58 protein-coding genes (2 of these 58 only partly in view) are annotated in these 55,879 nt (G+C 58.6%); 30 read left to right on the forward strand and 28 right to left on the reverse strand.

The genetic code is table 11. The annotated features are described in order from the left end of the window. Positions 1–348 carry the 5' end (the start) of an NAD(P)H-dependent glycerol-3-phosphate dehydrogenase gene (locus ACQZ63_RS20215; protein WP_112153892.1) on the reverse strand. It extends 636 nt beyond the left edge of the window, so the window shows 348 of its 984 coding nt (coding positions 1–348); it begins with the start codon at positions 346–348; the stop codon falls past the left edge of the window. Beyond that, the gene (tsaD, locus tag ACQZ63_RS20220; protein WP_112153893.1) at positions 348–1,445 is read right to left on the reverse strand and encodes a tRNA (adenosine(37)-N6)-threonylcarbamoyltransferase complex transferase subunit TsaD; all 1,098 of its coding nucleotides are present in this window, start codon (positions 1,443–1,445) and stop codon (positions 348–350) included. Before tsaD ends, ACQZ63_RS20215 begins: the two co-directional genes overlap by 1 nt. A gap of 73 nt (positions 1,446–1,518) precedes the next feature. On the opposite strand from tsaD, the gene hemC reads away from it, so the two are divergent. The 6 genes from hemC to ACQZ63_RS20250 all read left to right on the forward strand — a co-directional run bounded on the left by hemC (position 1,519) and on the right by ACQZ63_RS20250 (position 7,540). Continuing rightward, positions 1,519–2,448, forward strand: coding sequence for a hydroxymethylbilane synthase (gene hemC / locus ACQZ63_RS20225; RefSeq protein WP_111803898.1), 930 nt, complete (start codon positions 1,519–1,521; stop codon positions 2,446–2,448). Between the two features lie 4 nt (positions 2,449–2,452). Further along, complete coding sequence (locus ACQZ63_RS20230) at positions 2,453–3,193, forward strand: uroporphyrinogen-III synthase (RefSeq protein ID WP_111803897.1); 741 nt, start codon at positions 2,453–2,455, stop codon at positions 3,191–3,193. A gap of 73 nt (positions 3,194–3,266) precedes the next feature. Next, entirely contained in the window at positions 3,267–4,709 is a 1,443-nt protein-coding gene (locus tag ACQZ63_RS20235; RefSeq protein ID WP_113556158.1) for a COG4223 family protein, read from the forward strand. A 3-nt stretch (positions 4,710–4,712) separates the two neighbouring features. Further along, on the forward strand, positions 4,713–6,320 hold the full coding sequence (locus tag ACQZ63_RS20240) for a heme biosynthesis protein HemY (RefSeq protein ID WP_113556157.1): 1,608 nt from the start codon (positions 4,713–4,715) through the stop codon (positions 6,318–6,320). Between the two features lie 10 nt (positions 6,321–6,330). Continuing rightward, complete coding sequence (locus ACQZ63_RS20245) at positions 6,331–6,819, forward strand: tellurite resistance TerB family protein (protein ID WP_003516699.1); 489 nt, start codon at positions 6,331–6,333, stop codon at positions 6,817–6,819. Further along, on the forward strand, positions 6,809–7,540 hold the full coding sequence (locus ACQZ63_RS20250; RefSeq protein ID WP_003516697.1) for a glutamine amidotransferase: 732 nt from the start codon (positions 6,809–6,811) through the stop codon (positions 7,538–7,540). Before ACQZ63_RS20245 ends, ACQZ63_RS20250 begins: the two co-directional genes overlap by 11 nt. Positions 7,541–7,552: 12 nt before the next feature. Here the strand turns inward: ACQZ63_RS20250 and ACQZ63_RS20255 are convergent, their stop codons facing one another. Continuing rightward, positions 7,553–8,785 (reverse strand): MFS transporter, encoded by a 1,233-nt coding sequence (locus ACQZ63_RS20255; RefSeq protein WP_003516689.1) that lies wholly within the window; start codon positions 8,783–8,785, stop codon positions 7,553–7,555. 137 nt (positions 8,786–8,922) lie between these two features. Here ACQZ63_RS20255 and ACQZ63_RS20260 point away from each other — a divergent pair, with 137 nt between their 5' ends. After that, a complete protein-coding gene (locus ACQZ63_RS20260) occupies positions 8,923–9,213 on the forward strand; it encodes a YggT family protein (protein WP_003516688.1) in 291 nt (96 codons plus the stop codon). Continuing rightward, the gene (locus ACQZ63_RS20265; protein ID WP_113556156.1) at positions 9,210–9,521 is read left to right on the forward strand and encodes a DUF167 domain-containing protein; all 312 of its coding nucleotides are present in this window, start codon (positions 9,210–9,212) and stop codon (positions 9,519–9,521) included. Before ACQZ63_RS20260 ends, ACQZ63_RS20265 begins: the two co-directional genes overlap by 4 nt. Positions 9,522–9,536: 15 nt before the next feature. Here the strand turns inward: ACQZ63_RS20265 and ppa are convergent, their stop codons facing one another. The 4 genes from ppa to ACQZ63_RS20285 form a co-directional block, all read right to left on the reverse strand. Beyond that, on the reverse strand, positions 9,537–10,070 hold the full coding sequence (gene ppa / locus ACQZ63_RS20270; protein ID WP_003516686.1) for an inorganic diphosphatase: 534 nt from the start codon (positions 10,068–10,070) through the stop codon (positions 9,537–9,539). 169 nt (positions 10,071–10,239) lie between these two features. Then, complete coding sequence (locus ACQZ63_RS20275) at positions 10,240–10,746, reverse strand: GNAT family N-acetyltransferase (protein ID WP_065659937.1); 507 nt, start codon at positions 10,744–10,746, stop codon at positions 10,240–10,242. Positions 10,747–10,961: 215 nt separating this feature from the next. After that, entirely contained in the window at positions 10,962–12,782 is a 1,821-nt protein-coding gene (typA, locus tag ACQZ63_RS20280) for a translational GTPase TypA (RefSeq protein ID WP_003516684.1), read from the reverse strand. A gap of 149 nt (positions 12,783–12,931) precedes the next feature. Further along, entirely contained in the window at positions 12,932–14,992 is a 2,061-nt protein-coding gene (locus tag ACQZ63_RS20285; RefSeq protein WP_113556155.1) for a M3 family metallopeptidase, read from the reverse strand. Positions 14,993–15,168: 176 nt separating this feature from the next. Between ACQZ63_RS20285 and ACQZ63_RS20290 the strand changes: the two genes are divergently transcribed. From ACQZ63_RS20290 to ACQZ63_RS20300, 3 genes are all read left to right on the forward strand, one after another. Further along, positions 15,169–15,594, forward strand: a complete 426-nt coding sequence (locus ACQZ63_RS20290; RefSeq protein ID WP_113556154.1) for a hypothetical protein — start codon at positions 15,169–15,171, stop codon at positions 15,592–15,594. A gap of 133 nt (positions 15,595–15,727) precedes the next feature. Further along, the gene (locus ACQZ63_RS20295) at positions 15,728–16,183 is read left to right on the forward strand and encodes a MarR family winged helix-turn-helix transcriptional regulator (protein WP_003516681.1); all 456 of its coding nucleotides are present in this window, start codon (positions 15,728–15,730) and stop codon (positions 16,181–16,183) included. A gap of 20 nt (positions 16,184–16,203) precedes the next feature. After that, positions 16,204–17,382, forward strand: a complete 1,179-nt coding sequence (locus ACQZ63_RS20300; protein WP_111782627.1) for a multidrug effflux MFS transporter — start codon at positions 16,204–16,206, stop codon at positions 17,380–17,382. Between the two features lie 55 nt (positions 17,383–17,437). Here the strand turns inward: ACQZ63_RS20300 and ACQZ63_RS20305 are convergent, their stop codons facing one another. Continuing rightward, positions 17,438–18,661: an argininosuccinate synthase gene (locus tag ACQZ63_RS20305; protein ID WP_111782626.1), complete on the reverse strand. Its 1,224-nt coding sequence runs from the start codon at positions 18,659–18,661 to the stop codon at positions 17,438–17,440. Positions 18,662–19,000: 339 nt separating this feature from the next. Between ACQZ63_RS20305 and ACQZ63_RS20310 the strand changes: the two genes are divergently transcribed. Both ACQZ63_RS20310 and ACQZ63_RS20315 read left to right on the forward strand, forming a co-directional pair. Beyond that, entirely contained in the window at positions 19,001–19,855 is an 855-nt protein-coding gene (locus tag ACQZ63_RS20310) for an SDR family NAD(P)-dependent oxidoreductase (protein ID WP_003516675.1), read from the forward strand. 151 nt (positions 19,856–20,006) lie between these two features. Next, positions 20,007–20,654 carry a LysE family translocator gene (locus tag ACQZ63_RS20315; RefSeq protein ID WP_003516674.1) on the forward strand — a complete coding sequence of 216 codons (648 nt, stop codon included), beginning with the start codon at positions 20,007–20,009 and terminating at the stop codon, positions 20,652–20,654. 45 nt (positions 20,655–20,699) lie between these two features. Here ACQZ63_RS20315 and ACQZ63_RS20320 read toward each other — a convergent pair whose 3' ends face one another. From ACQZ63_RS20320 to ACQZ63_RS20350, 7 genes are all read right to left on the reverse strand, one after another. Further along, the gene (locus tag ACQZ63_RS20320) at positions 20,700–21,494 is read right to left on the reverse strand and encodes an ABC transporter ATP-binding protein (protein WP_019566037.1); all 795 of its coding nucleotides are present in this window, start codon (positions 21,492–21,494) and stop codon (positions 20,700–20,702) included. Beyond that, entirely contained in the window at positions 21,491–22,372 is an 882-nt protein-coding gene (locus ACQZ63_RS20325; protein WP_003516669.1) for an ABC transporter permease, read from the reverse strand. The genes ACQZ63_RS20320 and ACQZ63_RS20325 overlap by 4 nt, the downstream gene beginning before the upstream one ends. Before the next feature lie 96 nt (positions 22,373–22,468). Continuing rightward, on the reverse strand, positions 22,469–23,422 hold the full coding sequence (locus tag ACQZ63_RS20330) for an ABC transporter substrate-binding protein (protein ID WP_112496290.1): 954 nt from the start codon (positions 23,420–23,422) through the stop codon (positions 22,469–22,471). 108 nt (positions 23,423–23,530) lie between these two features. Beyond that, positions 23,531–24,703 (reverse strand): 23S rRNA (adenine(2503)-C(2))-methyltransferase RlmN, encoded by a 1,173-nt coding sequence (gene rlmN / locus ACQZ63_RS20335; RefSeq protein ID WP_075807724.1) that lies wholly within the window; start codon positions 24,701–24,703, stop codon positions 23,531–23,533. A gap of 266 nt (positions 24,704–24,969) precedes the next feature. After that, the gene (locus tag ACQZ63_RS20340) at positions 24,970–25,473 is read right to left on the reverse strand and encodes an invasion associated locus B family protein (RefSeq protein ID WP_003516662.1); all 504 of its coding nucleotides are present in this window, start codon (positions 25,471–25,473) and stop codon (positions 24,970–24,972) included. A gap of 298 nt (positions 25,474–25,771) precedes the next feature. Then, positions 25,772–26,152, reverse strand: a complete 381-nt coding sequence (locus ACQZ63_RS20345; protein ID WP_003516660.1) for a YkvA family protein — start codon at positions 26,150–26,152, stop codon at positions 25,772–25,774. A 51-nt stretch (positions 26,153–26,203) separates the two neighbouring features. Beyond that, the gene (locus tag ACQZ63_RS20350) at positions 26,204–26,509 is read right to left on the reverse strand and encodes a 4a-hydroxytetrahydrobiopterin dehydratase (protein ID WP_025594571.1); all 306 of its coding nucleotides are present in this window, start codon (positions 26,507–26,509) and stop codon (positions 26,204–26,206) included. An 80-nt stretch (positions 26,510–26,589) separates the two neighbouring features. On the opposite strand from ACQZ63_RS20350, the gene ACQZ63_RS20355 reads away from it, so the two are divergent. After that, the gene (locus tag ACQZ63_RS20355; RefSeq protein ID WP_035198797.1) at positions 26,590–27,069 is read left to right on the forward strand and encodes a low molecular weight protein-tyrosine-phosphatase; all 480 of its coding nucleotides are present in this window, start codon (positions 26,590–26,592) and stop codon (positions 27,067–27,069) included. Here ACQZ63_RS20355 and thpR read toward each other — a convergent pair. Beyond that, entirely contained in the window at positions 27,003–27,596 is a 594-nt protein-coding gene (gene thpR / locus ACQZ63_RS20360) for an RNA 2',3'-cyclic phosphodiesterase (RefSeq protein ID WP_003516655.1), read from the reverse strand. The two genes, ACQZ63_RS20355 and thpR, sit on opposite strands and share 67 nt — an antisense overlap. Positions 27,597–27,664: 68 nt before the next feature. Further along, positions 27,665–28,315 carry an arylesterase gene (locus ACQZ63_RS20365; protein ID WP_003516653.1) on the reverse strand — a complete coding sequence of 217 codons (651 nt, stop codon included), beginning with the start codon at positions 28,313–28,315 and terminating at the stop codon, positions 27,665–27,667. A gap of 90 nt (positions 28,316–28,405) precedes the next feature. On the opposite strand from ACQZ63_RS20365, the gene ACQZ63_RS20370 reads away from it, so the two are divergent. From ACQZ63_RS20370 to ACQZ63_RS20380, 3 genes are all read left to right on the forward strand, one after another. Beyond that, entirely contained in the window at positions 28,406–29,116 is a 711-nt protein-coding gene (locus ACQZ63_RS20370) for an ABC transporter ATP-binding protein (protein WP_038492408.1), read from the forward strand. Further along, positions 29,113–31,674: an ABC transporter permease gene (locus tag ACQZ63_RS20375; protein WP_448799392.1), complete on the forward strand. Its 2,562-nt coding sequence runs from the start codon at positions 29,113–29,115 to the stop codon at positions 31,672–31,674. Before ACQZ63_RS20370 ends, ACQZ63_RS20375 begins: the two co-directional genes overlap by 4 nt. Positions 31,675–31,892: 218 nt before the next feature. Next, on the forward strand, positions 31,893–32,630 hold the full coding sequence (locus tag ACQZ63_RS20380) for a Bax inhibitor-1/YccA family protein (RefSeq protein ID WP_013636912.1): 738 nt from the start codon (positions 31,893–31,895) through the stop codon (positions 32,628–32,630). A gap of 135 nt (positions 32,631–32,765) precedes the next feature. On the opposite strand, the gene ACQZ63_RS20385 is transcribed toward ACQZ63_RS20380, so the two are convergent. The 3 genes from ACQZ63_RS20385 to acnA form a co-directional block, all read right to left on the reverse strand. Continuing rightward, the gene (locus tag ACQZ63_RS20385) at positions 32,766–33,158 is read right to left on the reverse strand and encodes a DUF2794 domain-containing protein (protein WP_003516645.1); all 393 of its coding nucleotides are present in this window, start codon (positions 33,156–33,158) and stop codon (positions 32,766–32,768) included. A gap of 397 nt (positions 33,159–33,555) precedes the next feature. Then, entirely contained in the window at positions 33,556–34,296 is a 741-nt protein-coding gene (locus ACQZ63_RS20390; RefSeq protein ID WP_113556152.1) for a DUF1223 domain-containing protein, read from the reverse strand. Positions 34,297–34,492: 196 nt separating this feature from the next. After that, on the reverse strand, positions 34,493–37,186 hold the full coding sequence (acnA, locus tag ACQZ63_RS20395) for an aconitate hydratase AcnA (protein ID WP_003516634.1): 2,694 nt from the start codon (positions 37,184–37,186) through the stop codon (positions 34,493–34,495). A 272-nt stretch (positions 37,187–37,458) separates the two neighbouring features. Here acnA and ccmA point away from each other — a divergent pair, with 272 nt between their 5' ends. The 5 genes from ccmA (at position 37,459) to ACQZ63_RS20420 (ending at position 40,419) form a co-directional block, all read left to right on the forward strand. Next, positions 37,459–38,100: a heme ABC exporter ATP-binding protein CcmA gene (gene ccmA / locus ACQZ63_RS20400; RefSeq protein WP_065705171.1), complete on the forward strand. Its 642-nt coding sequence runs from the start codon at positions 37,459–37,461 to the stop codon at positions 38,098–38,100. Between the two features lie 43 nt (positions 38,101–38,143). After that, positions 38,144–38,803 carry a heme exporter protein CcmB gene (ccmB, locus tag ACQZ63_RS20405; RefSeq protein WP_003516632.1) on the forward strand — a complete coding sequence of 220 codons (660 nt, stop codon included), beginning with the start codon at positions 38,144–38,146 and terminating at the stop codon, positions 38,801–38,803. A 74-nt stretch (positions 38,804–38,877) separates the two neighbouring features. Further along, complete coding sequence (locus tag ACQZ63_RS20410; RefSeq protein ID WP_111790486.1) at positions 38,878–39,639, forward strand: heme ABC transporter permease; 762 nt, start codon at positions 38,878–38,880, stop codon at positions 39,637–39,639. Positions 39,640–39,643: 4 nt separating this feature from the next. Next, on the forward strand, positions 39,644–39,817 hold the full coding sequence (gene ccmD / locus ACQZ63_RS20415) for a heme exporter protein CcmD (protein WP_111790485.1): 174 nt from the start codon (positions 39,644–39,646) through the stop codon (positions 39,815–39,817). Next, on the forward strand, positions 39,814–40,419 hold the full coding sequence (locus tag ACQZ63_RS20420; RefSeq protein WP_013636917.1) for a DsbE family thiol:disulfide interchange protein: 606 nt from the start codon (positions 39,814–39,816) through the stop codon (positions 40,417–40,419). Before ccmD ends, ACQZ63_RS20420 begins: the two co-directional genes overlap by 4 nt. Before the next feature lie 18 nt (positions 40,420–40,437). Here the strand turns inward: ACQZ63_RS20420 and ACQZ63_RS20425 are convergent, their stop codons facing one another. From ACQZ63_RS20425 to ACQZ63_RS20455, 7 genes are all read right to left on the reverse strand, one after another. Then, positions 40,438–41,625 carry a GGDEF domain-containing protein gene (locus tag ACQZ63_RS20425; protein ID WP_162690645.1) on the reverse strand — a complete coding sequence of 396 codons (1,188 nt, stop codon included), beginning with the start codon at positions 41,623–41,625 and terminating at the stop codon, positions 40,438–40,440. Between the two features lie 121 nt (positions 41,626–41,746). Further along, positions 41,747–42,343, reverse strand: coding sequence for a DUF2585 domain-containing protein (locus ACQZ63_RS20430; RefSeq protein WP_113556151.1), 597 nt, complete (start codon positions 42,341–42,343; stop codon positions 41,747–41,749). Next, positions 42,340–42,990 (reverse strand): septation protein A, encoded by a 651-nt coding sequence (locus ACQZ63_RS20435; RefSeq protein ID WP_003516625.1) that lies wholly within the window; start codon positions 42,988–42,990, stop codon positions 42,340–42,342. The genes ACQZ63_RS20430 and ACQZ63_RS20435 overlap by 4 nt, the downstream gene beginning before the upstream one ends. A gap of 2 nt (positions 42,991–42,992) precedes the next feature. After that, positions 42,993–44,423, reverse strand: a complete 1,431-nt coding sequence (ftsY, locus tag ACQZ63_RS20440; RefSeq protein ID WP_113556150.1) for a signal recognition particle-docking protein FtsY — start codon at positions 44,421–44,423, stop codon at positions 42,993–42,995. Between the two features lie 30 nt (positions 44,424–44,453). Further along, positions 44,454–45,728, reverse strand: a complete 1,275-nt coding sequence (gene mtaB, locus ACQZ63_RS20445; RefSeq protein ID WP_038492430.1) for a tRNA (N(6)-L-threonylcarbamoyladenosine(37)-C(2))-methylthiotransferase MtaB — start codon at positions 45,726–45,728, stop codon at positions 44,454–44,456. Then, the gene (gene dapF / locus ACQZ63_RS20450) at positions 45,725–46,627 is read right to left on the reverse strand and encodes a diaminopimelate epimerase (RefSeq protein WP_113556149.1); all 903 of its coding nucleotides are present in this window, start codon (positions 46,625–46,627) and stop codon (positions 45,725–45,727) included. The genes mtaB and dapF overlap by 4 nt, the downstream gene beginning before the upstream one ends. 121 nt (positions 46,628–46,748) lie before the next feature. After that, a complete protein-coding gene (locus ACQZ63_RS20455) occupies positions 46,749–47,864 on the reverse strand; it encodes an MBL fold metallo-hydrolase (RefSeq protein ID WP_162763647.1) in 1,116 nt (371 codons plus the stop codon). A gap of 282 nt (positions 47,865–48,146) precedes the next feature. On the opposite strand from ACQZ63_RS20455, the gene ffh reads away from it, so the two are divergent. The 5 genes from ffh to trmD all read left to right on the forward strand — a co-directional run bounded on the left by ffh (position 48,147) and on the right by trmD (position 51,923). Continuing rightward, entirely contained in the window at positions 48,147–49,718 is a 1,572-nt protein-coding gene (gene ffh / locus ACQZ63_RS20460; RefSeq protein WP_003516616.1) for a signal recognition particle protein, read from the forward strand. 11 nt (positions 49,719–49,729) lie between these two features. Next, entirely contained in the window at positions 49,730–50,047 is a 318-nt protein-coding gene (locus ACQZ63_RS20465) for a chorismate mutase (RefSeq protein ID WP_013636924.1), read from the forward strand. 33 nt (positions 50,048–50,080) lie between these two features. Continuing rightward, positions 50,081–50,458, forward strand: a complete 378-nt coding sequence (gene rpsP / locus ACQZ63_RS20470) for a 30S ribosomal protein S16 (RefSeq protein ID WP_003516612.1) — start codon at positions 50,081–50,083, stop codon at positions 50,456–50,458. Between the two features lie 204 nt (positions 50,459–50,662). Then, positions 50,663–51,229, forward strand: a complete 567-nt coding sequence (rimM, locus tag ACQZ63_RS20475; RefSeq protein WP_003516610.1) for a ribosome maturation factor RimM — start codon at positions 50,663–50,665, stop codon at positions 51,227–51,229. A 4-nt stretch (positions 51,230–51,233) separates the two neighbouring features. Then, positions 51,234–51,923, forward strand: coding sequence for a tRNA (guanosine(37)-N1)-methyltransferase TrmD (trmD, locus tag ACQZ63_RS20480; protein ID WP_013636925.1), 690 nt, complete (start codon positions 51,234–51,236; stop codon positions 51,921–51,923). Here the strand turns inward: trmD and ACQZ63_RS20485 are convergent. Continuing rightward, positions 51,920–52,666, reverse strand: coding sequence for a sulfite exporter TauE/SafE family protein (locus tag ACQZ63_RS20485; RefSeq protein ID WP_003516607.1), 747 nt, complete (start codon positions 52,664–52,666; stop codon positions 51,920–51,922). The two genes, trmD and ACQZ63_RS20485, sit on opposite strands and share 4 nt — an antisense overlap. Before the next feature lie 267 nt (positions 52,667–52,933). On the opposite strand from ACQZ63_RS20485, the gene rplS reads away from it, so the two are divergent. The 3 genes from rplS to ACQZ63_RS20500 all read left to right on the forward strand — a co-directional run. Further along, positions 52,934–53,473 carry a 50S ribosomal protein L19 gene (gene rplS / locus ACQZ63_RS20490; RefSeq protein ID WP_003492508.1) on the forward strand — a complete coding sequence of 180 codons (540 nt, stop codon included), beginning with the start codon at positions 52,934–52,936 and terminating at the stop codon, positions 53,471–53,473. A gap of 249 nt (positions 53,474–53,722) precedes the next feature. Then, positions 53,723–55,459: a type I secretion system permease/ATPase gene (locus tag ACQZ63_RS20495; RefSeq protein WP_113291843.1), complete on the forward strand. Its 1,737-nt coding sequence runs from the start codon at positions 53,723–53,725 to the stop codon at positions 55,457–55,459. Further along, a protein-coding gene (locus tag ACQZ63_RS20500; RefSeq protein ID WP_025594591.1) for an HlyD family type I secretion periplasmic adaptor subunit crosses the window boundary here: on the forward strand, positions 55,452–55,879 show its 5' end (the start). 886 nt of this gene lie beyond the right edge of the window; the window shows 428 of its 1,314 coding nt (coding positions 1–428); its start codon is at positions 55,452–55,454; its stop codon lies off the right edge, out of view. The genes ACQZ63_RS20495 and ACQZ63_RS20500 overlap by 8 nt, the downstream gene beginning before the upstream one ends.

A 55,879-nucleotide genomic window follows, 5' to 3' on the forward strand; every position in this document is an offset into this window, starting at 1 on the left:
CCGGCCGGACACCCGGTCGATGCCCTTGGCGCAGGTAACGATGATACAATCATTAGCCAGATAAGGACCGTAATGGCGCGCCGCATCGGCATGGGCCTGAGAGGGCATGGCAAACAACACGATGCCTGCATCGGCCAGCACATCCGGCTCAACGGAAAATTCCAGCGCGTCCGGCAGATCTACACCCGGCAGGGCAGCCTCGTGAATACGATCAGCCCTAAGATCGGCCATCAGGGACGCATCACGGCCGAGCAGGGTCACGTCATGCCGGTTCTCCAGCGCGATGACGACGGCGAGCGCGGTTCCGAAGGCGCCAGCGCCGATGACGACGATTTTCTCCCGCTGCATCAGGCCTTGGCTCCCCTTTTGCCGAAACCGATCAATGTCTCCGCGCTGCCATCAAGCGGCCAGCGCGAGCGCGGCGCGATCTCCAGCGCATCGGGTTCCCGGCCGCATGCCATCCGCTCCAGCCCGGCCCAGGCAATCATCGCGGCATTGTCGGTGCAGAGCCGGTGCGGCGGTGCGACAAAGCGGAACCCGTGCGCCTCACAAAGCGCCTGCAGGGTCTGGCGGATTTCCGTATTGGCGGCAACGCCGCCGGCCACGACCAAAGCGGGCTCCGTCTCGAGATGCGGAAACTCTTCCTTAAAGCGGGCAAGCCCACGGCCGATACGGTCCTTGAGCGTGCGTGACACCGCCTTCTGGAAGGAGGCGCAGATATCGGCAATATCCTGATCCGAAAGCGGAGCGATCGCGGTTGCCGCCTGCCGCACCGCTGTCTTCAGACCGGAGAAGGAAAAATCGAGTCTCGTCTCGCCGACCATCGGGCGCGGTAGTGCAAAACGGTCAGGGTTGCCTTTCGCTGCTGCCTTTTCAACCGCAGGCCCGCCGGGATAGGGCAATCCCAGAAGCTTAGCAGTCTTGTCGAAGGCTTCCCCAAGCGCGTCATCAATGGTCGTACCCCAGCGCTCGTATTCACCCACACCGCGAACCAGCACAAGCTGGGTGTGGCCGCCGGAGACCAGCAGCATCAGATAGGGGAAGGAAAGACCGTCGGTCAGACGCGCCGTCAGCGCATGGCCTTCGAGATGGTTGATGGCGTAAAGCGGCTTGTCTGCAGCCTTCGCAATCGCCTTGCCGGTCATCAGGCCCACCAGCAGACCGCCGATGAGACCGGGACCGGACGTGGCCGCGATGGCATCGACGTCCGCAAGGGTGACACCCGCCTGTTCCAGCGCTTCTTCCACCAGCGTGTCCAGCGCCTCGACATGGGCGCGGGCAGCAATTTCGGGCACCACGCCGCCATAGGCGCTGTGTTCCTCAAGCTGCGACAAAACGACGTCGGACACGATCTCGCCACGTCCGTCCGCATGCCGAACCACAATGGATGCAGCGGTTTCGTCACAGCTTGTCTCTATGCCGAGGATACGAAGAAAGGGGGTCATCAATTCTGTTCGTTCATTGCGATCATGCGCTGAGTTGGTCTAAGACAACTCCGGTAACAATGGATAGACGCGGATGCAAACAAAACCTTTCCGAATCGGCACGCGCGGCAGCCCTCTGGCGCTCGCACAGGCTTACGAGACCCGTAACCGGCTGATGTCGGCACACGGTCTGCCGGAAGATATGTTCGAAATCGTCGTGCTTTCCACCAAGGGTGACCGGATAACCGACCGCGCTTTGTCGGAGATCGGCGGCAAGGGTCTGTTCACGGAAGAACTGGAGAGCCAGCTTCTTTCCGGCGAGCTCGATATTGCCGTGCATTCCTCCAAGGACATGCCGACCGTTTTGCCGAAGGGCCTTTATCTTTCCGCTTTCCTGCCGCGCGAGGATATGCGCGACGCCTTCATTGGTCGCACCGCACCGAAGCTTCTGGAACTACCGCAGGGCGCCGTTGTCGGCTCCGCATCCTTGCGCCGCCAAGCGCTGATCCGCCGCCTGCGTCCGGACCTGAGCGTCATCATCTTTCGCGGCCAGGTCGAAACCCGCCTGCGCAAACTGGAGGAAGGCCAGGCGGATGCCACGCTTCTCGCCTTTGCCGGCCTGATACGGCTGGGCATGGAGAACGTCCCGACGGACATTCTCGACCCGAAGGAATTTCCACCAGCCCCCGCGCAGGGCGCGATCTGCGTCGAGAGCCGTATTGGCGACACACGCATGGACGAGTTGCTTTCACCTATCAACGACATACCCACCTACGATGCCGTTACCTGCGAGCGCGCCTTTCTGGCCGCCCTCGATGGTTCCTGTCGCACCCCGATTGCAGGCTTTGCTACCTGCCACGGCGAGGAACTTCATTTCTCCGGCCTGATCCTCACACCGGATGGACAGACGAGCCACAGCGTCGAGATTTCCGGTGCTCGCAAGGATGCCGAGGACTTGGGTCGAAAGGCCGGTGAAGACGTGCGCGCCAGGGCAGGCAGCAACTTCTTCGACGGCTGGAGCTGAGCCGATGCGGATCGTCGTCACCCGGCCGCTTCGTTCGGGCGAAAAGACGGCCGCAAAGCTTGAAGCCCTCGGTCACGAGCCGGTGCTTCTTCCGCTGTTTCATCCCGTCCACCACGGCGAGCGCGCCATATCAGCGCTATCGGAGCCGCTCTCGACCATCGCCGTGACCAGCGCCGAGGCCTTGCGGGCGCTTAGAGATTTCCGCCACCGACTTGCGCCCCATCTTTCGAAACCGCTTTTCGCCGTCGGTGAGGCGACGGCGGAAGCGGCGAGGGAAATCGGCTTCCAAAACATCCTCACCGGATCTGGCGATGCGGTGGCTCTCGCGGGGCTTGTCTCGGAGCATCGCCCCCTAACGGAGAGCACAGATCCATTGCTCTATCTTGCCGGCACGCCGCGAGGCGCCGTGTTCGAGGACGGCATTGCCGCTGCGGGAATTTCCTTCCGGACCGTCGAGTGTTACGAAATGCAGCCGTCAGACCTTTCAGACGATATGCTCGAGACAGCGCTTGTGAAGACAGCTGCCGATGTGGTCCTGCTCTATTCGTCGGAAGCCGCACGGGCCTTTTTCCGCCACGCATCGTCGGAAAAATATGTGGTGGCGCTGACCACCACACAATTCGTCTGCATCAGCCGCAATGTGCTTTCACTGGTTCCGGAAATCTTCCGCGCGAACGCCGCAGCCGCCGAAGGGGCAAACGAGGCAGCCATGTTTGAACTTCTCCACCGAAAGTCTGGAACCTAATTCAGGCTCGCCTCTTTCCTTTGCCGCCGTCACTGACTAGGTTTAGACTATTGCAGGCAGAAATGAGGTTGTCATGGTATCGGGAAAGCCGCCACGCCACTCCAAGTCCAACGCCGAACCGGTCACCATCGACCTGGACGCAAAAGACGTGAAAGCAATTTCCGCCGACGTGGATGCTGCGAAGACTGATGACAAGACCGGCGAGACGACACCGGCAGCAGCTCAGCCAAACGTTCCTCCCAAGCCAGAAGCAGCCGAAACGTCCAGCCCGGCTCCCGTCTGGGAACAGACGCATAAAACACCCATGGAGCCTGCACCGAACGTTCACAAGGCGGAACCGGCAACCGGCAAGCCCCAGGTGGAAAAACCTGCCGACAAACAGCCCGAGACAGCTTCGCCAAAACCCGAAGCGAAACCGGTGACCAGCGCGACTGACGCAAGCGCTGCTTCCGCTTCCGCGGCGGGCGCAAAGCCTGCGACTTTTGCGTCCACATCCTCGTCCGCAGCATCCGGAAGCGCGACTACTGGTGCAAAGCCATCGACAGGCGCGTCATCCTCCGGACCGGCCAAGCCATCCACGCCACAGCACCCCGAGCGCAAACAGGCGGCAACCTCCGGTGTGATCGCGGCGGGTATCGTGGGTGGCCTCGTGGCGCTCGCAGCTGCCGGCAGCATGCAATATGCCGGCATTCTGCCCTCGTTTAATGTGAGCAAGACCGGAAGCGATGAGATTGCCGCATTGAGAACCGAGCTAGGGAGCCTGCGTCAGCAGCTCGCCAATGTTCCCGCAGCAGGAGGGGATACCTCGGCGCTGGAACAGCGCATCGCCGCTCTTGAGGGCGCAAAGGGCGAAGCCCCGCAGGTGGACGCACTTTCGGAAAAAATAACCGCGCTGGAATCGGCGCTCACGTCAGAGCGTTCCGCGCAGGCCTCGGCAACGGCGGAGCTGACACGCCGCCTGACTGACGCGGAAACCAAGATCAACGAACCGCGTGACGATATAGAAGTCGCCCGCGCCATTGCGTCGGCCGCACTGAAAGCCGCGATCGATCGCGGTGGGCCGTTCCTCACTGAACTCGACACATTGTCCAAGGTAACCCCGGACGATCCGGCAATCGCATCCTTGCAGTCTTTCGCCGCAACCGGCGTGCCGTCGCGCTCGGAGCTGATGCAGAAATTCCCCGACGTTGCGAATGCGATGCTCTCGGCGATCAATCGGCCCGACCCCAATCAGGGCATCATGGAACGTCTGACGGAAAGCGCCTTTTCGCTGGTGAAGGTCCGCCCCGTCGGAAACATCGAAGGCGAGACCCCCGACGCCATGATCGCGCGCATGGAAAACAAGTTGCGCAACGGAGATCTGCAGGGTGCGGCACTTGAATGGAATGGGCTTCCCGAGGCCGCCAAGACAGCATCCGCCGACTATAAAAAATCTCTGGATGCGCTCATCGAGGTCGAAAACCTGGTGGGAGGCACGTTAAACCGCGCCATCACCAGCACCGGCAAGCAGGGGTAAGGCATGACCAGAATTCTGACTTTCGTCCTCATCGTTCTGGCGCTCGGTTTCGGTTTCTCCTGGCTGGCGGATAGGCCCGGTGTCCTCTCAATCGTCTGGCAGGGCCAGCTGATCGAAATGAGCCTGATGGTCGCCGCCTCCATAGTTGCGGCATTGGTTGCGGCCGTCATGCTGGTCTGGTGGGTCGTCAATGCCATATGGACATCGCCGAACGCGGCACGACGCTATTTTCGCGCCCGCAAACGCGACCGTGGTTATCAGGCGCTCTCTACCGGCCTCATCGCCGCCGGCGCCGGCAACGCCATTCTGGCCCGCAAGATGACGGCCCGCACGCAGGGGCTTCTCAGTGCTGATCAGGAGCCGCTGATCCACCTGCTCGATGCGCAGGCCGACCTCATCGAAGGCAAATATGACGAGGCGCGGCGCAAATTCGAGGCGATGGCCCGCGATCCTGAAACCCGCGAACTTGGCCTTCGCGGCCTTTATATCGAGGCGCGCCGACAGGGAGCCCATGAAGCAGCCCAGCAATATGCCGAGGACGCAGCCGAAAAAGCCCCTTACCTGCCCTGGGCAGCACAGGCGACGCTGGAAACCCGCTGCCGCAACGGCGAGTGGGATGACGCAATCCGCCTGCTCGACCAGCAAAAAGCAGCAGGCGTCATCCAACGCGGCGAGGCTGAGCGGCTGAAAGCTGTGCTTCTTACCGCAAAGGCCGGTGAAAAACTGGAGAGCGACCCGGTGGGCGCGCGCGAAGACGCAAAACAAGCCCTGAAGCTTGCAAAAAGCCTTGTGCCCGCAGCATTGATCGCAGCAAAATCCTATCTGCGCGAAGACAATCTGCGCAAGGCCGCAGCGGTTCTGGAACCGGTATGGAAGAACGATCCCCACTCGCAGATCGCCGATCTCTATGTTCGGGCGCGCAGCGGCGATACGGCCATCGATCGCCTTAAACGTGCCGAACGGCTTGAGAGCCTGAAACCCAACAACATCGAATCCCTGTTTGCCGTGGCGCAGGCAGCTCTCGACGCCAAGGAATTTGCCAAGGCGCGTGCCAAAGCGGAAGCCGCCGCCCGGATCGAGCCGCGCGAAAGCATCTTCCTGCTGATGGCCGACATCGAGGAAGCCGAAACCGGCGATCAGGGGCGGGTGCGTTACTGGATGGCGCAGGCGCTGCGCGCACCTCGTGATCCCGTCTGGGTGGCAGATGGTGTCACTTCGGAAAAATGGCTTCCGGTTTCGCCCGTGACAGGCCGTCTCGACGCCTTCGAGTGGAAGGCGCCTTTTGGCCAGCTTGAAGGACCTGTCGAAGACCTGACAATCGAAAATGCGATTGCAGCAGCACCGGCAAGGACCGAACAGGCTCCGACCCCGATCGTTGTTGAAGTGGCACCTCAGCCCATTGTTGTGACGAAACCCGCACCCATCGAGGTCAAGCCGGACTTATCTGCCCCGAAGGAGAAAAAGCCGGCAACAAATGAAGTTCCGGTGGAAGCCAGGCCAGCGGATGCGAAGACAGAACCAGTGCCATTTTTCGGTGGTGCACCGGATGATCCCGGCGTCAAGAAACCCGGCGTGGAAGCCGAACCCAAAACCCGGCTAAAACTCTTCTGACAGGCTATCGATGTTCAACCAGATCCAGTCGTTTATTCAAAACCTCGTTGGCCAGCATGCGGATGAATTCAGCCCGGATGATCTGAGGGTTGCGGTGGCCGCCCTCTGTTTTCAGGTAATGGAAGCGGACGGCACGGTCTCCAAAAGCGAGCGTGATCGCCTTCGTGAGATCCTCCACGACTATTATCATCTCGATGCCGGCAAGCTGGACGCGCTTCTTGCCGCAGGCCAGGAGGCCGGCAAGGAAGCCGTAGACTATTATCGCTTCACCACCGATATCCGCCGCCATCTCGATGAAGAGCAGCGCGTGGAGCTTATTGGCATCCTCTGGGATATTGTTTACGCTGACGGCGAACGAAGCGAGATGGAAGATCATGTGATCTGGCGCGTGGCCGATCTACTCGGTGTTTCCGTGCGCGACAGGGTTCTGCAACGTCAGCAGGCCGCCACCAGGTCCGGACCCGCTGAAGAAAGCGAAAACGAAGACGATGCTGTTTGACCCCTCCAGGCAACAGAGAAAACAACCTTCGCTGCTCGTCATCCTGCATCAGGAACGTTCCACGCCCGGCCGCGTCGGCCAGATGCTGGTGGAAAAAGGCTATCGGCTGGATATAAGGCGCCCCGCGCTTGGAGACGATCTGCCGCAAACGCTGGAGAAACATGCGGGCGCCATCATCTTCGGCGGCCCGATGAGCGCCAACGACCCGCATGACTATATCAAAGCCGAAATTGACTGGCTGAAAGTGCCGCTGAAGGAAAACAAACCATTTCTCGGTATCTGCCTCGGCGCACAAATGCTGTCCAAACATCTGGGTGGTAAGGTAGAGGCCGACCGTGAAGGCAAGGTGGAAATCGGCTGGTATCCGCTTCATGCGACCGAACACGGGCGATTGCTGATGCCGCATTGGCCGAAGATGGTCTATCATTTCCACCGCGAAGGGTTCGATTTGCCGCGGGGAGCTGAGCTTCTGGCATCGGGCGAAACCTATCCCAACCAAGCTTATCGATACGGAAAAAACGCCTGGGGCCTTCAGTTTCACGCAGAACTGACCCGCGCGATGATGCACAGCTGGGTGGTGCGTGGAGCACAGCGTTTCGGCATGCCCAATGCACAGGTCGGCAGCCAGCATCTGGAGGGGCGCATGTTGTTCGACACACCGCTCCGGTCCTGGCTTGGCAATTTCCTTGATCTGGTTTTCGAAGGCAAACCGCAACGCTGAGGCGCGTCAGCTTCAGCGTGGTGCGTCGAGATTATCGATCCTGCGCAGCTTCGAAAAGCCGAGTGCCCAGATGACCGCAACCGCAAGCGTGCCCGCCCCGCCGATGACGACTGCTGGCACGGCCCCGACGACATGGGCCATGGTGCCGGCGCGGAACTCACCCAGCTCGTTGGACGCCCCGACAAACACCATGTTCACCGCATTCACGCGCCCGCGCACCTCATCCGGCGTCCAGAGCGCAATCAACGTTTCCCGCACATAAACCGACACCATGTCCGATGCGCCCATGACTACCAAAGCGGCAATGGACACCCATGCGGTTTGAGAAAGTCCGAACACCACGGTGGAAATGCCGAAAAACCCGACACCGACGAACATCAGCAGGCCGGCATGGTGGCGGATGGGCCTGAACGCCAGAATGACCGCGACGGTTATGGCGCCGATACCGGGTGCCGCGCGCAGAAGCCCAAGCCCCCAAGGCCCGAGCGTCAGCACTTCCTTGGCGAAAATCGGCATCAGGGCGACAGCGCCGCCGAGCAACACGGCAAAAAGATCGAGCGAGATGGCGCCGAGAACCACTTTTTCCTGCGAGATGAATTTGAACCCGGCCAGCATGGTCTCGAGGCTGATCGCTTTCGCCGGACCCCGTTGCTCCGGTTTGCGGATCGTCACCGCCAGCATAGCGGACACGATGAACAGCACGAGCGCCACGCTATAGGCCACGGAAGCGCCGAGACCATAAAGCAGGCCACCGGCGACAGGGCCAAGAATGGACGCCATCTGCCACGAAGAGGAGTTCCAGGCGATGGCGTTCGGCAAATCCTCGACAGGCACAAGATTGGGAGCCAGCGATTGCACCGCCGGCCCCATGAAAGCCCGCTCTATGCCGAACACGACGAGAATGGCAAAGACCGGCCAGGGAGAAAAGCTGTGTGCCAGCGTCAGGCCAAGCAGAGCCGCCGCGCAACCGGCCGCGATCAGAAGGCATACGGCCATAATGCGCCGGCGATTGTGCCTGTCCGCCACCGTTCCAGTGACAAGGATCAAAAGCAGCGATGGCAGAAACTGGAAAAGACCGATCAAGCCGAGATAAAAGGCATTGCCGGTGACCTCATACATCTGCCAGCCCACGGAAACGCTGACGATCTGGATTGCGAAGGCCGAAAAAAACCGGGCGCTGAAAAAACGGCGATAAGAACTATGCCGGAATGCACCGAAGCGGTTTTCGGCAGAAGGCAGGGACATCGGTTGGGTGCTCTCGAGACAATATGAGAAGTCTGCAATAGAGCGATACGACAAGAATCGCCAGCCCTATAGGCGCAACACTTGCCGGTTCACGAGCGAATGTCTAAATGTCTTGCAATCAAGATACGGAGATATTGATGCTTGCCCTGTTTCAGACCATCGATCTGGCTTTGAACCTCTATACGTGGGTGCTGATCGCCAGCGCCATTTTTTCCTGGCTTTACGCCTTCAACGTCATCAACTCCCGCAACCAGTTCGTGAATGCCATCGGCAGCTTTCTGGTCAACGTCACCGAGCCGGTTCTGCGCCCAATCCGTAGCATTCTGCCTAATCTCGGCGGCATCGATATTTCGCCGATCATCCTTCTGCTGATCATCTTCTTCATCCGCTCCTTCATGTGGAATACGCTCTATCCCATGGTCGCTTGAGCGACCTCTGGCAAAAACACGGCGATCACATACGCCTGTCCGTTCGCCTCAACCCGAACGGGGGACGCGACGCCATTGACGGCGTGGAGCAGGATGCTGACGGAAATGCCCATCTGAAGGCTCGCGTCAGCGCAGTGCCTGAAGGCGGCAAGGCGAACAAGGCCCTGGTCATTTTGCTGGCGAAAAAATTCGGCCTGCCCAAATCGTCCATCACCTTCATTTCAGGTGAAACAGCGCGTAAAAAAATCCTCCGGATCGATACCGACCCGGAGGATTTCGAAAAGCTTTTTAGAAAGCTGGAAGTCTAAGGCAACGGGCTGAAATCAGCCCTGCGTCTTGTAGCGCTCGATGGCTTCGACGATCAGCTTCTTGGCAACGTCGACATCCTGCCAACCGCCCATCTTCACCCACTTGCCGGGCTCCAGATCCTTGTAGTGCTCGAAGAAGTGCTCGATCTGCTTCAGCGTGATTTCCGGCAGGTCGGTGTAGTTGTGGACCTTGTCGTAACGGCGCGTCAGCTTCGGAACCGGAACGGCGAGGATCTTCTCGTCCTTGCCGCCGTCGTCTTCCATGATCATGACGCCGATGGGGCGCACATTGATCACGCAGCCGGGAACCAGCGGGCGGGTATTGCAGATAAGAACGTCGATCGGGTCGCCATCGTCGGAAAGCGTGTGCGGCACGAAGCCATAGTTACCCGGATAGGTCATCGGCGTGTAGAGGAAGCGATCGACGATCAGCGCACCGGCGTCCTTGTCCATCTCGTACTTGATCGGCTGGCCGCCAACCGGCACCTCGACAATAACATTCACGTCTTCCGGCGGATTCTTGCCAATGGAAATTGCATCGATACGCATTCGCTTCCCTCATTCGACGGGGTTGGATTTGGTTTTCGATACTGGGAAAGTCGCCGTATTGCAACATGGCTTTAGGCGGATAAGGCAGAATGCCGAATTTGAGGGCATCGGGATTGTGAATGGCCGACCGGAAAAAATGAAACCGGCGTGAAATCACCCGGCTGCGTACTTAGTTCCAGACGAAACCGATCTTGCGCAGCGACTTGCCGCCGAAATCTTCCATGCCCTCGGCGATGTCCCGGCCGCCATGCGAACGGAAAAACCGATTGGCGACCTCGCTATCTTCGAGGCACCAGACCACAACGCCATTGCAGCCGAGCGAGGTCAGCAGCCGGCGAGCTTCCGTGAACAGCAGCGAGCCAAGACCGATGCCCTGATATTCCGGCCGCAGATAAAGCTCGTAGATCTCGCCGTCATGCGGCAGCCCACGCGCACGGCTTAAGCCCAGCGTGGCATATCCGGCAACCACGCCCTTCACTTCCACCACCAGCATGGTTGCGGAACCCCGGGTCGCCTTCTTCCACCAGATTTCGCCGCGGCGCTCCAGCATCTGCGTCAGCGGTCGGTGCGGGATCAGCCCGGCATAGGCCTGTTGCCATGACAGACGGTGCGCTTCGGCTATTGCGCGCGCATCTTGCGGTTCGGCTCGGCGAACATCTATGGATAACGTTTTCATAACGCGATTCTGGCCCCGACCATGAAAACTTGCCAGCCATAAAGGTTAACGACAGCAAGCTTACCCACAGCCTATTCATGTGGACGACCGAGAAAAATTAACGCATCCTTAACCTTTGACACAAGGGTCTTTCGACTCATGCACAAATAAAACATGCGCATAAAAAAACCCGGCTCGCGGCCGGGTTTTTTCAAATTCTTTACGGGAAACCGCAATCAAACTGCGAGCTTCGCCTTTTCGAAACGCTTGCGATCGTTGGCGTCGAGGAACATCTTGCGCAGACGGATGGACTTCGGCGTCACTTCCATCAGCTCGTCGTCCTGGATCCAGGAAAGCGCGCGGTCGAGCGTCATGCGGATCGGCGGCGTCAGCTTTACGGCTTCATCCTTGCCGGCGGCGCGGATGTTGGTCAGCTGCTTGCCCTTCAGCACGTTCACTTCGAGATCGTTATCGCGCGAGTGAATGCCGATAATCATGCCGGCATAAACCTTCTCACCCGGCTCGATGATCATCGGGCCACGATCTTCCAGGTTGAACATGGCGTAGGCGACAGCTTCGCCCGAACCGTTCGACAAAAGAACGCCGTTAACGCGACCAGCAATCGCACCCTTGTACGGCTGATAGTCGTGGAACAGACGGTTCATGATCGCCGTGCCGCGCGTGTCGGTCAAAAGTTCCGACTGGTAGCCGATCAGGCCGCGGGTCGGAGCGTAGAACTTCAGACGAACGCGATTACCGCCGGAGGGGCGGAGCTCAGCCATTTCAGCCTTGCGCTCGGACATCTTCTGAACGACGACGCCGGAGTGCTCTTCATCGACGTCGATCACAACTTCTTCGATCGGCTCCATCATGGCGCCGTTCTCATCCTTGTGCATGACAACGCGCGGACGCGAAACTGCAAGCTCGAAGCCTTCGCGACGCATCGTTTCGATGAGAACTGCCAGCTGCAATTCGCCACGGCCGGAAACGAAGAACGAATCCTTGCCTTCAGCCTCTTCAATCTTCAGCGCGACGTTGCCTTCGGCTTCCTTGAACAGACGGTCGCGGATGACGCGGCTCGTGACCTTGTCGCCTTCGGTGCCGGCAAGCGGGCTGTCGTTGACGATGAAGGACATGGTAACGGTCGGCGGATCGATCGGCTGCGCGGTCATCGCCTCGGTGACGGAAGGGTCACAGAAGGTATCGGCAACAGTGCCCTTGGAAAGACCAGCGATGGCGACGATGTCACCCGCATGGGCCTCATCGATGGATGTGCGCTCAATGCCGCGGAATGCGAGGATCTTGGAAATACGACCGGTTTCGATCGTCTTGCCGTCCTGGCCAAGTACCTTCACGGCCTGGTTTGGCTTGATCGAACCGGAAGCAATACGGCCGGTGATGATACGGCCGAGGAAGGGGTTGGCTTCGAGGATCGTACCGATCAGACGGAACGGACCTTCTTCAACCGTAGGCTCCGGAACATGCTCGAGAACCAGATCGAGCAACGGTGCAAGACCCTGATCCTTCGGACCTTCTGGGTTGACGTTCATCCAGCCGTCACGGCCGGAACCGTAAAGGATCGGGAAGTCGAGCTGCTCGTCGGTAGCATCGAGGTTTGCGAAAAGGTCGAAAACTTCGTTGATGACCTCTTCATGGCGGCCATCCGGACGGTCGATCTTGTTGATCGCGACGATCGGGCGAAGACCAACCTTCAGCGCCTTGCTGACGACGAACTTCGTCTGCGGCATCGGGCCTTCGGAACTATCGACCAGAACGATCGCGCCATCCACCATCGACAGGATACGCTCAACTTCGCCGCCGAAATCGGCGTGGCCGGGGGTGTCGACGATGTTGATGCGAACACCCTTCCACTCCACCGAAGTCGCCTTGGCAAGAATGGTGATGCCGCGTTCCTTTTCGAGATCGTTGCTATCCATCACGCGTTCCGCAACGCGCTGGTTGTCGCGGAACGAGCCGGACTGCTTCAGAAGCTCGTCAACGAGCGTCGTTTTTCCATGGTCAACGTGCGCGATAATCGCGATGTTGCGAATTGCCATTGTTCAAAATCTCTGAGGTTGGGCGCTACCGTCGTGAGATGCGCCAATTTAGTTTGGCGCGCTCATAACCTTTTTTTTGCAAATGCGAAAGGGGGGCATTGTCATATGCCCCCTGCGCTCAGGTTCTAGCTCAAGAATATGACAGTCTTTTATACGAGGCCGCGCTTCAAAAGCATGGCATCGGGACTTGGCATCTTGCCGCGAAAAGCGAGATAGGCCTCCTCCGGATCGATCGAGCCACCGACTGAATAGATATTCTCTTTCAGCTTACGCGCCATTTCACCATCGAAGGCGTTGCCGGTTTCCTCGAAGGCAGAAAATGCGTCGGCATCCAGCACCTCCGACCACATGTAAGAATAATAACCGGCCGAATAACCATCACCGGAAAACACATGCTGGAAATGTGGCGTCGCATGCCGCATGACGATGGACTTCGGCATGTTCAGGGCGGAAAGCACCTCACCTTGTACGACCATGGGATCGCCGACGCTGTCACGGGTGTGGAACGCCATATCGACGATGGCCGAAGAAGTGAATTCCACCGTGCTGAAACCGGCATTGAAGGTCTGTGCTGCCAGAACCTTGTCCAGCAGCGCCTTTGGCATAGGTGCCCCGGTTTCATAATGCAGGGCATATTTCTCCAGAATTTCCGGCACGGTCAGCCAGTGTTCGTAAAGCTGCGACGGCAACTCGACGAAATCGCGCGACACACCCGTTCCGGAAACTGAAGGATAGGTGACATCAGATAACATGCCGTGCAGGGCGTGGCCGAATTCGTGAAACAGCGTGCGCGCATCATCGAGCGAAAGCAGCGCAGGCTTTCCCTCTGCCGGTTTTGCAAAATTGCAGACATTGTAGATGATCGGTATTTCACCGACAGTGCCGTTCTTCAAAGGCAGCTTGTGCTGCGACTGGAACGAACTCATCCACGCGCCGGAACGCTTGGACGGGCGGGCGAAATAATCGCCGAGGAACATGGCTTTCAGGTCGCCCTTGTCGTCGCGGATTTCAAAAACCCGCACATCGGGATGATAGGCGGCGACACCCTTGATCTCGACGGCACGAATTGCAAAAAGCCGGTTGGCCACATCGAAACACGCATCGATGATCTTTTCCAATTGCAGATACGGCTTCAATTCGGTCTCGGAGAAGCTGAATTTCTGTGCCCGCAGCTTTTCGGCGTAATGGCGCCAGTCCCAGGGCATCACCTCGTGGTTCTTGCCCTCCGCGGCGATGATGGCGGCAAGTTCAGCCTCCTCCTCACCTGCGCGCAGCACGGCCTTTTCCCAGACCTGGCCCAGAAGACCGTTCACGGCATCCGGCGTTTTTGCCATCGTGTCGTCCAGCTTGTAGGCAGCAAAATTCTTGTAGCCGAGAAGCTGTGCCTTTTCCTCACGCAGTTCCAGCGTACGGCGGACGGTTGCGCGGTTGTCGGTATCGCCACCATTTTCGCCGCGAGCCACCCAGGCCTTGAAGGCTTGCTCGCGCAAGTCGCGGCGTTCGGAGAAGGTCAGGAATGGCTCGATGATGGAGCGGGAAAGGGTAACGGCAAATTTGCCTTCTTCGCCATGTTCGCGCGCGGCACCCGCCATGGCATCACGCAGAAAACCGGGAATGCCGGAAAGCTCGTCGTCGGTAGAAAGCAGAAGTTTCCAGCTCTTTTCATCCGCCAGAACATTCTGCCCGAATTTGGCGCCGAGACCGGCAAGCTCTTCATTGATGGCCGCCAGACGCTCCTGACGGTCCTTCTGCAACTTTGCGCCGGAGCGCACGAAACCCTTCCAGTGCCGTTCGAGAACGCGTTTTTCCTCGCCGGTCAGGGAAAGCGCATCGCGCGTTTCCCACAGCGTGTCGATGCGTCTGAACAGCGCCTCGTTCATGCCGATCTTGGAATAGTGCCGTGACATTTTCGGCGCGATTTCCCGCTCCAGTGCCTGAATGACACTGTTGGTGTGGGCACCCGCCTTGTTCCAGAACAGGGCCGAAATGCGCGAGAGTTCGTCGCCGGCGATTTCAAGCGCGGTCACGGTGTTTTCGAAGGTCGGCGCCTGCGGATTGCCGGCAATCGCATCGATTTCCTGTTCATGGGACAAAAGGGCGGCTTCAAAGGCCGGAGCAAAATCCTCATCCTTGACCGCATCGAATTTCGGCAGACCGTTCTGACCGTTCCAGGTAACGAGTGCGGGATAGGGCGCGGTCGTGGATGGCATTTCATCTTCCTTGTACAATTCCGGTTTACGCCCATATGGGCATGCCTCCACCGCCAATTCAATATGCCGGAATTTGGTGTGGAAGACATGATCGTCAACACCGCCAAGTATTGACCGGCATGACGACGGCATGTTTTGATTTCTCGCAATAATATCCCATGATGGAGATATGTATTATGGAGATTTATTCTTTAAGGTCTGCCAATAGTTTCCTTTTCAGGGACAATCCCAAAAACAGCAGACCCGTGGGAAGCCCCGATTTCGGCAAGGCAGCCCCATCCGACGCGGCCACCGGCTTTGAAGAAACGATAGACCGCATCGATTTCACCCGTGTCAGCCCCCGGCAATTGCGGGAAATCGCGCAGGAATATTACGATACCGGAAAAATCAGCCACGATACCTGGCTTGAGCTTTCGTCCGAACTTCCGGCACAGACGCTGAATGCCAATGGCGAGGTGATTGACATTGCCGACGTGACCGACGACACGGATTTCGACTTTGTGACGTATTTTTCTGAACGGATCGAGATTGCCCGTTCCATTGGCACGACGGATGAAGTGGAAAAAATGCAGGACGTATTGTCTTTTTTTGCTTCGACGTGACGATGACAGGCAATGTTGTTGGACGTCCCGCAATCAAACTGACGAATACTTTACGCAATTTTCGATAATATGATTTATGCGCCATTGCTTATCGTCCGAAACTTAGTAAGGCTGACTTACCAAAAGGCGAAGCATGGGCACACGCGAAAAAGATTCATTGGCATTTTTGCTGAACAGCGGCGCACGCCTGCTGAACAGTGCATTTGAGCGCCGTATCTCGGAAGCCGGACTGGGCCTTACCCCCGGCGAAGCAAGAGCATTGCTGACAGTTGCGGTTATCGATGGCAGCAAACAGGCTGACATCGCCGCCCGTCTCGGCATCGAACCCATGACGATCTGCGCCTATCTCGACAAGTTGCAGTCACTCAATCTGATAGAACGCCAGCAGGACCCGCAGGACAGGCGTTCCAAACGTATCGTCCTGACGAAAACCTCCGCCGACATGCTAGAAGCTGTCGGTCATGAAATCGACCAGCTCGTTCTTCAGGCCACACAGGGGCTGAACGAAGAGGAAGTCGCGCTTTTCCGTAGCTTCCTGCAGACACTTCGCAACAATCTGCAACCGGAACAGCAGGGCCAGAACGGCTGATCGCAATGTCGAAAACGATCATGTCCAGAAAACGCACGGCTTTGCTCGGAGCATTGCTGACAGCGCTGGCGCCCATTTCCATGTCGATTTACACGCCGGCCATGCCGGAACTGACACGGGTTTTCGCAACCACCGAATCTGCCATAAAACTCAGCCTCTCGCTCTATTTTGCCGGTTTTGCCTTAGCCCAATTGCTTGCCGGGCCGGCATCCGATGCCTTCGGGCGGCGCAAGGCGAGCCTCGTCTTCCTGTCGATCTTTCTGGGCGGTGGTGTGCTCGCCCTCTTGGCCCCAACCATCGAAGTGCTGCTGTTCGCGCGCCTCGTTCAGGGCATCGGCGCTTCCGTTGGCATGACTGTTGCGCGCGCCGTGGTGCGCGATCAGTTCACCGGCCCGGAAGCCTCCAGCATCATGAACCTCATCGGCATCATGCTGGCGATCGGCCCTGCGATGGGGCCGACGATCGGTGGTCTGTCACTTGCGGCTTTTGGCTGGCAATCGGTGTTTTTCCTCATGGCCGGTCTCGGAGCTATCGCCATCCTTTCGGTGGTGCTTTTTCTGCGTGAAACGACGGTGCCTGACAAAACCAGGATCCGACCCCGACACCTTCTGTCTGCCTATGGCACATTGCTAAAGCAGCCGCGTTTTCTTCTGGCCGCCCTCGTGCTCGGCGGCTCCATCGGCGCACTTTATGCGCAAGCCACCATGCTGACCTTCATCCTCATCAACGAAGTCGGCATGTCCCCCACGGCCTTCGGTGTCGGCATGCTGATGCAAACAGGCGCCTATTTCTTCGGTTCGATTGCGTTGCGTTACATCGCGCCAAGACTGGGCGACCGGCGTTCCGTCGTGCTTGGCCTTTGTTTTTCCGGCACGGGCGGTCTTCTCATCATGCTGTCGGTTTTCCTCGTGCCGCCATCCTTCCTCTCCATCATGGGGCCCGTCGCAGTGGCGACCGTCGGGATCGCGCTGTTGACGCCTTCGATGGTCACGGCGGCCCTCGCCCCCTTCCCGCATATCGCCGGCTCGGCATCGGCCATGATGGGTTTCATCCAGATGGGATCTGGTTTTGCGGGTGGGGCAATGGCCTCGCTCATAGGTTCCCCGCTGACTAGCTTCGGCATCATCATTCCGGTTATGGAATTCGTGGCCGTTGCCAGCTACATCGGCTTTCGCGCCGTTTCCAGAAGAGAGACATGAAAAAACCCGCAGGCGTTGCCACCTGCGGGTTTTTCCAATTCATACTTCAGCAGAATTACTTGCCGAGATTACGCTTCGCCAGGGTGCGCAGGCGCAGGGCATTGAGCTTGATGAAGCCAGCCGCGTCCTTCTGGTCATAAGCACCGTGGTCGTCCTCGAACGTCACCAGCGCGTCGGAATAGAGCGACTTCGCGCTCTCGCGGCCGGTCACCATGACATTGCCCTTGTAGAGCTTCAGCGTCACTTCACCTTCCACATGCTCCTGGCTCTTGTCGATCAGGGCCTGCAGCATCTCGCGCTCGGGCGAGAACCAGAAGCCGTAATAGATGAGTTCGGCGTAACGCGGCATCAGATCGTCCTTCAGATGCGCGGCACCCCGGTCGAGCGTGATGGATTCGATCGCACGATGCGCAGCCAGCAGGATGGTGCCGCCGGGCGTTTCGTAGACGCCACGCGACTTCATGCCGACGAAGCGGTTCTCGACCAGATCGAGACGGCCGATGCCGTTTTCGCGACCATAATTGTTGAGCGTCGCCAGAAGCGTGGCAGGCGACATTTCCACACCGTTGATGGAGCAGGCATCACCCTTGCGGAAACCGACCTTGATAACGGTTGCCTTGTCAGGCGCCGCTTCCGGGGAAATGGTGCGCATGTGCACATATTCCGGAGCTTCCTTAGCCGGGTCTTCCAGAACCTTACCCTCGGACGAGGAGTGCAGCAGGTTGGCGTCGACGGAGAACGGCGCTTCGCCCTTCTTGTCCTTGGCCACGGGAATCTGGTTCTTTTCGGCAAATTCCAGAAGGTCGGTCCGGCTCTTGAAAGTCCAGTCGCGCCATGGGGCGATGATCTTGATATCCGGGTTCAGCGCATAGGCCGAAAGCTCGAAACGGACCTGGTCGTTGCCCTTGCCGGTGGCGCCATGCGCAATGGCATCGGCACCGGTCTTCTTGGCGATCTCGATCAGGTGCTTGGAAATCAGCGGGCGGGCGATGGAGGTACCGAGCAGATAGACACCTTCATAAACGGCGTTGGCACGGAACATCGGAAAAACGAAATCACGCACGAACTCTTCGCGGACGTCCTCGACGAAGATTTCCTTGATGCCCAGCATTTCGGCCTTCTTGCGCGCCGGCTCAAGCTCTTCGCCCTGGCCGAGATCGGCGGTAAAGGTCACGACCTCAGCGCCGAGTTCCGTCTGAAGCCACTTCAGGATGATCGAGGTGTCGAGGCCGCCGGAATAGGCGAGAACGACTTTCTTAACGTCTTTCGGGAGTGCCATTATGATGTCCATCTGCATGATGACGGCATCGGGGTACCGCCATTTCCTTGGGATTTCGGCACTTTTACAGTGCAACCCGAAAACTGTGAAGCGATTTTCGGAAAAGATGCCCGACAAAACAACGAATAGGACGAAAGGGCAATAGGCATTTGCGAAAGGTCAGATCCCCGCAACAGCGCGTCATGACTGGAACGAACGAATTGTCACATGCATTATGCGATTTCGCGCTTTAACATGAAGCGGCGCGATCAACTTGAAGACCGTGAATGAAGCCACTCAGGGTTCAGGCAACGTTGCAAACGGCTGGAAACAGCACAAAACGACGCGAAAGGAAAACCTATGACGACCATCCACCCCGCATTCAAGGAAGATAATGTCGCCGTCATCACCGGCGCGGCCTCCGGTATCGGACTTGCCGCGGCCCGGAAATTTGCCGGTTTCGGCATGAGCGTCGTCCTCGTCGATCTTGACGGTGACAGGCTTGCCGCAGCGCATGCTGATATTCTGACCATCGCAAAGGACGGCGAAGCACAGATCGTCGCAATACCGACCGACGTGTCGAAACTCGATGAGCTGGAGGCGCTGGAACGCGCTGTCATCCAGCGTTTCGGGCGGGTTCATGTGTTGATGAACAATGCCGGCATCCAGCCGGGCAGCGCCATCTTCGGGGCTCAGGCCAACTGGGAAAAAGTCATCAACGTCAACCTGATGGGTGTCGTGAACGGCAGCCGGGTGTTTGGGCAGGGCATGGTCGCCCATGGCGAGGCCGCGCTCATCATCAATACCGGTTCGAAACAGGGCATCACCACCCCGCCGGGCGATCCGGCCTATAATGTCTCGAAGGCCGGCGTCAAAGCCTTCACGGAAGCGCTACAGCACGAGCTGCGCAATATTCCGAACAGCGCGGTTTCCGCCCATCTCCTGATCCCCGGTTTCGTCTTTACCGGCCTCACGGCAAATGGCAGGACGGAAAAACCAGCAGGAGCCTGGACCGGCGAGCAAACCGTTGATTTCATGATCGAGAGCATCGCCAGGGGCGATTTCTACATTCTCTGCCCGGATGGCGAAGTGGATCGCCCGACGGACGAGAAACGCATTCTGTGGGCAGCTCAAGACATCGTCCAAAATCGTCCGCCACTGTCGCGCTGGCACACCGAATATTCCGCCGCCTTCACCAGCTTCCTCAAAAACTGATCGCCCGACGCCGCCGCACTTTGAAAGTTGCGGCGGCTATCCACTTTTGATCATCTCCGGTTTTCGTACCAATGTCCCGGCGCGCAAAAACATTGGCAGAAACGCGAATTCGCGTTAAGCAACGGCAGTCTCCAGCTTTACGGGTGCCGCGATGGATTTCGTTCCGAGCCTGCCAACACTTGCCGCCTTCACCGTCGCCATCCTGCTTCTGGCGGTAACGCCCGGGCCTGACATGACGCTATGGATCAGCCGGTCAATACGCGAGGGCCGGGCAGCGGGTTTCATGACCCTTGTGGGCACCAATCTCGGTATTACCGTGCATACAATGCTGGTTGCCTTCGGCGTCGCGGCCCTCATCGTCGCATCGCCGACAGCCTTCCTCATCCTGAAGACCGGCGGGGCCGCCTATCTTGTCTGGCTCGCCATTCAGGCGATCCGCAAGGGCTCGGATTTCGTGATGGTCAAGACCACGGGCGAAAAACAGCAATCCTCACTGAAATCCGCCTTGCTGAACGGTATTTGGGTCAATCTGCTCAATCCAAAGGTCATCATCTTTTTCATGACCTTCCTGCCGCAATTCGTCAGCGCATCCGATCCGCATGTCACCGGCAAGCTTATTTTCCTTGGGCTCTGGTCAATCATCGTGGCGCTGCCGATCGGCATCGGCATCGTCGTTGCCGCCGATGTGCTGTCGGCCTGGCTCCAGCGCAACAAGAAGGTTCTGCGCGGGCTGGATTATACGATCGCCGGTGTATTTTCGCTTTTCGCCGTCAAGATTTTCCTCACCCAGACGCGATGACGCACAAATAGAAAAGGCGCCCGCAGGCGCCTTTCGGATAACTCATCAGCCAATCAATAGCTCATCGTCATCAAGCGTCTGGCCGCGTATCTTGCGGAACATGTCGATAAGATCTTCGACCTGAAGACCCTTGCGGCTTTCGCCGGACACATCGAGCACGATCTCACCGGCGTGCAGCATGATCGTGCGGTCGCCATAGTCCAGCGCCTGACGCATGGAATGGGTAACCATCAGCGTCGTCAGCTTGCGCTCGGAAACCACCTTGCGGGTCAGCTCCATCACGAACTCCGCCATGCCGGGATCGAGTGCTGCCGTATGTTCGTCAAGCAGCAACACGTCCGAACCGGAAAGCGTTGCCATGACAAGCGAGACCGCCTGCCTTTGCCCGCCGGACAACAGGTCCATGCGGTCCTTCAAACGATTTTCCAGACCGAGATTGAGCGAAGCGATACGCTCCCGGAAGAAATCCCGCCTGCCGCGCCCAAGCGCCGGCAACAAGCCGCGACGCTCTCCGCGAGACGCCGCGAGCGCAAGGTTCTCCTCAATTGTGAGCGCGCCACAGCTGCCAGCCAGTGGGTCCTGAAACACGCGCGCCACCCGCCCAGCCCGGCTGGCGGTCGTTTTGCGTGTGACATCGGCGCCACCAACCATCACCTTTCCGGCCGTAGGCAGGACATCGCCCGCGAGAACGCCGAGAAGCGTGGATTTGCCGGCACCGTTGGAGCCGATCACGGTAACGAAGGAACCATCCTCGATGGTAAGATCGATCTTGGCCAGGGCCTGCTTTTGCAGCGGTGTGCCACGCCCGAAGATGACCTGAATGTCGGAAAGGGAAATCACGATGTTGCTCCCCCGCGGCGTAGTCGAGGCAGGATCAATGCAATGGCTACCAATACCGCCGTAACGAAATTGAGATCGGAGGCCTTGAGACCCAGCACATCGCTCGACAAAGCGAGCTGGATGGCAAGGCGGTAGGCGATGGAGCCGAAAACACACCCGATGAGCGCAATCAGAATGCCCCGCGAGCCAAACAGCGTTTCGCCGATGATGACGGCCGCAAGCCCGACGACGATGGTGCCGACACCGGCAGTCACATCGGCAAAGCCATTGGTCTGCGCAAAAAGCGCGCCGCCGAGCGCGACCAGTGCATTCGAAAGCGCCATGCCAAGATAGATCTGGTTGCCGGTCTTCACCCCTTGGGCGCGCGCCATCCGCGCATTCGCGCCCGTCGCCCGCATGGCAAGGCCCGCGTCGCTCTCAAGGAAACGCCAGACGAGAATGACAGCGAGCAATACCAGAACGCCGATAAAGAGTGGCCGCACGAGATATTCGGAGAGACCGAGACCGTAGAACGGCGAGATCATCGTATCCTGATTGAGCAGCGCCACATTCGGTTTTCCCATCACCCGAAGGTTCACCGAAAACAGCGCGATCATCGTCAGGATTGACGCAAGCAGGTTGAGTATCTTGAACCGAACGTTGAGCGTGGCCGTAACGATGCCAGCACCGGCGCCCGCAACCATCGCAATCGCCGTCGCGACCCAGGCATTGAGACCGGCGATGATCATCACGGCCGCAACGGCTGCGCCGAGCGGAAAGGAACCGTCAACGGTCAGATCAGGAAAATCAAGTACCCGGAAAGCGAGATAGACGCCGATCGCCACGAAGGCGAAGACCAGTCCCAGTTCCACGGCACCCCAGAAAGCGATTTGGCTCACGGTAATGTCCTTGTTATTGCCGCCGCGTCGGCGGATACGGGCACCATTGCGTGCCGCGCAAAACGGGCGGCGAGTGACCGCCGCCCGAAGTCCGGTTTAGTCGATGACCTTGGTGGCGCGCTTCGTCACGCTTTCGGGGAAGGTGACGCCAGCTTTTTCAGCAGCCTTCTTGTTGATCACCAGATCGGTGCCGACGGCAACGGTTGCCGGAATGTCGCCGGGCTTCTCACCCTTGAGAATGCGAACAACGACAGCGCCGGTCTGCTTGCCAACGTCGAAATAATTGAAGCCGAGAGCCGCAACCGCACCGCGCGCAACGGAATCCGTATCGGCGGCATAAAGCGGAATTTTCGCCTCACTCGCAACGCCAGCTGCCGCCTCGAAAGCGGAAACGATGGTATTGTCGGTCGGCACGTAGATCACGTCGGCCTTGCCGACCAGTGCGCGCGTCGCGCCCTGCACTTCGGCGGATTTTGTGGCGACAGATTCAACGACCTTCAGGCCGGCCTTTTCGGCCTCAGCCTTCAGCGCTGCAAGCGTCGAGACGGAGTTGGCCTCGGCGGAGTTGTAGATAAAGCCGATGGACTTGGCGTTGGGCGAAATTTCCTTGATCAGCGCCAGGTGCTCAGCAACCGGCAGCATGTCGGAAAGTCCGGTCACGTTGCGGCCGGGCTTTTGCATGTCCTTAACGAGCTGTGCGCCAACCGGATCGGAAACAGCCGTGAAGACAACCGGAATGTCGCGCGTCGCTGCAACGACAGCCTGGGCGGACGGTGTGGAGATCGGCACGATGACATTGGGGGCTTCGCCCACGAACTGACGCGCAATCTGCGCTGCGGTGCCTGGATTGCCCTGCGCGGACTCGTAGAGGAACTTGAGGTTCTCGCCTTCCTTGTAACCGGCTTCGGCAAGCGCTGCCTTGACGCCGTCACGTGCGGCGTCAAGCGCCGGATGTTCGACAATGGCGGTGACGGCAACGGTGACGTTTTCAGCCTTGGCTGGCACAACGAGGGCGCTCGCGGCTGCGAGCGCCAGAATGAATGCACGCATAGGTATCCTCCAGTTGGTTTCTTATTGCCGTCTTATTAGAAACAAGACCGCCCGAAATCAATCAAAGAACCGTAACGAACCAAGCTTTCTGCCGCGATTGGCGTCGATTCAGTCGTCCGCACCGTGGTTGGCAATCATCATCGCTTCGAAAGCCAGCCTTTCGGTTTTGCGCATGCGCTCGGATTCCGATTTCAGCTGGCCGCAGGCAGCGAGAATATCGCGGCCGCGCGGCGTACGGATCGGCGAAGCGTAACCCGCCTGATTGATGAAATCCGCGAACTTCTCGATCTGCGCCCATTCTGAGCACTGGTAATTCGTGCCTGGCCACGGATTGAAAGGAATGAGATTGATCTTGGCTGGAACGCCCCTCAGAAGCTGCACCAGCATCTTGGCGTCTTCCAGACTGTCGTTCACATCCTTCAGCATCACATATTCGAAAGTAATGCGGCGGGCGTTGGAGACACCCGGATAATTGCGGCAAGCCTCGATCAGCTCCTTCAGCGGGTACTTCTTGTTGATCGGCACCAGCATGTCGCGCAGATCGTCGCGCACCGCATGCAGTGAAATCGCCAGCATGACGCCGATCTCATCGCCCGTGCGGAAGATTTCCGGCACGACACCCGAGGTGGACAGGGTCACGCGACGCTTGGAGAGCGACAGGCCGTCACCATCGGTGGCGATCAGAAGTGCAGTCTTCACATGTTCGAAATTGTAGAGCGGTTCGCCCATGCCCATCATCACGATGTTGGAGACCTTGCGGCCTTCACTCGGCACGTAGGCGCCGACCGGCGTCGAACCGTCAGGAAAATCACCGAGCCGGTCGCGGGCGAGCAGAAGCTGGGAGAGAATTTCCTCGGCCGTCAGGTTACGCACCAGACGCTGCGTGCCCGTGTGACAGAAGGAACACGTCAGCGAACAGCCCACCTGGCTCGAAATGCAAAGCGTGCCGCGTCCTTCTTCGGGAATATAGACCGTCTCGATCTCGACAGGACGTCCCGCACCGCGCGGCGGAAAACGCATCAGCCATTTGCGGGTGCCGTCGTTGGAAATCTGCTCCTCGACGATTTCCGGGCGGGCAATGGTGAAGGCTGCTTTCAGCTTTTCCCTGAGTTCCTTGGCAACATTGGTCATGTTGTCGAAATCCGAGACGCCGCGCACATACAGCCAGTTCCACAACTGGCTGACACGCATCTTCACCTGCTTCTGCGGCACGCCGATCTCGGCCAGTGCCTCGCCCATTTCCTCACGCGTCATGCCGATCAGCGACGGCTTGCCGGACATGAGATCGCTATTGGCGATCAGGGGAGTTTTGACTGCCAGACCGGCAGGGGCATGCAATACGGACATCACGCTATCCCATCATCCAATGCATCGCACGACCGGCCTTTAGGAAAGGCGGAAAATCGTCTGCATGTCGAGAAAATCAAAGGCGGAGCACTTTTCGCGCATCCGCCTGTCAATGTTGCCGCGCCTTTAGCATCAAACAAGCAAAAACGCAAATGGCCGGTCGATGACCGGCCAATCACAAAGTTGACGAAGCGTCAGGATTACTTGCAGCTTTCGATCTGCTTAAAAGCAGCCGAAATGCCCGAAAGCGAATAGGAATAGGAAGTCGCGGTGCCGCGGCCGGAGACCGCCTTCACCGTCATCGACTTGCCGCCCTTCATCGCGGCAACGAGAGCGGGTTCTTCGGCAGCATTTTCAACCCAGGCAGCCTTGTCCTTGGTAAACATCACGAAGTTCTTGTTGTCGATCGTGACATTGACCTTGGAGCCCTGCTTCAGCGGGTAACCCACCATGGCCTGCGGCTCGTAGGAAATATTCTGGCCCGGACGCTGCGACACGATGAAGAAGATATCGCCGTGATCGACGCTCGCCGGTTCCTTGGAAGTGGGGATGGAAAGAACGTAGCAGACGGTGCTGTTGCCCGATTTGTACGAATAGGCGCCCCATGCATTGAACTGCTGGATGCGCGTGGGCGACTGTGCAGATGCTACGCCGACGCTGGTCAGCAAAATGGCCACTGCGGTTGCTACACTTCTTACAAACATAGAATTTCCTGCCGGGTTATTGTCTTCCATTGGCCCGAAGCAGCGGCGGGCTCCATGTTTATGGATCGGCCACGTTCAGGTGCGGATCGTCTTTTCTCATTGTGGTCAGGAAGCGGTTACCAAACCGTCAACAACACGTATAAAATGCCGAAAACGTCTTGAAGTGTTACAGATCGGCTACGCCCGCACCCTGAGAAGAAAGGCGTGGCACGCCCTCCCCGTCATGTCTATGACACACAAATTCAGGCAACAATTTGTCACCTGCCCGGCTCCGAAGAGCCTCGTCATCACAGACGTGTTATTCGGCCTCCTGCTGCCGTTTCAGCATGGCATCCGCTGCATCGTAATGCTCCATCTTGATGTGGGCGCGGATCATCGCAAGCGCGGCCGTAATGACCGCGATGTCGTCGGTAAAACCAACGACCGCCAGCATGTCCGGTATGGCATCAAACGGCATGATGAAGTAGGCGAGCGCGGCCAGAATAATGCCCTTGGCACGCAGCGGCGTATCCCGGTCGATCGCGCAATAATAGGCTGCTGCCGCATCGCGCGCGAAGGGCACCTTGGTCATCACACGCTTAAGCTTCGGCCAGAATTTGGCGCGCACGACGCGTTCGCGTTCGCCCTGGCTGCCCGTTTCCCCGGGCAAAAGAATTTCACCGATTTTCACATCATCCATGATCGACGGTCCTCCGGTCACGGTTATTATATGGGAGTTAAAGCCCGCCGTTCAATTCCCACGGCCCGTTGCCGCCTTCTGCATGGCCTCCGCGAGCAGGAAATCCCGCTCGGTCACGCCTTGCGAATCGTGGGTGGTGAGGCAGACCCTGACGCGCGAATAGACGTTGGACCATTCTGGATGATGATTGAGCTTTTCTGCCACGAGTGCGGACTCCGCCATGAAACCAAAAGCCTCCGCAAAACTCGCAAATTTGAACGACCGGACGATTGCAGCCCCGTCCTCGCGCAAGGACCAGCCTTCGAGTTTTAAAAGCGCCTGCCGGACGGCTTCCGGTTCAAGTCTGGGATATTTCATGCATCTTGCCTCCGCTTGACATGCGATCCGCTGTTTCGGACAAACATTAACGCCTCAACGACCGGATCGACGCATATTCAATGAAACATACAGCCGTTCTTTTTGTCTGCATGGGCAATATCTGCCGCTCACCGCTTGCCGAAGGCATTTTGACAAACCTTGCCGAAACCGGAGGCCTGTCTCGCCAACTCACTGTCGATTCCGCCGGCACCGGCGGTTGGCACACCGGTACCGCCCCGGATCGCAGATCCATCGCAATCGCCCGCAAGCATGGCATCGATATTTCCCTGCAGCGTGCGCGGCAGGTCAGCCAGGCCGATTTCGAAACCTTCGATCTCATCCTTGCCATGGACGGAGGAAATCTCGCGAAACTGCTCCGAAAGGCGCCCGAAAACCGGAAGCACAAAATCCACCTGTTCCTGGACTACGCTTCGGGACGCCACGAAAACGTCCCCGATCCCTACTTCGGTGGCGACGACGGATTTCTGGCCGTCTACAACATGCTTTTTGCAGGATGCAGCTCGTTGCTCGAGAAGATGGCGCTGGACCGCGCTTCGTGAAGCGGGAACACCTCTTCCACGATGTAGGGTCCGCCACCCACCGATTCCTTGGACGACATCAGCACGAAACGACCGACCGTGAAGGCGGATGTGCGGAAATTGCCGCGCCCGGAAAGATACTGCACCACATCGTCCAGCCGTGAAGAGCGCAACCGGGCCAGCGTCACATGCGGCATGAACTTGCGCGGATCCGGCGGCAGGCCGATCCTCTGACAGATTCTTTCGACCTCCGCCTGAAGCGCATTCATTTCCGGCGAGGGGGAAACCCCCGCCCAGATCGAATGCGGTTTCTTGGAGCCGAAGGAACCCATCCCGTTGAGACTGAGCTGGAATTCCGGCCTGTCGATCCGGTCCAGCCTGTCAACGACCTCATCGGCGGTTCTCCCGTCGATATCGCCGATAAAACGCAGGGTTATGTGATAATTCTCCACATCGATCCACCGGGCTCCCGGCAGACCACCGCGCAACAATGACAGGCTCATAGCCGCATTGCGCGGAATTTCGAGGGCGATAAACAGTCTCGGCATGGCGAGCTCCCCGAATCTCTTGGCAGAACAAGCATAGCGAATCATGCAATGCAGGCGGGCGCAAGTGCTTATTTTTTTTGCGCACCGATTGTCTTGATGAAGCTTTCAACAGCCGGCAAAGATTTCTCCACCATCATCGCCACACCCTGCGTATTGGGATGCATCTTGTCCTCCAGCTTCAACTTATCATCCGTCACCACGCCATCCAGAAAAAACGGATAAAGCGGCAGGTTGTATTTTTCTGCAAGCTTCGGATAGATCGGGTTGAAGCGCTTGGCGTAATCGTCACCCATGTTCGGCGGAGCCATAATGCCGACTAGCAGCACCGCTATGTTGCGTTTCTGAAAGCCGGAAATGATGGCGTCGAGGTTCTTTTCCGTCTGTTCCGGCGCAATACCGCGCAACGCATCATTGGCGCCGAGTTCCAGAATGACCCCGTCCGTGCCATCGGGAACCGACCACTCCGCCCGAGCCAGACCGCCTGAGGACGTATCGCCGGACACACCGGCATTGGTGACGGTAACATTGATGCCCTTGGCCTTTAATGCAGCTTCAAGCTGTGCCGTATAGCCATCGGTGGGGGGTAACTGGTAACCCGCCATGAGACTGTCGCCCAGGCCAACCAGTTGCAATGTCCGCTCCTGCGCCATGGCCGCCGAGGCGGAAAAGGCGGCGGCGAAAATGACGATGAAGTGAAACAGGGCAGCTTTAAATCTCATCACGGCTTTCCTAACTTGGTTTGCATTGTCTGAAATACCGTGCGCATCGACACCGCCAGACTGTTTTCATCATATATAGGAACGAGAATTGTGACGAAAAGCATCATAGAGCTTAAGAAGGCCGACCTCACGCTCGGCAACGCCGCCGCCTCCGTTCACGTTCTCAAGAGCATCGATCTTGCCATTGGCGAAAGCGAGGCGGTGGGCATCGTCGGCCCTTCCGGTTCGGGAAAATCGACACTTCTCATGGTGCTTGCCGGTCTCGAAAGGCTGGATAGCGGCGAGATCGTCATAGCGGGCACGGAATTGCATAAGCTCGGCGAGGATGCTCTCGCGGATTTCCGCGGCAAGAATATCGGCATCGTTTTCCAGTCTTTCCACCTCATCGCCAATATGACGGCGCTGGAAAACGTAGCCGTTCCGCTGGAACTGGCCAACGTGCCGAACCCCTTCGAGATCGCCAAACGGGAACTCGTTGCTGTCGGTCTCGGCGAACGCCTCAACCATTATCCCGGCCAGCTCTCCGGTGGCGAACAGCAGCGTGTTGCGATCGCCCGCGCGCTTGCACCCTCCCCCGCCGTGTTGATTGCAGACGAACCGACCGGTAATCTGGATGCGGATACGGGCCAGCAGATCGCCGATCTTCTTTTCTCAAAACAGGCCGAACGCGGCATGACGATGATCCTTGTCACCCATGATCCGTCACTGGCCGCTCGTTGTTCAAGACAGATCAAAGTGCGCTCCGGCGAGATAGAGGGTGACAGCGCCGCTGCCCATATGGCCAGGGCGGTATCGGCATGATCGGCTCCATTCTCCCGTCTGTTGCCAACATCAAAAACGCATTGAGGCTCGCGCGGCGCGAAATTCGCGGCGGCCTTCGTGGCTTCTATATTTTCCTCGCCTGCATCGCGCTCGGAACCGGCGCAATTGCCGCTGTCAACTCCGTGTCACGTGCCGTCACCAGCGCGATTGCGACGGAAGGCCAATCGATACTGGCTGGCGATGTGCGCTTCGAGCTGCGCAACAGGGAGGCAACCGCAGAGGAACGGGCCTACCTCGATGGCCTCGGCAAAATTGCGGTTTCCACCGGGCTGCGCTCCATGGCGCGCCTTGCCGATGGTTCCGAACAGACGCTGACGGAAGTGAAGGCCGTAGACGGCGCCTATCCGCTTTACGGCGCCTTCGTAGCAGACCCAAACCGGCCTCTGAGCGAGCTTCTGGCTGCGAACGGCGATACCTATGGCGCCGTTGCCGCGCCGCTTCTCCTGGAGCGGCTGGGCATCAAGGTCGGCGACGACATCCTTCTCGGTAATGTGAAGCTGAAACTGACCGGCACGGTTGTCGACGAGCCGGATGCCCTGTCCGACGGCTTCGGTTTTGCCCCAAGGCTGATGGTCAGCCGCGATGCGCTTTTCGCCTCAGGCCTCGTTCAGAACGGAAGTCTGGTCGAACACGCCTACAAGATCATGCTGAACGATCCTGCAGCGCGGGCAACGATGACCGATGCGGCCAACAAGACGTTTCCCGATGCCGGCTGGTCCATCCGCACGAGTGACCGGGCAGCGCCATCGCTTACCGAAAACGTCAACCGCTTCTCGCAATTCCTGACGCTGGTGGGCCTGACTGCCCTCATCGTTGGCGGCGTCGGCGTTGCGAACGCCGTTCGCGCGTTCCTCGATTCCAAGCGCACCACGATCGCCTCGCTGAAATGCCTCGGCGCGCCGGCTTCCGTGGTCACCATGACCTATCTCTTCCAGATCGTGTTCATTGCCGCCGTTGGCATCATCATAGGCCTCGCTGTGGGCGCCATCGCCCCGCTGATCGCCATGCGGTTTCTGGAGGGTGTGCTTCCGGTACCGAAAGAGCTTGCCTTCTATCCGGCAGCACTTGGTCTTGCCGCCCTGTTCGGCATCTTGACGACACTTGCCTTCACCATCGTGCCACTCGGCCAGGCGCGCGAAGTTCCCGCGACCGCCCTTTTTCGAGAGCAGGGGTTCGAGGAGGGCAGCTGGCCGTCCTGGCCTTATCTCGCCGTGACGGGCTTGTTGTTGGCTGCGCTGGCCGTACTTGCCATTTTTTCGGCAGAAGAACGTTTCATCGCCTTGGTTTTCCTTGCCGCCATCGCCTTCGCGTTTGTGGTGCTGCGACTGGTGGCGTCAGGCGTCAAGGCCATCGCCAAACGCAGCCCGCGCGTTCATTCCGCCGCCCTTCGCCTGGCGATCGGCAATATTCACCGGCCGGGTGCGCTCACCCCCTCCGTCGTTCTCTCCCTCGGCCTCGGGCTGACGTTGCTGGTGACCCTGACGCTTATCGACGGCAATCTGCGCCGCGAACTGACCGACAGCCTGCCGGAACGAGCGCCGAATTTCTTCTTCGTGGATATTCAGGGCACCGAGTTGCAGGGCTTCCGCGATCTTCTCAGGCAAGAAGCGCCTCAGGGCACGCTGACCGAGGTGCCGATGCTGCGCGGCCGCATTCTGGCTCTTAATGGCGAGGACGTGACGAAGATAGATGTGCCGCCATCCGGCCGCTGGCTGCTGCGCGGTGATCGGGGCATAACCTATTCGCAGGATGCTCCCGAAAACGCCAAGCTGACCGAAGGAACATGGTGGGGACCGGATTATAGCGGCGAGCCGCTGGTCTCTTTTGCGGCGAAAGAGGCGCAGGAACTGGGCCTCAAGATCGGCGACACCGTTACCGTCAACGTGCTCGGCCGCAGCATCACGGCAAAGATCGCCAATCTGCGCAATGTCGAATGGGAATCGCTGTCGATCAATTTCGTCATGGTGTTTTCACCCAATACCTTCCGTGGCGCACCACATGCCTGGCTTGCCACACTTGCCGACCCCTCCGCATCCGCAAGCGAGGAGGGCCAGATATTGCGCGCCGTTACCAATGCCTACCCGACGATAACAAGCGTACGCGTGAAGGAAGCGCTCGATGTGGTCAACCGGCTGGTCGGCCAGCTTGCCACCGCAATTCGTGCCGCAGCGGCCGTTGCGCTCATAGCCTCCGTCCTCGTCCTCGCTGGCGCTCTTGCCGCCGGAAACCGTGCCCGCACCCATGATGCGGTCATCCTGAAAACACTGGGCGGTACACGCAGCCTGCTGATCCGCGCCTTCTCTTATGAATATATGATGCTCGGTCTCGCCACCGCCGTTTTTGCGCTTTTCGCCGGCGGCGTCTCCGCCTGGTTCGTCATTTCCCACATCATGAAGCTGCCCTCCAGTTTCCTGCCGGATGTGGCGATCGGCACGGTCGTCGTCGCCCTCGTCATGACGGTAGGCATCGGCCTCATGGGCACATGGCGAATTCTCGGGCAGAAGGCCGCTCCGGTTTTGCGGCAGGCGGGTGAATAATCTTCGGTTGTGCGCTGCTTAACTTTAACGATTAATTCTTTGTAATGATCGCTGAAACGTGAGCGCTTTTCGCGCATATGGTGTCTTTTCGACTGCAAAAGGCCTTGTATCGGACACGTTCTGCCATCATATTCTTGGGCAGGCTTGCTGAAGCTCCGCAGCGGCGCCCGGGAGGTATCCCGACACCGTAGCAATTACGGAGCTCAAAAGAGGAAACAATGGCTGACTTCAATAACTACCAGAACCGCATGGCCCAGACCCGTGCACAGACTGGTGCGATGATCGATGAAGGTCTTCGCGCCTACATGCTTAAGGTTTACAACCTTATGGCACTGGCTCTGGTCATCACCGGTGTTGCTGCGTTCGCTACCTTCACGCTCGCGACCACCAATCCGGCTTTCGCCCAGTTGCTCTATGCATCGCCGTTGCGCTGGGTTGTGATGCTCGCACCGCTCGGACTGGTGTTCTTTCTTAGCTTCCGTATCCAGAACATGAGCGTTTCTGCTGCCCAGATGACCTTCTGGGTCTATGCGGCGCTGATGGGCGTGTCCCTGTCTTCGATCTTCCTGGTCTATACCGGCCAGAGCGTCGTACAGACGTTCTTCGTGACCGCTGCCTCGTTCGGCGCGCTCTCGCTTTACGGTTACACCACAAAGAAAGACCTTTCGGGCATGGGTTCGTTCCTGATCATGGGTCTGTTCGGCCTGATCATCGCGTCCATCGTCAACATCTTCCTCGCCTCTTCCGCGCTTCAGTTCGCGATCTCCGCGATTGGCGTGCTGATCTTCGCTGGCCTCACCGCCTATGACACGCAGAAGATCAAGGAAATGTATTTCGATGGCGACGAAGTTGCCGTGGCTGGCCGCAAGGCGATCATGGGTGCGCTGACGCTCTATCTCGACTTCATCAACCTGTTCATGTTCCTCCTGCAGTTCATGGGCAACCGTGACAAGTAAGGGCAGGAACCCAACTGGCAAACATGCAAAAGGCGGCCATTCGGCCGCCTTTTTATTTACAAGAAATTCAAAACCTGACCGTCTCCCAACCCGCTGTGGCATCAAGCGGCGGAATGGGTAACCCGTAGTCCCATCTCACTCGATAAGCTTCAGGACCTTGTCGAAAACCTTGAGAACCTGCGGCAGTTCGTGGCCACGTTTGAGAATGCGGCCATCCGTATTCACAACGCAATAGGCCCCCTGTTTCGCCGCCAGCTTGGGGTTCTTCTCGATCCTGTAGAGCGGCATTTCACCCGAGCGTTTAAAGACTGAAAATACCGCCTTTTCCCTCAGGTGGTCGATGGCATAGTCGCGCCACTCGCCCTCTCCCACCATGCGGCCATAAATGCGCAGGATCGCATCCAGCTCGCGCCGGTGGAATGTAATTGGCAGAGGGTCTTTGTCTTTTTTGTACTCGCGGAGATCGACAACGGTGGAACTGTCGCGTGAAGCGGTCTGAACCTGCTGCACATCCGGTTGATCGGTCATCCAATACCTCCGATTCCACCCAAGTCGTCCGATTAATGTGAGCCGGAGAAGACAAAATTGCAAGTCTCGAACAGCCATTGAACATGAGATCGCAACTTTGGAGGAGGGTTTTACGGTCTTAGAACGGCAGCGAAACCCGGCGTCTGCGACGCAGAAAGACACCAGCCGATGTCCATAAGGACGCTGCCTTAGAAAAAAGCAGGGGTAAAAAAGGTAACCATTTAGGCAGCCATTTTAGCATGGCCTGCCGTATTTCGGTCAAACCATGGCCCGAATTGAATGGAATAGTCCTATTGTCAATTGATGCCTAGGCACCAAGATGACCCGATCCGGTGCATTGACCCTTTACCCCCAGCCCCCAATGCCCGGATCGGATCTTCCATCGCCTAACAGGCAATCAGGGTGTTTCATTCCCCAGTAAAATACTTGCACCGACGATTGCCGCCGGATCGCCGCTGGCATTTGCCGTTTGCAACAGCACGGCGCAGCCGCCCTTTTTCACCTTTGCCACCACGCTTGCCGGAAGCTTCACCGTCATCGGTGAACCATCCCACATGCCGACGGTCTGTACGTCATAGACGCTGTGCCAGTAGGACATTTTCTTCCCCTGGTTTTCGCCTTTCTGCACATCCACCGTCTGTTCGCGCGTGAAATAGGCGACCACGACATCGGCCTTGCCGCTGCCGGCGCCAATATCGATCTCCACCTCGTCACCGGCAAATTTAGATGCGACCGGCACGTTCAGCCCCTGGCCCTCGCGCTTGAAAGCATCCAGCCTGTTGTAAATCCCGCGGACATCCGCACCCTTGACGTGGTCGCGACCGTTCAGGATGGCCTGCGGCGTATAGACACCGTTGCGGCCGAGAGCGCGCATGTAGCCATATTGCCGCTCTGTATTTTCCTTCGATGCCAGGGAATCTGTCCAGCCAAGATAATTCCAGTAGTCGACATGGTAGGAGAGGCCGACCACATCACCCTTCTGGATCATCTTGCGCAATGCTTCGTCCGCCGGCGGGCAGGACGCGCATCCCTGCGATGTAAACAACTCGACAACGCCCTTCACAGCCTCCTGCGCGTGCGCGGATGTGACGAGGAACGTGCCGAGAAGACATATCGACAGGGGCAATTTCAGCGGCATTACAAGAACCTTTGTACGGAGCAGATATCCAGACGAATTGATGCGATCAACCCAACCGGATGCAAACCGGAAAATAGCGTCTATTCCACTTCAATAGAAAGTCACGAAGGGGTGAGTGGCAATCACAAAAAAAGAGATGATGAAACGCAAAGACGCCGGGAAAAATCCCCGGCGTCCTTTGTTGGTCTGAGCTTTGTCAGGCAACCAGATCGCGAAGAACGGTCTGCAGAATGCCGCCATTGTTCATGTAGATCACTTCATCCAGCGTATCGATGCGGCATAGAAGCGGAACTTCCTTCACCGAACCGTCGCTGTAGGTGATCTTGGCGATCTTCTTTTCACGCGGCTTGATTTCACCTTCGAGACCATCGATCTCGACAACTTCATCACCCTTGAGATCAAGGCTCGCCCAGGTCGTGCCTTCCTCGAAGACGAAGGGAACGACGCCCATGCCGACCAGGTTGGAGCGGTGGATACGCTCAAAAGACTGTGCAATGACCGCCTTGACGCCGAGCAGGTTGGTGCCTTTCGCCGCCCAGTCGCGGGAAGAACCGTTGCCATATTCGACACCGGCGAAGATGACGAGCGGAACGCCCTCGGCCTTGTACTTCATGGCAGCGTCGTAGATCGACATCTCTTCCTTCGACGGATAGTGGATGGTGTAGCCACCTTCCTTGCCGTTCGGGCCGAGCATGTGGTTGCGGATGCGGATATTGGCGAAGGTGCCGCGCATCATGACTTCATGGTTGCCGCGACGCGTACCGTACTGGTTGAAGTCGGCAACGCCCACGCCGTGCTCCGTCAGATAGGCGCCGGCGGGCGAAGCAGCCTTGATCGAACCGGCCGGGGAAATGTGGTCGGTTGTGATCTTGTCGCCGAAGAGACCGAGAACGCGGGCGCCCTTGATGTTCGTAAGGCCCGTACCGGTCTTGCCCATGCCCACGAAGTAAGGCGGGTTCTGAACATAGGTCGACTTGTCGTCCCAGGCATAGGTCTGGCCCGGGGGAACCTGAACGGCCTGCCAGTTCGCGTCACCCTTGAAGACATCAGCGTACTTCGATTCGTAAAGTTCGCGAGTGACGTATTTCAGGATGAATTCCTGGATTTCCTGCGAGGTCGGCCAGATATCCTTGAGATAGACCGGATTGCCGTTCTGGTCGTCGCCGATCGGCTCCTTCGTCAGGTCCTTCTGGACCGTGCCGGCAAGCGCGTAGGCCACGACAAGCGGCGGCGAGGCGAGATAGTTCGCCTGAACATCGGGCGAGATACGGCCTTCGAAGTTGCGGTTGCCGGAGAGGACGCCGGCCGTGATCAGGCCCTTGTCGTTGATCGTCTTGGAGATCGGTGCGGGCAGCGGGCCGGAGTTGCCGATGCAGGTGGTGCAGCCGAAACCGACGAGGTTGAAGCCAATCGCATCGAGATCCTTCTGCAGACCCGACTTGTCGAGATATTCGGCAACGACCTGCGACCCCGGCGCCAGCGAGGTCTTCACCCACGGCTGGGACTTCAGACCCTTGGCAACCGCATTGCGGGCGAGAAGGCCGGCAGCGATGAGAACGGAAGGGTTGGACGTGTTGGTGCAGGAGGTAATGGCGGCAATCGCCACATCGCCATGGCCGAGATCGAACTCCTCACCCTCAACCGCATAGCGGCTGTGGAGCTGACCGGGCTTCTTGTAGTCGTTCTCGAGAGCCGTCGCGAAATTCGGTGCAATGGTTTCGAGCGGCAGACGGCCTTCCGGACGCTTCGGACCGGCCATGGATGGCACGACGTCGCCGAGGTCGAGTTCAAGGGTGTCGGTGAAGACGAGGTCGGAACCGTCGCCGGTCCGCCACATGTCCTGTGCCTTCGAATAGGCTTCGACAAGCGCGATACGGTCCTTGGTGCGACCGGACATGGTCAGATAGTTGATGGTCTCGCCATCAACCGGGAAGAAGCCGCAGGTAGCGCCATATTCCGGACCCATATTGCCGATCGTGGCACGGTCGGCCAGCGTCATCGAATCGAGGCCGGGGCCGAAGAATTCGACGAATTTGGAAACCACGCCCTTCTTGCGCAGCATCTGCACGACGGTCAGCACGAGGTCGGTCGCAGTCACGCCTTCCTTCACCTTGCCGGTCAGCTTGAAGCCGATGACCTCAGGCAGGAGCATGGAGACAGGCTGGCCGAGCATCGCTGCTTCAGCCTCGATACCGCCAACGCCCCAGCCGAGAACGCCAAGACCGTTGATCATGGTGGTGTGGCTGTCGGTGCCGACGCAGGTATCCGGGTAAGCGATCGTTTCGCCGTCCTCTTCCTTGGTCCAGACGGTCTGGCCGAGATATTCGAGGTTTACCTGGTGACAGATGCCAGTACCGGGCGGAACCACGCGGAAGTTCTTGAATGCCTGCTGGCCCCACTTCAGGAAGCGGTACCGCTCGCCATTGCGCTCATATTCAAGCTCGACGTTTCGGGCAAACGCCGTCGGCGTGCCGAATTCGTCAACGATAACAGAGTGGTCAATCACGAGGTCGACGGGAACGAGCGGATTGATCTTTTCCGGGTCGCCACCGAGCGACACCATGGCATCGCGCATAGCGGCGAGATCGACCACAGCCGGAACGCCGGTGAAGTCCTGCATGAGAACGCGGGCGGGACGATAAGCGATTTCGTTTTCGGTCAGGCCCTTATTGTTCAGCCACTCTGCAACGGCCAGAATATGCTCCTTGGTGACGGACTGGCCGTCCTCGAAACGAAGCAGGTTTTCCAGAAGAACTTTCATGGAATAGGGGAGCTTGGAAACGCCCTTCAGGCCATTTGCCTCAGCCTTGGGAAGGCTGAAATAGACGTAGTCCTTACCATCAACGGTAAGGACGGAACGACAATGAAAACTGTCGAGTGATTTGGGCATGGATAAAAAACCCCGCTTACTCTGATAGCCAACACGTGCGTGCGGACACCTATGCACTCATGCACATCAGGATGCGGGTACGACCATTTCCGCTGTCCGCACGTGAAAATTGCTCCTCGCAATCGTCAAGTCCGGCGCAAGATGATGTTCACGCCGGCCGCTGGCGTGGTTGACACCCATATAGATAATTTCTCAGAAACGTGCCAGACCATTCAGGAAATCAAATCGATTTTTTTATGCGAGACGATGAAAATCTTATACGGAAACGCAGCATGGATTTGACGGCGGAAAATCTTGGCGTGCGACGCGGCGAAGATTTCATATTCATGAACATTTCCTTCAAGTTAAGTGACGGCGAAGCGCTGGTGCTGACCGGCCGCAACGGCTCGGGAAAATCCACGCTTCTGCGCACTGTGGCCGGCCTGCTGCGCCCCGAGCAGGGCTGGGTAAAGATAGCCGGCAAAGGAATAGAAGCGGACATGCGTCCATCGGAGGCCTGCCATTATCTCGGCCATCGCAACGCAATGAAAACGGAACTGACGGTTTCGGAGAATCTGCGGTTCTGGAAAGACTTTCTCGGTGACTTCACCGGCGGCGCCGGTGTCGATATCGATGAGGCGGCAGACATCGTCGGCCTTGCGGGCATCACCCACCTGCCCTTCGGTTACCTGTCCGCGGGCCAGCAGCGACGTTTTGCCATGGCGAAGCTTTTGATCGCCTGGCGGCCGGTGTGGATTCTCGACGAGCCGACAGCGGCGCTCGACAAAGCAGCGGACGGCATGTTTACGGATCTGGTCAAGAGCCACCTGAGGAGAGGCGGCATCGTCATGGCTGCGACCCATCAGCCGCTTGGGCTCGACAATGCGCGGGAATTGCAGATGACGGGCTTTGCAGGTGTGGAGGCTTGGGCGTGATGGGTGCGTGTGCGGGGTATGCCCGCCTACCGAGGCGCCTCCAATGACCGCCCTCTTCCTCCGCGACCTGAAACTCTCCATCCGCGCCGGCGGTGGCGCGCTGATCGGCGTCTTGTTCTTCATGACCGTTGTCGCCGTCATCCCCTTCGGTGTCGGGCCTGATCTCAATCTGCTTGCACGCATCGGCCCAGCCATTGTCTGGATCGGCGCGCTGCTCTCCACCCTCCTCGGCCTCGACAGGCTGTTTCAGGCAGAGCGGGATGACGGCTCGCTAGACCTCATACTCATGCAGGAAAACCCGCTTGTGCTGACCGTGCTCGTCAAATGCCTGGCACATTGGGTGGGAACGGGTCTGCCACTGGTCATCGCCTCGCCGCTCATCGGCCTGTTCATGAACATGGACGAAGTGGCGATCGGCGCGGTGATGCTCACACTCCTTGTCGGATCGCCCGCCATTACCTTCATCGGCGCGGTGGGTGCCGCTGTCGCCGTTGCCTTGCCGCGCGGCGGCCTTCTGGTCTCCATCCTTGTGCTGCCATTGGCCATTCCGGTACTGATCTTCGGCGTCAGCGCGTCCTATGCGGCGGTGCAGGATCCGGCACCCTTTCTGCCGCCCTTCCTCATTCTCTGCGCGATCACGTTATTTTCAGCCGTGACCGGTCCTTTCTTTGCCGCTTTGGCATTGCGCAATGTTATGGATTGATGAAACCGCAATTGCCGATCTACGATTGACGGCGATCAATTGCGGGGCAGCCATTCTCGGGTTACACAAACGGCATGAACCAGCAGACTTTCACCATCACCAAATTCAGTGATCTCGCCAATCCCACGCGGTTTCTGGCGCTCTCGGCACGCATTCTGCCCTGGCTTGCGGTCCTGACGGCACTGGTGCTGGCCGCCGGTCTCTATCTGTCTTTCACGACAGAGGGTGACTACCAGCAGGGTTATACCGTGCGCATCATGTATGTGCATGTCCCCTCCGCCTGGCTTTCGATGATGTGTTATACCGTCATGGCGGTCTCAGCGATCGGCACGCTCGTCTGGCGTCATCCGGTTGCGGATGTCAGCCACAAGGCGGCCGCACCCATAGGCGCTGCCTTCACGCTGATTGCGCTTGTTACCGGCTCGCTCTGGGGTAAACCCATGTGGGGAACCTGGTGGGTATGGGACGCGCGGCTGACGTCCGTCTTCGTGCTTTTTCTGATGTATCTTGGCCTGATAGCGCTCAACCGCGCCATGGACGACCCTTCCAGAGCCGCCCGTGTCAGCGCCGTGCTCATCCTCGTTGGTTTTGTAAATATTCCCATCATCAAGTTTTCAGTTGAATGGTGGAACACGCTTCACCAGCCGGCAAGCGTCATCCGCATGGGCGGCTCGGCAATCGATTCGGAGTTTCTCTGGCCGCTTCTGACCATGGCGATCGGCTTTACGCTACTGTTCTTCACGTTGCACATCGCCGCAATGCGTAACGAAATCTGGCGCCGGCGCGTGGCAGCCCAACGGCGGCTTGCCGCCCGCATGGCAAACCGGGAGGCATGAGAACATGACACACGCCTTTTATATCGGCATGTCCTATGCGGCGACAGGCCTTGTTGTCCTCTGTCTCATCGCCTGGGTCATCCTCGATGGTCAGGCGCGCAAACGGGAACTGAAGGAATTGGAAGCATCCGGCGTGCGCCGCAGGGCAAAAGCCGGTTCTACGGGTGAAACCCGATGACGCAGGCCAGCCAGGACCAGAACACCAAAGCCAAAAGCACGGGGCGCACACGATATGCCCTGGCGCTTCTGCCGCTTCTGCTTTTCGGCGGTTTTGCCATTATCGCCGGCAAGATGCTCTACGATCAGGACGTCAACGGGCTGGATATCAGCGCCATTCCATCGGCGCTCATCGGAACCAAGGCGCCCGCACTGTCGCTGCCGCCGCTGGAAGGCTCAAACCTGCCGGCCCTCAACGATGCCGCCGTCAAGGGTAAGCTGACGCTGGTCAACGTCTTCGCCTCCTGGTGCATTCCCTGCCGTCAGGAGCATCCCATTCTTCAGGAATTGGCGAAAGACAAACGCATCACCGTCGTCGGCATCAACTATAAGGACAAACCGGACAACGCGCTTCGTTTTCTCGGCGAACTCGGCAATCCCTTTGCCGCGATAGGCGTCGACCCGAACGGCAAGGCCGCGATCGACTGGGGTGTCTATGGTATCCCTGAAAGCTATCTGGTCGGCGCCGACGGCACGATCCTCTACAAAAAGGTCGGCCCCTTCGATGCCCGCAGCGTCGAGCGGGATTTATTGCCGGCGATCACCGCTGCGGCCGGAAAGTAGCCCGCGCGCCGAACGGTATTATACCTTGGAAATCACCCTTAGCGACGGCCCTTCGGCTGTCGCCTGCAAACCCATCCCTTCAAGCACGACCTGATTGCGGCCACCACGCTTTGCCGCATACAGGCTGTCATCGGCGCGTTTGATCGCATCGTGAATTGAATGATCTCCTCTCGCGACAGCTGAAACGCCGAAGCTCGCCGTGACCTTGGTGGCCACGCCACGGCTACGCCAATCCAGCGACAGAAGGTTCAAACGCATGGCATTGGCAAGGTGACCGGCCGCGGCGGCGGTGTGGCCGGGCAGGAAAACCACGAATTCCTCGCCACCGAAACGCGCCACCAGAGCGTCGCTACGCGCGCTTTTCCTGAGAAGGTCTGAAAGGCCGATGAGAACGATATCACCGGCGGCGTGGCCATAGTCATCGTTGATACGCTTAAAATGGTCTATGTCGCACGCAATTACTGCGCCTATCGGTGTCCCGCTGCGAAAATCGGGAACGCGCCGGTCGAATCCACGGCGGTTCAGCACATCCGTCAGCGGATCGTGCTCAGCCGCTTGCAGGTGCCGGTCGACAGTCACGGAAATCTGGCTCGCGAGTACGGATAGCGCAAGCAGAAAGCCGAATATGCTCGCGGCAAGCTGCATGTAGAAAGCATAATCGGATTCGAAGAATTCACTGAGTTCGATCATCGAACCGTTCGGCGTCATCACCAGCAACATGCCGATACGCACCAGCGTTTCGAGCACCACGAGTGACGCAATCGCCACCATCAGCCTGTCTGCAAGCGCCAGGGGCCGCTTCCGCACGATCCAGACCGGGATGGCGAGCAGCAGGGCGCAGACAAGATCACCGATGACCAGCTCACGTTTCAGATCCGGTGTGACGAAGACATGGAACGAGACCAGCAAAACCGCCGCAGCCACGATCGACAGTCGCGCCGTCGTATAAAGCGGCCGTCCGAAATGGGTAAGCAGCGCATGGCCGTAGAGAAAAAAGGCAGAGAAAAACAACAGGTTCGAGACGATCGCCTGTACTTCGAAGGGCAAGCCGCCAAGCACCAGAGGTGCGGCAAAACCAAACGCCGCCGAAAGATATCCGAAACCCCAATATCGCGCCGAAGCGTGGCCGGTCCTCTGCAGGAACAGGAATACCACACCGAATGTCAGCATGATGAAGGGGAGAAGGTAGGCGAAATTATCTTGCACAGTGTTCTGCCGGACGGAAAGACGAGCCTTTGAGCCCGGACACTACCGCAATGCCCTTAAGAAAACTTGCATATAACGCAGGGTTTTCGTGCCTTTCCGACGCACGTACGGGCAGATATCTTCACATTGGCGGAAGCGCGTTCTGCCATTGCTTGATCGCTTCAACGGGCCAGACAAGCATCACTACGTTCAGCGTCAGATTATCGCGGATCAGCCAGCCGGTGAAGGTTTCAAAGAAGATGGCGATCACAACCGTCAGCCACACCGGCACGCGGGCGGCGAAGAGGAAACCCAGCGCCATGAAAACGGTGTCCATCGCGGAGTTCAGGATGCTGTCGCCGGTATAACCCAGCGCCATGGTCGCCGTGCGGTAACGATCGATGATGAGCGGCGAGTTTTCGAGAATTTCCCACGCTGCCTCTATCAAAACCGCAAAAGAAAGCCGCATGGAAAGGGGTTTCTTGCGAAACAGCAGCCAGGCGAGCCCGTAAAACAGGAAGCCGTGGATAATGTGTGAGGGCGTGTACCAGTCGGCAAGATGCTGGGAATTGCCCGGCGTGTTCACACCGGGTTCGAACAGCTTCACATAACCGCATTCGCAAATGGGAATGCGGCCCATGGCATAGAGGATGACGATCTGCAGGAGAAGAAGTCCGGCGGCGACACCGAACCATTTGAACGAGCGCGGACGGGAAGCCGGCATCTCTGCAACTGTCATTTTTCGTCCTTGTTCAGCGGTTCGAGCGAATGACGCATGACGAGCGGCATTTGCGCCATGGTGAAGATGATCGTGATCGGCATCGTGCCCCACACCTTGAACGCAACCCATGCGTCGGTTGAGAACATGCGCCAGACCACCTCGTTCAGCACGGCGAGAAAGAGGAAGAACACGCCCCAGCGCAGCGTCAGCTTGCGCCAGCCCTCATCGTTTAGCCTGAAGGCCGAATTGAAGACATAGCCAAGCAGCGACTGGCCGAAAAACAGGCCTCCCAGCAAAATGACGCCGAACAGCGCATTGACGATGGTTGGCTTCATCTTGATGAAGGTATCGTTCTGCAGCCACAGCGTCAGCGCACCGAACACGAGAACCACGATGCCTGATATCAGCGGCATGATCGGCAGCTTGCGCGTCAGCATCCATGAGACGGAAAGCGCAATTGCGGTTGCGATCATGAACAGGCCGGTGGCGATGAAGATCGGCCCGCCGAACTCCGTCAGTACCGGAAAAGTGGAGGCCAGCCATTCGCCGCGGGAATTGGCGAAAAAGAACACCATAAGCGGGCCAAGCTCGAGCACGAATTTCAGGAGCGGGCTGATTTCCGCCACCATCTTTTCGCTTTCCTTGGAATTGCTTTCAATATCCATACTCAAACTCCCGCAATGGCCTTGGCGAAATCTTCCGCCTCGAAGGGCTCCAGATCGTCCACGCCTTCACCAACACCGATAAAATACACCGGCAGCTTGTGTTTGGCGGCAATGGCCACGAGGATACCGCCCCGCGCCGTGCCATCCAATTTTGTCATAATCAGGCCTGAAACACCCGCAACATTGCGGAATATCTCCACCTGGTTCAAGGCGTTCTGCCCGGTCGTGGCGTCCAGTGTCTGAAGCACGGTATGCGGCGCATCGGGATCGAGCTTGCCGAGCACGCGCACGATCTTTTCCAGCTCCGCCATCAGCTCCGTCTTGTTCTGCAAACGGCCGGCAGTATCAATGATGAGCACATCGCTTTTTTGCGCACGCGCCTGCTCATAGGCGTCGTAAGCGAGACCCGAGGCATCCGCACCGAGCTTGGTGCCGATGAATTGCGAGCCGGTGCGATCCGCCCAGATCTTGAGCTGCTCGATTGCCGCCGCACGGAACGTATCGCCGGCCGCGAGCATAACCTTGAGGCCAGAGCCTGAAAGCTTGGAGGCGAGCTTGCCGATGGTCGTGGTTTTGCCGGTGCCGTTCACGCCGACGACGAGAATGACATGCGGCTTGTGTGAAAGATCGAGTTCCAGCGGCTTGGCGACAGGTTTCAGGACCTTGGTGATCTCACCTGCCATGATGCGCGCCACGTCCTCGCCGCTGACATCCTTGCCGTAACGTTCCGAAGACAGGGCGCCGGTGATGCGCATGGCGGTCTCGACACCGAGATCCGACTGGATGAGAAGGTCTTCCAGTTCGTCGAGCGTATCCTCATCCAGCTTGCGCTTGGTGAACAGCGCCGAAATCTGGGTGGTAAGTTGCGAGGAGGTGCGCGCAAGCCCGGCCCGCAGGCGCTGGAACCAGCTGAGCTTCGGCTGCGGCGCTTCGGCGACAGGCTCTTCGCGCTCGCTTGCCGCCGCAAAACCTTTCGGCAAGATCGGCGAAACGGCAGAGGGCTCAACGGCACCGGCAGCCTCCGCCTCATCGAGCAGCGCATCCATCGCATCTGCATCGAGCACGGCATCGGCAGCTTCGGGCAAAACCTCGGCCTGTTCTTCGGCGGCGGCTTCGGCCTGCAACAGCGACAGCGGAACAACTCCGATGTCTCCGGCCTGCTCGGCACCGGGCAGAAGCGGCGCGTCCTCTTCCTCCTGGTCATCGGAAAGGGCCGCATCAGCATCCGGAGCAGGCCCACCGGCCGTCTCAATCTCCAGTTCGGAAACCGGCTCTTTCTCGACAATGGGATGTGCTTCGGCTTCGCTCAGTGCCTCATCGAAATAGACATTTTCTCTGGCGCGCTCAAGCGCGGAATCCTCTTGCGCCTTGCCGTCCGTCCCGGCCTTGTCCTTGCCGAAAGAAAAGACTTTTTTGATGAAGCCGAGGGCCATGGTCGTTCCCGTGTCTTTTCCTGTGCCGCTTCAGGCCGCATCCGCTGCGAGAAGCTTCATGTTCAGATGTTTGCCGTTGTGGCCGGTAATCTCAACCTGCGCAAGAGTGCGCGGGAGAAGATCGGGCGCCGCCACCAGCGTGAAATTGTCGGTATGCGCAAAACCGGTGTTTTCAACGAGGATCGTTTGCGTCGAACCGACCATGTTTTGCAGATGCACGAGCCTGAGTGCCTCGCCACGTTCGCGAAGCCTCGCCGCCCGCTCCTTCACCAGCGCACGGTCGAGCTGCGGCATACGCGCCGCCGGCGTGCCGGCACGCGGGCTGTAGGGAAATACGTGCAGGCTGGAAATGCCGCATTCTTCCGCAAGCGTCGCGGCGTTTTCGAACATCTCTTCGCTCTCGGTCGGAAAACCGGCGATCATATCAGCACCGAATGCGATATCCGGCCGGAGCGACCGCACCTCGTGACAGAAACGGATGGCATCGGCCCGCAAATGACGGCGTTTCATGCGTTTCAGGATCATGTCGTCGCCATGCTGGAGGGACAGGTGAAGATGCGGCATGAAACGCGCCTCACCGGCAATCAGATCCATCAGATGGTGGTCAGCCTCGATGCTGTCGATCGAGGATAGCCGAAGTCTCAAGATTTCCGGCACCTGCTTCAGCAATGTTTTGGCAAGAAGCCCCAGCGAAGGTTCGCCCGGCAGGTCGGCACCGTAGCTGGTAGCATCCACTCCGGTCAGCACGATTTCGCAATAACCGCTTTCCACCAGCCTGCGCGCCTGCTCCACCACAGCGCCCATCGGCACGGAGCGGGAATTGCCCCGCCCATAGGGAATGATGCAGAAGGTACAGCGATGATCGCAGCCGTTCTGCACCTGAATGAAGGCACGGACATGCCCGTCAATGTGCTTGACCATCTGCGGCGCGGTCGCCTTGATGCTCATGATGTCGTTGACGCGCAGCTTTTCTTCCGCCGAAACGCCGAAATCCGGCAGTGCGCGATAGGAGGCGCTTTTCAGCTTTTCCTCATTGCCCAGCACCGCATCCACTTCGGGCATCTCGGCAAAGGTCTGTTTTTCAGTCTGGGCAGCACAGCCGGTCACGATGATGCGCGCATGCGGATTGTCGCGCCTTGCCCGACGGATGGCCTGGCGCGCCTGGCGCACCGCCTCGCCGGTCACCGCGCAGGTATTGACCAAGACGGCATTGTTGAGCCCGGCCTTTTCGGCCTCCGCCCGCATCACTTCCGATTCATAGGTATTGAGACGGCAGCCGAAGGTTATGACCTCGACGCCGCTCATATGGCCCCCTGCTCAGCCACGGCATCGCGCGACCAGGCGCCGCTGATGGGATCGACCATGCCGGACCATTCCCATTCGGCCGGCCCGGTCATGATGACGTGGTTGTCCTCGCGCCACTCAATTGTCAGCGGCACACGCACGGGGCTGGAGGCGACATCGATAGTGACCTTCCTGCCCGTGCGGCCGGTGCGCGCAGCGGAAACGGCAGCGGCACATGCGGCAGAACCGCAGGCGAGCGTCAGCCCGGCGCCGCGCTCCCAGGTGCGGGTGCGAAGCGCGCTAGCGGAAATCACCTGCGCCAGCGTGATATTGGCTTTTTCAGGGAACATCGGGTGGTTTTCCAGAAGCGGACCGAAGCGTTCCAGATCGAACTCCATCGGATCGCGATCCACCCAGAAAATGGCGTGCGGGTTTCCCATGGACATGACGGCGGGCGAATGCAGGATTGGCGCGTCGATCGGCCCGATCTGCAACTCGATGCGGCTCGTATCGTGGAACTCTTCAGAGAGCGGAATGTCGCTCCAGCGAAAACGCGGCAGGCCCATATCAACGGAAATCATGCCGTCTTCATGCTCGACGGCGTTCAGGATGCCCGCCACCGTCTGGAAGGTGAAGGTGGTATTGCCGGTTTCAGAGGACAGCGCCTGCACCACGCAGCGCGTGCCGTTGCCGCAGGCCTGCGCCTTCGTGCCGTCGCAATTGAGGATATCGATGAATGCATCGGTGCCGCCGACACGCGGATCGTGGATCGCCATGATCTGATCGAACTGCGTGGCGGGATCGGCATTGAGCGCGATGGCCGCCGCAGGCGTCACCATATCCCTGCGGCCGCGCATGTCGACAACGAGGATCTTGTTGCCAAGCCCGTTCATCTTCGCAAATTCGACCGTATCCGCCATCGTACTGAACCTGAAAACTACCTGAAACCGGAATAAAGACGGGCTTTGCCCGCACTTTCGCTCTATATGGCGGAAAGGACGGCAAATTACCAGACTGTTGCGGCGCAAACCGCTGAGCCGCTCAGGCGGAAGGTACGTCGAAGACTTCGCCGGGCCGCATGGGCTGGAAGCGGCTCTCGTCTATCCCCTGCTCAGCAAGCGCTGACTTCAGCGCGACAAGAGGAGCTTCGACCGCTTCATCGGTCAGTTGCACAGTGCCCCAATGGTGGCCGCAGACATGTGCCGCACCGCAGATCTTCATGCCTTCCACGGCTTCCGCCGGGTTCTGGTGCTGTCCCTTCATGAACCAGCGCGGCTCATAGGCGCCGAAAGGCAGGTTGGCGAGACGGAACTCACCGTGTTTCTTGCGCGCGGCGTGATAATTGAGGCCGTCGTGAAAGCCGGTATCGCCGATATGATAAATCTTGCCATAAGGCGTTTCGATGACGAAGGCCGCCCACAGCGCCATGCGCCGGTCGTTCAGCCCACGCGCCGACCAATGGTGGCACGGCTCGAAATGAATTTTGACCGAACCAATCTCAAGGACATCGCCCCAGTCCCCCACCTTGATGCGCGCTGCCTCGACGCCGGTGCGGATGATGGCGTCATTGCCAAGCGGCGTGATGAAAAGCGGCTTGTGCGCGACATGCAGGCGCTTCAGCGTTTCCATATCCAGATGGTCGTAGTGATTATGCGTCACCAGCACCAGATCGATCGGCGGCAAATCCTCAAAACGGATGCCAGGCGGGTTGACGCGTTTGGGACCGGCGAAGCTGAACGGGCTGGTACGCTGCGACCACACCGGATCGATGAGAATATTCAGCCCTGCCGTCTGGATGAGAAAGGAGGCGTGACCGACGAAGGTGACGCGAATGTCCTTGCCGTCGATGCGAGGCTCCGGCTTTGCGAACGGAAACGGGCTGGGGTAGTTTTCCGGCCACGTGGCGCGCTCGCCGTTGAAGCGCCATTTCAGGAGGCCCATGAAATTGCCGGGCGGCGAGCCGCCGGGATTGAAGAAACGCACCCCGTCGAAATGATCGGAGACCGGCCCACTATAATAGGCGCTGGCGTTAGAGCGGCGCGCAAACAGGCCGCCGCCCGCAAGAGCAAGCAGACCAAGTGCGGAAAAACGAAAGAAGTTTCGACGTTTCATGGGAAAGGTATAAGAAGCCAGGCGACGCCGTTCAAGCACCGCCATCGCAGCTTTCGTCTGATCACGCAAAGATGACAATGCATGCTTTGCCGCATGAAAATCGGCACTGTCTTGACTTTCACGGCACTTTCCTGTTTATCGCGGCCAATCAGCTGGCAGTTTCATGACTCCAAGCCGCCGACCGGGACCCGCAAAGGTATAAAGAGATCCCGGAGGTCAACACCCGACAGCGCGATGCGCCCTCGGGTGCTTTTTGGCTTTGCGTCTTGTTTTTGGCAGCGAAAGCACCGACGTTTCGGAGACCCCGGAACGAAGAAGGAAGAAACGATGTTTGAAAACCTCCAGGACCGCCTTGGTTCCATTCTGAATGGACTGACCGGCCGTGGCGCGCTGACGGAAGCCGATGTTGCCGCCGCCCTGCGCGAGGTTCGCCGTGCGCTTCTGGAAGCGGACGTTGCGCTGGAAGTCGTGCGTTCCTTCACCGACAAGGTGCGTGAAAAGGCTGTCGGCGCAGCCGTTCTGAAATCCATCAAGCCCGGCCAGATGGTCGTCAAGATCGTGCATGACGAACTTGTCGAGATGCTCGGCACCGAAGGCGTCTCGATCGATCTGCATGCGGCCGCCCCTGTCGTCATCATGATGGTGGGTCTGCAGGGTTCGGGCAAGACCACGACCACAGGCAAGATCGCCAAGCGCCTGACCGACCGCGACAAGAAGAAGGTGCTGATGGCATCTCTCGACACGCGTCGTCCGGCCGCACAGGAACAGCTTCGCCAGCTGGGCGTGCAGACCGGTGTCGACACGCTGCCGGTCATCGCCGGCCAGTCGCCGACAGATATCGCCGCGCGCGCCGTGCAGGCCGCAAAGCTTGGCGGCCATGACGTCGTCATTCTCGACACCGCCGGCCGCACCCATATCGACGAACCCTTGATGCTGGAAATGGCCGACATCAAGAAGAAGTCCAACCCGCATGAAATCCTGCTGGTCGCGGATTCGCTGACCGGTCAGGACGCCGTCAATCTGGCGCGCAACTTCGATGAACGCGTCGGCATCACCGGTCTCGTGCTCACCCGTATGGATGGCGACGGGCGCGGTGGTGCGGCCCTCTCCATGCGCGCCGTCACCGGCAAGCCGATCAAGCTGATCGGTATCGGCGAGCGCATGAACGAACTCGACGAGTTCCATCCGCGCCGTATCGCCGACCGTATTTTAGGCATGGGCGACATCGTTTCGCTGGTCGAGAAGGCTGCCGAAAACATCGATGCCGAAAAAGCCCGCGCCATGGCCGAAAAGATGGCCAAGGGCAAGTTCGACCTCAACGATCTCTCCGACCAGCTTGCCCAGATGAAGAAGATGGGTGGCATGGGCGGTATCATGGGGCTGATGCCCGGCATGGCCGGCATGAAGGACAAGATGGCTTCCGCAGGCCTCAACGACAAGATGTTCGACCGCCAGATCGCCATTATCTCGTCGATGACCAAGGCCGAACGCGCCAATCCCGATATCCTCAAACACAGCCGCAAAAAGCGCATCGCCGCCGGTTCCGGCACCGATGCCGCCGAAATCAACAAGCTTTTGAAGATGCACCGTGGCATGGCCGACATGATGAAAGCCATGGGCGGCAAGGGCAAGGGCGGCATCATGAAGCAGATGATGGGCGGCCTTGCGGGCAAGATGGGGCTTGGTGGCATGATGGGCGGCGGCATGCCTGATCTGTCGAACATCGACCCGAAGCAGCTCGAAGCGCTTCAAAAACAGGCTGAAGCTGCCGGTCTTGGCAAGCCGGGCGCAATGCCCGGTCTCGGTGGTCTGCCCGGCGGGCTACCCGGTCTGGGCGGGACAAAGCTGCCGGGTCTTGGCGGCATGCCGGGCCTTCCCGGCTTCCCGAAAAAGAAGTGAGGGCGACGCCAGTGAACAACGCAGAAGTGAAAGCCCAGCTTTCCGAATACCGCCAGTCGATCGACAATATCGATGCCGCACTGGTTCACATTCTTGCCGAACGTTTCCGCTGTACCAAGGCGGTGGGCGTGCTGAAGGCAAAATACAATTTGCCGCCGGCGGACCCGGCGCGCGAGGAATACCAGATCGAACGCCTTCGCCGTCTAGCAAAGGATGCCAATCTGGATCCGGATTTCGCCGAGAAGTTTCTAAACTTCGTCATCAAGGAAGTCATCCGGCATCATGAAGCAATAGCCGCCGAACATGGCGGTAATGAAAAGACCGCCTAACCGGCGGACAAGCTATCTCAAGGAGTAAATAACATGGCACTTAAAATTCGTCTCGCACGCGGTGGTTCCAAGAAGCGCCCGTACTACCAGATCGTCGTTGCTGACGCCCGTTCGCCCCGCGACGGCCGTTTCCTGGAGAAGGTCGGTTCCTGGAACCCGATGCTCGCCAAGGACAACCCGCAGCGCATCGAGCTGAAGGCTGACCTCATCAAGGAATGGATCGCCAAGGGCGCACAGCCGACCGACCGCGTTCTGCGCTTCCTCGCAGAGGCAGGCCTTGCCGATCGCGCCGCTCGCAGCAACCCGGAAAAGGCACTGCCGGGCAAGCGCGCTCTGGAACGCGTTGCAGAAAAGAAGCAGAAGGCTGAAGACGCAGCTGCTGCCGCAGCAGAAGCTTCTGCTGCAGAATAATCTGCAATAGAATTTTAGAGAACGGGTGGCGTGGTTTTCCATGCCGCCCGTTTTTTGTTTATTTTGGTATCAACAAACTTTAGAGCGTCACGAACTATGCTCTAACGCGTTGGATCTGCGCATCGTGCCCTGTCAAAATCGATTCCGATTTTCACGCTGATGCTGTAAACCAGACGCAACCAACACCAGAAGACGGACGGCCCGATGGCAAAGCTGGAAAACCCGATACTCATGGCAAAGATCGGCGGCGCACAGGGATTGCGCGGCGAAGTCCGCGTCAGCACCTATACGGACGAACCGATGGCGCTCGGCGATTACGGCAATCTGGTGAGCGCCGATGGCCGCGTCTTCGAAATTCTGGAAGTGCGCGAGGGCAAGAATGTGGTTGTCGTCCGCTTCAGGGGTATCAACGACCGCAATGCGGCGGAAAGCCTGAACGGGCTCGAACTGTTCATCGAACGCGACAATCTGCCGGATGACGAGCTGGACGACGACGAATTTTATTATGCCGACCTCGAAGGGCTGGAAGCCGTCGATGCCGAAGGCAAAAGCTATGGCGCCGTCAGCGCCGTTTACGATTTCGGCGCAGGCGATCTCCTGGAGCTGAAAGGTGCGGGCCGCCGTCCCGCCCTCATCCCCTTTTCGGAAGCAGCCGTGCTTGAAATCGATCTGGAGGCGAGACGCATTCTCATCGATCCCATGGCCGCTGGCCTGATCGACAATCCGGACGACAAAGACGAAACCGGCGCATCGCCTTTCGGCAAGAAATAAGGCCATGACGTTCAAGGCTACAGTTCTGACGCTCTACCCGGAAATGTTTCCCGGGCATCTCGGATATTCGCTGGCGGGCAAGGCGCTGGAGCGCGAGCAATGGTCACTTGAGGCCGTGCAGATCCGTGAATTCGCCACCGACAGGCACAGAAGCGTGGACGACACCCCGGCAGGCGGCGGCGCCGGCATGGTGCTGAAACCCGACATTCTGGCCGCAGCCATCGACCATGTTTCAGATGGAGATACGCGACCGCGTCTGCTGATGAGCCCGCGCGGCAGGCCACTGTCGCAGGACCGAGTGCGCGAACTGGCGGCAGGCGACGGCGCGATTATCGTGTGTGGCCGCTTCGAAGGGGTCGACCAGCGGGTCATAGAGGCGCGCGGGTTGGAGGAAGTGTCGATCGGCGATTACATTCTCTCCGGCGGCGAGCCGGCCGCCCTGACGCTTCTGGACGCCATTGTCCGCATTCTGCCGGGCGTCATGGGCAACGATCTCTCAGGCGTGCATGAGAGCTTCGAGGGTGGGCTTCTGGAGCATCCGCACTACACCCGTCCGCAGGTCTGGGAAGGCCGCGACATCCCAGCCGTTCTCACCTCTGGCAATCACGCCGTCATCGACAAATGGCGGCACGAGCAGGCGCTTGCGTTGACGAAGGAAAGACGGCCCGACCTGCTGGAAAAGGCCAAGGTTTAAACCGAGACGAAATAATAGGCCGTCAGCACCAGCCCGACGGCAATGACCAGCCAGCGGATGATCCACTGCGGCACCCGCCTTGCCGTGTGCACCCCCACATATCCGCCAAGCGCGGCCGCCGGGAACATGATGAGGGCGGCCCACCAGGAAACGACGCCGCCGCTAACGAAGATCGTAATGGCGATGATCGCGATCACCACCGAGAGCAGGTTCTTCAGGGCATTCAGATGATGATAGCTGCCACCCGAGGTCATTCCGAGGATGGCCAGCATCATGATGCCCATACCCGCCCCGAAAAAACCACCATAGATGGAGGCGAGCCCCTGAAAGAAGAGGCTCGGCACATTACCGGGTGAACGCTCGGCACTGGCCTTCGGTCGCAGCCACGGGCCCGCGGCGAAAACAACGGTTGCGGCCAGAAGCAACCACGGCACAAGCTGGCGGAAGGAGGGGTTGTCGAGCGACAGGAGCAAAAGCGACCCCGCCAGCCCGCCGACGATGGAGACGGCCGACAGGAGGATCGCCTCGCGCCAGTGGGCGCGGATTTCAGGCCCGTAGGCGATCACGGAGGTGATGTAACCGGGAAACTGCACGATCGCCGACGTGGCATTGGCGACAATCGGCGGCAGGCCTGCAAGCGTCATCGCCCCGAAGGTCAAAAAGGTGCCGCCACCGGCGATCGCATTGACCACGCCAGATAGGAAGCCGGTCGCAAACAGCATCATGATAATAAGTACGGACATGGCCCCTCCCAAGGTTTTCATGCCATAACCGGGGAAACGCACCTTCGCAACAGCCCGTACGTCGCCCACAATTGATAAAATATTGTCATGAAGGGATGACAAATGGCGCTGCCTCGTGTATGTGCCCGCGTGGAATTGGGGTTTTCCCCTTTAACCGCAAGCAAAGAATGGCGAACCCGCTCCTGCCGCACGGCATGGTCTGAAGGCATTGACCGACAGACGAAACGTTGAGCGCTCTGGCTGTTTCAGAAGAAATCAGAGGTTAACATGACCAATATCATTCAGCAGCTGGAAGCCGAACAGGCTGCCAAGATCGAAGCAAAGCGCACCCTGCCTGAGTTTTCTCCGGGCGACACGCTGCGCGTCAACGTGCGCGTTACCGAAGGTAACCGTACCCGCGTTCAGGCTTACGAAGGCGTTTGCATCGCCCGTTCCGGCGGCGGCCTTTCCGAGAGCTTCACCGTTCGCAAGATCTCCTACGGCGAAGGCGTCGAGCGCGTATTCCCGATCTACTCCCCGCTGGTCGAAGGCGTTGAAATCGTTCGCCGTGGTAAGGTTCGCCGCGCGAAGCTCTACTACCTGCGCGACCGTCGCGGCAAGGCTGCCCGTATCGTTGAAAACACCGGTACGCGCGCCCGCAAGCTGAACGAATCCGAGCGCCAGGCAGTCGCCGAAGAAAAGGCACGTCTGGAAGCTGAAAAGGTAGCAGCAGCACAGGCTCTCGCCGCCGAAAAGGCAGCAGCCGAAGCAGCAGAAGCCAAGGCAGCAGAAGAAGCAGCAAAGGCTGCGGAAACTGCAGCTGAATAAGATTTCCATTTTGATGGATTTACGGAGAAGGCGGTCTTTGGACCGCCTTTTTTGTTGCATCGATGCGCCATAACAATCTGGTGGGCGACATAGCGTCACGTCCAGCCTTCGACCCCATCTCCGTATCGACAGATCAAGATCAAAGTCGTATTGCTACTTATCTCTTTGCCTAATTTATTTAGAACATTCTCTAATAGCATTGCCTAGTTTCACTTATTGTGCAATTTTCGCGCAGTTTTAGGTGTTGATATGTTTTTTTTTAATTCTTTTTTAACAAAAAATAAGCGCGCTTTCTTTGCTGTCGGCCTTGCCAGCGCACTCATGAATATTCTCAACCTTTCCGGCTCCCTTTTCATGCTGGAGGTTTATGACCGGATTCTGCCGAGCAAGAGTATTCCTTCTCTTGTCGCTCTCGTTGTTCTGCTGGTTATTCTCTATGCCTTTCTCGTCGGGTTCGATGCTCTGCGCGGCAGGATATTGGCTCGCATCTCGGACAATATGGACGACGAGCTCAATCAGAAGCTCTTCAGGGCATCAATCAGCGCACCACTTGCCGCCTACGGCAAGGTAGACGGGCTGCAGATCGTCGGCGATCTCGATCAGATACGTCAATTCCTGTCCGGGCCGGGACCAGCAGCTTTCTTTGATATTCCCTGGCTGCCCATCTATCTGCTGATCTGTTTTGCCTTGCATCCCTGGATCGGTTTTGCCGTGCTTGGCGGCGCCCTGGTCCTTGTCGTGTTGACGCTCATAACCAACTGGCTGACCGAAAGGGCGACCAAACAGGCCTACACCGTGCGCGGACAGAGAAATGCACTCGTCGGCAGCAGCCAGCGCAACATCGAGTCCATAAGAACCATGGGCATGATGAATGCGGTGACGTCGATGTGGGACGATCTGCACTCCAATTACCGCGCCGTCACACTCTCGACGTCGGACACGGCGGGCATGCTCGCCGCGATTTCCCGAACATTCCGCCTTTTGTTACAGTCGGGTGTGATGGCAATCGGCGCCCTGCTGGTTATCGAGGGGCATGCGTCAGCGGGTAGCATCATCGCAGGCTCCATCCTCTCGGCCAAAGCGCTGGGCCCTGTCGAACACGCAATTGCAAACTGGCGCAGCTTCATGACTGCGAGACAGGGCTGGAAACGCATCAACGAGTTTCTTGAACTCGTACCGGAACCCGCACAGCCGCTTTCCCTGCCGCCACCGAAATATACCGTTGCCATCGATCGCGTGACCGGCGGTCCGCCCAATGGCGCGCGAGATACCGTGGCCGATATTTCCTTCACGTTGAACGCGGGCGATGGCCTTGGTATCATAGGGCCAAGTGCTTCCGGTAAATCCACGCTGGCGCGTTTGATAACCGGTATCTGGCCCTATGAGCGCGGCTCCGTGCGCTTCGATGGGGCCGCACTGAACCAGTGGGATTTCGAGGTTCTCGGTAAATCCATCGGTTACATGCCCCAGCAGGTGGAGCTGATGCCAGGCACGGTCGCGCAAAATATCGCGCGCTTCGACCGTGACGCAACGGCTGAAGCCATCGTTGCGGCAGCCAAGGCCGCTCAGGTTCATGATCTCATCCTGAACCTGCCCAACGGTTACGACACCTATATCGGCGACCGTGGAGAGGCATTGTCAGGCGGGCAAAAACAGCGCATCGGCCTGGCGCGGGCACTTTTCGGGGAGCCCTTCTTTGTCATCCTCGATGAGCCGAACTCCAATCTGGACAGCGAAGGCGAGGCAGCCTTGCGCAACGCCATTGGCGACATAAGGGCGCGAGGCGGCATCGTGGTCGTCATTGCCCATCGTCCGAGCGCCATCGAAAGCGTCAATCTTGTGATGGTGATGAGCAATGGCCGCATGCTTCGCTTCGGCACCAAGGAAGAGGTGCTTGCGCAAATCCTGCGTCAAAATATTCGCCAGGTGCCGGAAACAGAAGAAGAAGTACGTAAGCTGGAAAGCCGGGTGGGTGAAAATGGTTGAGGGAGAAAAAACCGGCGTGACGAAAACATCTATCGTCAAACACTCAACCGCCGTAGTCGTTCTTGCTGCCGGCCTTCTTTTCGGCCTGGGTGGCTGGGCGGCTCTCGCGAAGCTTTCGGGGGCGGTCGTCGCCACGGGCCGGGTCGTTGTCGAAGGCAACTCCAAGAAAATTCAACACCTTTCCGGCGGTATCGTCAGCCAGATCAATGTTGCGGAAGGTGACACGGTGGAGGCCGGTCAGGTTTTGCTGCGGCTGAGTGGCACGATCGTTCAGGCAAACCTGTCCATTGTCGAAAATACGCTCGCGCAGCTTTATGCACGCCGTGCGCGTCTGCGTGCCGAAATCTCCGACGCCACCTCTTTCACAACGCCGGAAGATCTGGCCGTCTTGACCAATTCGAAAGCTGCCAAAACATTCAT

Source organism: Agrobacterium sp. CG160-95 (assembly GCF_053521725.1).

Bases quoted from the DNA above. Each gene is read 5' to 3' on its own strand.
- rimM (WP_003516610.1), top strand. From the start codon at position 50,663: ATGGCAAAGCTGGAAAACCCGATACTCATGGCAAAGATCGGCGGCGCA.
- ACQZ63_RS20495 (WP_113291843.1), top strand. From the start codon at position 53,723: ATGTTTTTTTTTAATTCTTTTTTAACAAAAAATAAGCGCGCTTTCTTT.
- ACQZ63_RS20275 (WP_065659937.1), bottom strand. From the start codon at position 10,746: ATGAAAACGTTATCCATAGATGTTCGCCGAGCCGAACCGCAAGATGCG.
- ACQZ63_RS20365 (WP_003516653.1), bottom strand. From the start codon at position 28,315: ATGAGATTTAAAGCTGCCCTGTTTCACTTCATCGTCATTTTCGCCGCC.
- ACQZ63_RS20300 (WP_111782627.1), top strand. From the start codon at position 16,204: ATGTCCAGAAAACGCACGGCTTTGCTCGGAGCATTGCTGACAGCGCTG.
- ACQZ63_RS20435 (WP_003516625.1), bottom strand. From the start codon at position 42,990: ATGGATATTGAAAGCAATTCCAAGGAAAGCGAAAAGATGGTGGCGGAA.
- ACQZ63_RS20310 (WP_003516675.1), top strand. From the start codon at position 19,001: ATGACGACCATCCACCCCGCATTCAAGGAAGATAATGTCGCCGTCATC.
- ACQZ63_RS20235 (WP_113556158.1), top strand. From the start codon at position 3,267: ATGGTATCGGGAAAGCCGCCACGCCACTCCAAGTCCAACGCCGAACCG.
- ACQZ63_RS20345 (WP_003516660.1), bottom strand. From the start codon at position 26,152: ATGGATGATGTGAAAATCGGTGAAATTCTTTTGCCCGGGGAAACGGGC.
- ppa (WP_003516686.1), bottom strand. From the start codon at position 10,070: ATGCGTATCGATGCAATTTCCATTGGCAAGAATCCGCCGGAAGACGTG.
- typA (WP_003516684.1), bottom strand. From the start codon at position 12,782: ATGGCAATTCGCAACATCGCGATTATCGCGCACGTTGACCATGGAAAA.
- ACQZ63_RS20420 (WP_013636917.1), top strand. From the start codon at position 39,814: ATGACGCAGGCCAGCCAGGACCAGAACACCAAAGCCAAAAGCACGGGG.
- ACQZ63_RS20250 (WP_003516697.1), top strand. From the start codon at position 6,809: ATGCTGTTTGACCCCTCCAGGCAACAGAGAAAACAACCTTCGCTGCTC.
- ccmB (WP_003516632.1), top strand. From the start codon at position 38,144: ATGACCGCCCTCTTCCTCCGCGACCTGAAACTCTCCATCCGCGCCGGC.
- rpsP (WP_003516612.1), top strand. From the start codon at position 50,081: ATGGCACTTAAAATTCGTCTCGCACGCGGTGGTTCCAAGAAGCGCCCG.
- ACQZ63_RS20410 (WP_111790486.1), top strand. From the start codon at position 38,878: ATGAACCAGCAGACTTTCACCATCACCAAATTCAGTGATCTCGCCAAT.
- ACQZ63_RS20340 (WP_003516662.1), bottom strand. From the start codon at position 25,473: ATGTTTGTAAGAAGTGTAGCAACCGCAGTGGCCATTTTGCTGACCAGC.
- ACQZ63_RS20390 (WP_113556152.1), bottom strand. From the start codon at position 34,296: ATGCCGCTGAAATTGCCCCTGTCGATATGTCTTCTCGGCACGTTCCTC.
- ACQZ63_RS20290 (WP_113556154.1), top strand. From the start codon at position 15,169: ATGGAGATTTATTCTTTAAGGTCTGCCAATAGTTTCCTTTTCAGGGAC.
- ACQZ63_RS20355 (WP_035198797.1), top strand. From the start codon at position 26,590: ATGAAACATACAGCCGTTCTTTTTGTCTGCATGGGCAATATCTGCCGC.
- ccmD (WP_111790485.1), top strand. From the start codon at position 39,644: ATGACACACGCCTTTTATATCGGCATGTCCTATGCGGCGACAGGCCTT.
- ACQZ63_RS20230 (WP_111803897.1), top strand. From the start codon at position 2,453: ATGCGGATCGTCGTCACCCGGCCGCTTCGTTCGGGCGAAAAGACGGCC.
- ACQZ63_RS20485 (WP_003516607.1), bottom strand. From the start codon at position 52,666: ATGTCCGTACTTATTATCATGATGCTGTTTGCGACCGGCTTCCTATCT.
- tsaD (WP_112153893.1), bottom strand. From the start codon at position 1,445: ATGACCCCCTTTCTTCGTATCCTCGGCATAGAGACAAGCTGTGACGAA.
- ACQZ63_RS20240 (WP_113556157.1), top strand. From the start codon at position 4,713: ATGACCAGAATTCTGACTTTCGTCCTCATCGTTCTGGCGCTCGGTTTC.
- ACQZ63_RS20285 (WP_113556155.1), bottom strand. From the start codon at position 14,992: ATGCCATCCACGACCGCGCCCTATCCCGCACTCGTTACCTGGAACGGT.
- ACQZ63_RS20385 (WP_003516645.1), bottom strand. From the start codon at position 33,158: ATGACCGATCAACCGGATGTGCAGCAGGTTCAGACCGCTTCACGCGAC.
- ftsY (WP_113556150.1), bottom strand. From the start codon at position 44,423: ATGGCCCTCGGCTTCATCAAAAAAGTCTTTTCTTTCGGCAAGGACAAG.
- ACQZ63_RS20430 (WP_113556151.1), bottom strand. From the start codon at position 42,343: ATGACAGTTGCAGAGATGCCGGCTTCCCGTCCGCGCTCGTTCAAATGG.
- trmD (WP_013636925.1), top strand. From the start codon at position 51,234: ATGACGTTCAAGGCTACAGTTCTGACGCTCTACCCGGAAATGTTTCCC.
- ccmA (WP_065705171.1), top strand. From the start codon at position 37,459: ATGGATTTGACGGCGGAAAATCTTGGCGTGCGACGCGGCGAAGATTTC.
- ACQZ63_RS20330 (WP_112496290.1), bottom strand. From the start codon at position 23,422: ATGCGTGCATTCATTCTGGCGCTCGCAGCCGCGAGCGCCCTCGTTGTG.
- thpR (WP_003516655.1), bottom strand. From the start codon at position 27,596: ATGCCGAGACTGTTTATCGCCCTCGAAATTCCGCGCAATGCGGCTATG.
- ACQZ63_RS20245 (WP_003516699.1), top strand. From the start codon at position 6,331: ATGTTCAACCAGATCCAGTCGTTTATTCAAAACCTCGTTGGCCAGCAT.
- ACQZ63_RS20350 (WP_025594571.1), bottom strand. From the start codon at position 26,509: ATGAAATATCCCAGACTTGAACCGGAAGCCGTCCGGCAGGCGCTTTTA.
- rplS (WP_003492508.1), top strand. From the start codon at position 52,934: ATGACCAATATCATTCAGCAGCTGGAAGCCGAACAGGCTGCCAAGATC.
- ACQZ63_RS20375 (WP_448799392.1), top strand. From the start codon at position 29,113: ATGATCGGCTCCATTCTCCCGTCTGTTGCCAACATCAAAAACGCATTG.
- ACQZ63_RS20315 (WP_003516674.1), top strand. From the start codon at position 20,007: ATGGATTTCGTTCCGAGCCTGCCAACACTTGCCGCCTTCACCGTCGCC.
- ACQZ63_RS20305 (WP_111782626.1), bottom strand. From the start codon at position 18,661: ATGGCACTCCCGAAAGACGTTAAGAAAGTCGTTCTCGCCTATTCCGGC.
- acnA (WP_003516634.1), bottom strand. From the start codon at position 37,186: ATGCCCAAATCACTCGACAGTTTTCATTGTCGTTCCGTCCTTACCGTT.
- ACQZ63_RS20455 (WP_162763647.1), bottom strand. From the start codon at position 47,864: ATGGCGGTGCTTGAACGGCGTCGCCTGGCTTCTTATACCTTTCCCATG.
- dapF (WP_113556149.1), bottom strand. From the start codon at position 46,627: ATGGCGGATACGGTCGAATTTGCGAAGATGAACGGGCTTGGCAACAAG.
- ACQZ63_RS20380 (WP_013636912.1), top strand. From the start codon at position 31,893: ATGGCTGACTTCAATAACTACCAGAACCGCATGGCCCAGACCCGTGCA.
- hemC (WP_111803898.1), top strand. From the start codon at position 1,519: ATGCAAACAAAACCTTTCCGAATCGGCACGCGCGGCAGCCCTCTGGCG.
- rlmN (WP_075807724.1), bottom strand. From the start codon at position 24,703: ATGTCCGGCAAGCCGTCGCTGATCGGCATGACGCGTGAGGAAATGGGC.
- ACQZ63_RS20295 (WP_003516681.1), top strand. From the start codon at position 15,728: ATGGGCACACGCGAAAAAGATTCATTGGCATTTTTGCTGAACAGCGGC.
- mtaB (WP_038492430.1), bottom strand. From the start codon at position 45,728: ATGAGCGGCGTCGAGGTCATAACCTTCGGCTGCCGTCTCAATACCTAT.
- ACQZ63_RS20260 (WP_003516688.1), top strand. From the start codon at position 8,923: ATGCTTGCCCTGTTTCAGACCATCGATCTGGCTTTGAACCTCTATACG.
- ACQZ63_RS20255 (WP_003516689.1), bottom strand. From the start codon at position 8,785: ATGTCCCTGCCTTCTGCCGAAAACCGCTTCGGTGCATTCCGGCATAGT.
- ffh (WP_003516616.1), top strand. From the start codon at position 48,147: ATGTTTGAAAACCTCCAGGACCGCCTTGGTTCCATTCTGAATGGACTG.